56 protein-coding genes and 1 riboswitch (2 of these 57 only partly in view) are annotated in these 56,095 nt (G+C 72.3%); of the genes, 9 read left to right on the forward strand and 47 right to left on the reverse strand.

Annotation, left to right across the window (positions count from 1 at the left end; all coding sequences use genetic code 11):
* A protein-coding gene (locus AB0K03_RS26765) for a TerC/Alx family metal homeostasis membrane protein (protein ID WP_364689779.1) crosses the window boundary here: on the reverse strand, positions 1-674 show its 5' portion. It extends 349 nt beyond the left edge of the window; the window shows 674 of its 1,023 coding nt (coding positions 1-674); its start codon is at positions 672-674; its stop codon lies beyond the left edge, outside the window.
* Positions 675-871: 197 nt separating this feature from the next.
* Between AB0K03_RS26765 and AB0K03_RS26770 the strand changes: the two genes are divergently transcribed.
* The gene (locus AB0K03_RS26770) at positions 872-1,339 is read left to right on the forward strand and encodes a DUF664 domain-containing protein (RefSeq protein WP_364689782.1); all 468 of its coding nucleotides are present in this window, start codon (positions 872-874) and stop codon (positions 1,337-1,339) included.
* A gap of 1 nt (position 1,340) precedes the next feature.
* On the forward strand, positions 1,341-2,087 hold the full coding sequence (locus tag AB0K03_RS26775) for an SDR family oxidoreductase (RefSeq protein ID WP_364689785.1): 747 nt from the start codon (positions 1,341-1,343) through the stop codon (positions 2,085-2,087).
* A 58-nt stretch (positions 2,088-2,145) separates the two neighbouring features.
* Here AB0K03_RS26775 and pheT read toward each other — a convergent pair whose 3' ends face one another.
* From pheT to AB0K03_RS26820, 9 genes are all read right to left on the reverse strand, one after another.
* Complete coding sequence (gene pheT / locus AB0K03_RS26780; protein WP_364689788.1) at positions 2,146-4,623, reverse strand: phenylalanine--tRNA ligase subunit beta; 2,478 nt, start codon at positions 4,621-4,623, stop codon at positions 2,146-2,148.
* Between the two features lie 2 nt (positions 4,624-4,625).
* Entirely contained in the window at positions 4,626-5,687 is a 1,062-nt protein-coding gene (gene pheS / locus AB0K03_RS26785; protein WP_249612430.1) for a phenylalanine--tRNA ligase subunit alpha, read from the reverse strand.
* 205 nt (positions 5,688-5,892) lie between these two features.
* Positions 5,893-6,687, reverse strand: a complete 795-nt coding sequence (locus AB0K03_RS26790; RefSeq protein ID WP_364689791.1) for an RNA methyltransferase — start codon at positions 6,685-6,687, stop codon at positions 5,893-5,895.
* A 67-nt stretch (positions 6,688-6,754) separates the two neighbouring features.
* Complete coding sequence (gene rplT, locus AB0K03_RS26795) at positions 6,755-7,147, reverse strand: 50S ribosomal protein L20 (RefSeq protein ID WP_364689793.1); 393 nt, start codon at positions 7,145-7,147, stop codon at positions 6,755-6,757.
* Positions 7,148-7,184: 37 nt separating this feature from the next.
* Positions 7,185-7,379 carry a 50S ribosomal protein L35 gene (rpmI, locus tag AB0K03_RS26800; RefSeq protein WP_199513490.1) on the reverse strand — a complete coding sequence of 65 codons (195 nt, stop codon included), beginning with the start codon at positions 7,377-7,379 and terminating at the stop codon, positions 7,185-7,187.
* 52 nt (positions 7,380-7,431) lie between these two features.
* The gene (gene infC / locus AB0K03_RS26805; RefSeq protein WP_364689796.1) at positions 7,432-8,043 is read right to left on the reverse strand and encodes a translation initiation factor IF-3; all 612 of its coding nucleotides are present in this window, start codon (positions 8,041-8,043) and stop codon (positions 7,432-7,434) included.
* Positions 8,044-8,395: 352 nt separating this feature from the next.
* Positions 8,396-8,848 carry a PH domain-containing protein gene (locus AB0K03_RS26810; protein ID WP_364689799.1) on the reverse strand — a complete coding sequence of 151 codons (453 nt, stop codon included), beginning with the start codon at positions 8,846-8,848 and terminating at the stop codon, positions 8,396-8,398.
* A 16-nt stretch (positions 8,849-8,864) separates the two neighbouring features.
* On the reverse strand, positions 8,865-9,710 hold the full coding sequence (hisG, locus tag AB0K03_RS26815; RefSeq protein WP_364689802.1) for an ATP phosphoribosyltransferase: 846 nt from the start codon (positions 9,708-9,710) through the stop codon (positions 8,865-8,867).
* Between the two features lie 44 nt (positions 9,711-9,754).
* A complete protein-coding gene (locus AB0K03_RS26820; RefSeq protein WP_364689805.1) occupies positions 9,755-10,018 on the reverse strand; it encodes a phosphoribosyl-ATP diphosphatase in 264 nt (87 codons plus the stop codon).
* A 78-nt stretch (positions 10,019-10,096) separates the two neighbouring features.
* Here AB0K03_RS26820 and AB0K03_RS26825 point away from each other — a divergent pair, with 78 nt between their 5' ends.
* From AB0K03_RS26825 to AB0K03_RS26835, 3 genes are read left to right on the forward strand one after another with little or no spacing between them, the layout of a single operon-like run.
* Positions 10,097-10,975: an ABC transporter substrate-binding protein gene (locus AB0K03_RS26825; RefSeq protein WP_364689808.1), complete on the forward strand. Its 879-nt coding sequence runs from the start codon at positions 10,097-10,099 to the stop codon at positions 10,973-10,975.
* A complete protein-coding gene (locus AB0K03_RS26830) occupies positions 10,972-11,835 on the forward strand; it encodes an amino acid ABC transporter permease (protein ID WP_364689811.1) in 864 nt (287 codons plus the stop codon). The genes AB0K03_RS26825 and AB0K03_RS26830 overlap by 4 nt, the downstream gene beginning before the upstream one ends.
* Positions 11,835-12,575 (forward strand): amino acid ABC transporter ATP-binding protein, encoded by a 741-nt coding sequence (locus tag AB0K03_RS26835; RefSeq protein ID WP_364689814.1) that lies wholly within the window; start codon positions 11,835-11,837, stop codon positions 12,573-12,575. Before AB0K03_RS26830 ends, AB0K03_RS26835 begins: the two co-directional genes overlap by 1 nt.
* Before the next feature lie 3 nt (positions 12,576-12,578).
* Here AB0K03_RS26835 and ribH read toward each other — a convergent pair whose 3' ends face one another.
* The 6 genes from ribH to rpe all read right to left on the reverse strand — a co-directional run bounded on the left by ribH (position 12,579) and on the right by rpe (position 18,097).
* Positions 12,579-13,052 carry a 6,7-dimethyl-8-ribityllumazine synthase gene (gene ribH, locus AB0K03_RS26840; RefSeq protein ID WP_364689817.1) on the reverse strand — a complete coding sequence of 158 codons (474 nt, stop codon included), beginning with the start codon at positions 13,050-13,052 and terminating at the stop codon, positions 12,579-12,581.
* A gap of 45 nt (positions 13,053-13,097) precedes the next feature.
* Positions 13,098-14,303 (reverse strand): bifunctional 3,4-dihydroxy-2-butanone-4-phosphate synthase/GTP cyclohydrolase II, encoded by a 1,206-nt coding sequence (locus tag AB0K03_RS26845; protein WP_364689819.1) that lies wholly within the window; start codon positions 14,301-14,303, stop codon positions 13,098-13,100.
* Positions 14,293-14,895 carry a riboflavin synthase gene (locus AB0K03_RS26850; protein WP_364689822.1) on the reverse strand — a complete coding sequence of 201 codons (603 nt, stop codon included), beginning with the start codon at positions 14,893-14,895 and terminating at the stop codon, positions 14,293-14,295. The genes AB0K03_RS26845 and AB0K03_RS26850 overlap by 11 nt, the downstream gene beginning before the upstream one ends.
* Positions 14,896-14,904: 9 nt before the next feature.
* Positions 14,905-15,990, reverse strand: a complete 1,086-nt coding sequence (gene ribD, locus AB0K03_RS26855; protein WP_364689825.1) for a bifunctional diaminohydroxyphosphoribosylaminopyrimidine deaminase/5-amino-6-(5-phosphoribosylamino)uracil reductase RibD — start codon at positions 15,988-15,990, stop codon at positions 14,905-14,907.
* A gap of 168 nt (positions 15,991-16,158) precedes the next feature.
* Positions 16,159-16,339, reverse strand: a riboswitch (FMN riboswitch).
* A 61-nt stretch (positions 16,340-16,400) separates the two neighbouring features.
* The gene (locus AB0K03_RS26860) at positions 16,401-17,423 is read right to left on the reverse strand and encodes a response regulator (protein WP_364689828.1); all 1,023 of its coding nucleotides are present in this window, start codon (positions 17,421-17,423) and stop codon (positions 16,401-16,403) included.
* A complete protein-coding gene (gene rpe / locus AB0K03_RS26865) occupies positions 17,420-18,097 on the reverse strand; it encodes a ribulose-phosphate 3-epimerase (protein ID WP_364689831.1) in 678 nt (225 codons plus the stop codon). Before rpe ends, AB0K03_RS26860 begins: the two co-directional genes overlap by 4 nt.
* Positions 18,098-18,163: 66 nt before the next feature.
* Between rpe and AB0K03_RS26870 the strand changes: the two genes are divergently transcribed.
* Positions 18,164-19,030: a septum formation family protein gene (locus tag AB0K03_RS26870; protein WP_364689834.1), complete on the forward strand. Its 867-nt coding sequence runs from the start codon at positions 18,164-18,166 to the stop codon at positions 19,028-19,030.
* A gap of 235 nt (positions 19,031-19,265) precedes the next feature.
* Here AB0K03_RS26870 and AB0K03_RS26875 read toward each other — a convergent pair whose 3' ends face one another.
* From AB0K03_RS26875 to pyrR, 19 genes are all read right to left on the reverse strand, one after another.
* On the reverse strand, positions 19,266-19,892 hold the full coding sequence (locus AB0K03_RS26875; RefSeq protein ID WP_364689837.1) for a sulfotransferase family protein: 627 nt from the start codon (positions 19,890-19,892) through the stop codon (positions 19,266-19,268).
* 364 nt (positions 19,893-20,256) lie between these two features.
* Entirely contained in the window at positions 20,257-21,897 is a 1,641-nt protein-coding gene (locus tag AB0K03_RS26880; RefSeq protein ID WP_364689840.1) for a transcription antitermination factor NusB, read from the reverse strand.
* On the reverse strand, positions 21,894-22,820 hold the full coding sequence (gene fmt, locus AB0K03_RS26885) for a methionyl-tRNA formyltransferase (protein WP_364689843.1): 927 nt from the start codon (positions 22,818-22,820) through the stop codon (positions 21,894-21,896). Before fmt ends, AB0K03_RS26880 begins: the two co-directional genes overlap by 4 nt.
* Before the next feature lie 4 nt (positions 22,821-22,824).
* Complete coding sequence (gene def / locus AB0K03_RS26890; RefSeq protein WP_364689846.1) at positions 22,825-23,382, reverse strand: peptide deformylase; 558 nt, start codon at positions 23,380-23,382, stop codon at positions 22,825-22,827.
* 239 nt (positions 23,383-23,621) lie between these two features.
* Positions 23,622-24,830: a cytochrome P450 gene (locus AB0K03_RS26895; RefSeq protein WP_364689849.1), complete on the reverse strand. Its 1,209-nt coding sequence runs from the start codon at positions 24,828-24,830 to the stop codon at positions 23,622-23,624.
* A gap of 223 nt (positions 24,831-25,053) precedes the next feature.
* A complete protein-coding gene (locus AB0K03_RS26900) occupies positions 25,054-27,441 on the reverse strand; it encodes a primosomal protein N' (protein ID WP_364689852.1) in 2,388 nt (795 codons plus the stop codon).
* Between the two features lie 247 nt (positions 27,442-27,688).
* A complete protein-coding gene (metK, locus tag AB0K03_RS26905) occupies positions 27,689-28,879 on the reverse strand; it encodes a methionine adenosyltransferase (protein ID WP_364689855.1) in 1,191 nt (396 codons plus the stop codon).
* 76 nt (positions 28,880-28,955) lie between these two features.
* Positions 28,956-30,179: a bifunctional phosphopantothenoylcysteine decarboxylase/phosphopantothenate--cysteine ligase CoaBC gene (coaBC, locus tag AB0K03_RS26910; protein WP_364689858.1), complete on the reverse strand. Its 1,224-nt coding sequence runs from the start codon at positions 30,177-30,179 to the stop codon at positions 28,956-28,958.
* 528 nt (positions 30,180-30,707) lie between these two features.
* Complete coding sequence (gene rpoZ / locus AB0K03_RS26915) at positions 30,708-30,971, reverse strand: DNA-directed RNA polymerase subunit omega (protein WP_015623990.1); 264 nt, start codon at positions 30,969-30,971, stop codon at positions 30,708-30,710.
* A gap of 72 nt (positions 30,972-31,043) precedes the next feature.
* The gene (gene gmk / locus AB0K03_RS26920) at positions 31,044-31,643 is read right to left on the reverse strand and encodes a guanylate kinase (protein ID WP_364689861.1); all 600 of its coding nucleotides are present in this window, start codon (positions 31,641-31,643) and stop codon (positions 31,044-31,046) included.
* A gap of 32 nt (positions 31,644-31,675) precedes the next feature.
* Complete coding sequence (mihF, locus tag AB0K03_RS26925; RefSeq protein WP_071807771.1) at positions 31,676-31,993, reverse strand: integration host factor, actinobacterial type; 318 nt, start codon at positions 31,991-31,993, stop codon at positions 31,676-31,678.
* 184 nt (positions 31,994-32,177) lie between these two features.
* A complete protein-coding gene (gene pyrF, locus AB0K03_RS26930; protein WP_364689864.1) occupies positions 32,178-33,008 on the reverse strand; it encodes an orotidine-5'-phosphate decarboxylase in 831 nt (276 codons plus the stop codon).
* 76 nt (positions 33,009-33,084) lie between these two features.
* Entirely contained in the window at positions 33,085-34,344 is a 1,260-nt protein-coding gene (locus AB0K03_RS26935; RefSeq protein WP_364689867.1) for an adenosylmethionine--8-amino-7-oxononanoate transaminase, read from the reverse strand.
* Positions 34,341-35,345, reverse strand: coding sequence for a quinone-dependent dihydroorotate dehydrogenase (locus tag AB0K03_RS26940; RefSeq protein WP_364689869.1), 1,005 nt, complete (start codon positions 35,343-35,345; stop codon positions 34,341-34,343). The genes AB0K03_RS26935 and AB0K03_RS26940 overlap by 4 nt, the downstream gene beginning before the upstream one ends.
* Positions 35,342-38,650, reverse strand: coding sequence for a carbamoyl-phosphate synthase large subunit (carB, locus tag AB0K03_RS26945; protein WP_364689872.1), 3,309 nt, complete (start codon positions 38,648-38,650; stop codon positions 35,342-35,344). Before carB ends, AB0K03_RS26940 begins: the two co-directional genes overlap by 4 nt.
* Entirely contained in the window at positions 38,650-39,759 is a 1,110-nt protein-coding gene (gene carA, locus AB0K03_RS26950) for a glutamine-hydrolyzing carbamoyl-phosphate synthase small subunit (protein ID WP_364689875.1), read from the reverse strand. The genes carB and carA overlap by 1 nt, the downstream gene beginning before the upstream one ends.
* Positions 39,756-41,021: a dihydroorotase gene (locus AB0K03_RS26955; RefSeq protein ID WP_364689878.1), complete on the reverse strand. Its 1,266-nt coding sequence runs from the start codon at positions 41,019-41,021 to the stop codon at positions 39,756-39,758. Before AB0K03_RS26955 ends, carA begins: the two co-directional genes overlap by 4 nt.
* Entirely contained in the window at positions 41,018-41,980 is a 963-nt protein-coding gene (locus tag AB0K03_RS26960; protein ID WP_364689881.1) for an aspartate carbamoyltransferase catalytic subunit, read from the reverse strand. The genes AB0K03_RS26955 and AB0K03_RS26960 overlap by 4 nt, the downstream gene beginning before the upstream one ends.
* On the reverse strand, positions 41,977-42,603 hold the full coding sequence (gene pyrR, locus AB0K03_RS26965) for a bifunctional pyr operon transcriptional regulator/uracil phosphoribosyltransferase PyrR (RefSeq protein WP_364689883.1): 627 nt from the start codon (positions 42,601-42,603) through the stop codon (positions 41,977-41,979). The genes AB0K03_RS26960 and pyrR overlap by 4 nt, the downstream gene beginning before the upstream one ends.
* Positions 42,604-42,879: 276 nt before the next feature.
* Here pyrR and AB0K03_RS26970 point away from each other — a divergent pair, with 276 nt between their 5' ends.
* Positions 42,880-43,368, forward strand: coding sequence for a transcriptional regulator (locus AB0K03_RS26970; protein WP_071807762.1), 489 nt, complete (start codon positions 42,880-42,882; stop codon positions 43,366-43,368).
* A 586-nt stretch (positions 43,369-43,954) separates the two neighbouring features.
* Here the strand turns inward: AB0K03_RS26970 and nusB are convergent.
* From nusB to aroB, 4 genes are all read right to left on the reverse strand, one after another.
* Positions 43,955-44,365, reverse strand: a complete 411-nt coding sequence (gene nusB, locus AB0K03_RS26975; protein WP_364689886.1) for a transcription antitermination factor NusB — start codon at positions 44,363-44,365, stop codon at positions 43,955-43,957.
* Between the two features lie 23 nt (positions 44,366-44,388).
* A complete protein-coding gene (efp, locus tag AB0K03_RS26980) occupies positions 44,389-44,946 on the reverse strand; it encodes an elongation factor P (RefSeq protein WP_249612403.1) in 558 nt (185 codons plus the stop codon).
* 74 nt (positions 44,947-45,020) lie between these two features.
* Positions 45,021-45,452 (reverse strand): type II 3-dehydroquinate dehydratase, encoded by a 432-nt coding sequence (gene aroQ / locus AB0K03_RS26985; protein WP_364689889.1) that lies wholly within the window; start codon positions 45,450-45,452, stop codon positions 45,021-45,023.
* Positions 45,449-46,525: a 3-dehydroquinate synthase gene (aroB, locus tag AB0K03_RS26990; protein ID WP_364689890.1), complete on the reverse strand. Its 1,077-nt coding sequence runs from the start codon at positions 46,523-46,525 to the stop codon at positions 45,449-45,451. Before aroB ends, aroQ begins: the two co-directional genes overlap by 4 nt.
* A gap of 70 nt (positions 46,526-46,595) precedes the next feature.
* On the opposite strand from aroB, the gene AB0K03_RS26995 reads away from it, so the two are divergent.
* Positions 46,596-47,303: a Clp protease N-terminal domain-containing protein gene (locus AB0K03_RS26995; RefSeq protein ID WP_364689893.1), complete on the forward strand. Its 708-nt coding sequence runs from the start codon at positions 46,596-46,598 to the stop codon at positions 47,301-47,303.
* Here the strand turns inward: AB0K03_RS26995 and AB0K03_RS27000 are convergent.
* The gene (locus AB0K03_RS27000) at positions 47,233-48,237 is read right to left on the reverse strand and encodes a YafY family protein (protein ID WP_364689896.1); all 1,005 of its coding nucleotides are present in this window, start codon (positions 48,235-48,237) and stop codon (positions 47,233-47,235) included. The two genes, AB0K03_RS26995 and AB0K03_RS27000, sit on opposite strands and share 71 nt — an antisense overlap.
* Positions 48,238-48,299: 62 nt before the next feature.
* Here AB0K03_RS27000 and AB0K03_RS27005 point away from each other — a divergent pair, with 62 nt between their 5' ends.
* Positions 48,300-48,998, forward strand: a complete 699-nt coding sequence (locus AB0K03_RS27005; RefSeq protein ID WP_364689899.1) for an alpha/beta hydrolase — start codon at positions 48,300-48,302, stop codon at positions 48,996-48,998.
* Here AB0K03_RS27005 and AB0K03_RS27010 read toward each other — a convergent pair.
* The 7 genes from AB0K03_RS27010 to AB0K03_RS27040 all read right to left on the reverse strand — a co-directional run.
* Complete coding sequence (locus AB0K03_RS27010; RefSeq protein ID WP_364689902.1) at positions 48,969-49,478, reverse strand: shikimate kinase; 510 nt, start codon at positions 49,476-49,478, stop codon at positions 48,969-48,971. The two genes, AB0K03_RS27005 and AB0K03_RS27010, sit on opposite strands and share 30 nt — an antisense overlap.
* On the reverse strand, positions 49,478-50,656 hold the full coding sequence (gene aroC, locus AB0K03_RS27015) for a chorismate synthase (RefSeq protein WP_364689905.1): 1,179 nt from the start codon (positions 50,654-50,656) through the stop codon (positions 49,478-49,480). The genes AB0K03_RS27010 and aroC overlap by 1 nt, the downstream gene beginning before the upstream one ends.
* 154 nt (positions 50,657-50,810) lie before the next feature.
* On the reverse strand, positions 50,811-51,659 hold the full coding sequence (locus tag AB0K03_RS27020) for a shikimate dehydrogenase (protein WP_364690027.1): 849 nt from the start codon (positions 51,657-51,659) through the stop codon (positions 50,811-50,813).
* Positions 51,653-52,834, reverse strand: coding sequence for an endolytic transglycosylase MltG (gene mltG / locus AB0K03_RS27025; protein ID WP_364689908.1), 1,182 nt, complete (start codon positions 52,832-52,834; stop codon positions 51,653-51,655). The genes AB0K03_RS27020 and mltG overlap by 7 nt, the downstream gene beginning before the upstream one ends.
* Entirely contained in the window at positions 52,831-53,292 is a 462-nt protein-coding gene (ruvX, locus tag AB0K03_RS27030) for a Holliday junction resolvase RuvX (RefSeq protein WP_364689911.1), read from the reverse strand. Before ruvX ends, mltG begins: the two co-directional genes overlap by 4 nt.
* A gap of 16 nt (positions 53,293-53,308) precedes the next feature.
* The gene (gene alaS, locus AB0K03_RS27035) at positions 53,309-55,993 is read right to left on the reverse strand and encodes an alanine--tRNA ligase (RefSeq protein ID WP_364689914.1); all 2,685 of its coding nucleotides are present in this window, start codon (positions 55,991-55,993) and stop codon (positions 53,309-53,311) included.
* Positions 55,990-56,095, reverse strand: the final stretch of a protein-coding gene (locus AB0K03_RS27040) for a hypothetical protein (RefSeq protein WP_364689917.1). Its footprint extends 197 nt past the window's final position; the window shows 106 of its 303 coding nt (coding positions 198-303); its start codon lies beyond the right edge, outside the window; it ends in the stop codon at positions 55,990-55,992. The genes alaS and AB0K03_RS27040 overlap by 4 nt, the downstream gene beginning before the upstream one ends.

The raw sequence follows: 56,095 nt of genomic DNA on the forward strand, positions 1-56,095 counted from the left end.
ACGGAGTCCACCGCGAACACGATGTCGGTCATGAACACCGCGACCACGACCAGCGCCATCGGGGTCAGCGCGCGCCGGCCCGCCGAGCGCACGGTCAGCTTGGCGCCGTGGTATTCGCGGGTCACCGGCATCAGCCGGCTCAGCAGCCGGACGCTGCGCATGCTGCCGATGTCGACCTGCTGCTCGTGCCCGGACAGCGCGTCGCGCATGACCTTGGCCGCGGTCACCAGCAGGATCCCGCCGAAGAGCAGGAAGGCCCAGCTGCCCGCGCTGATCACCGCGGCGCCCAGCGCGATGAACACGGCCCGCAGAACCAGCGCGCCGACGATGCCGTAGAGCAACACCCGCTGCGCGAGAGCGGACGGTACGGCGAACGCGGCGAGCAGAAGCATGAACACGAACAAGTTGTCCACGGACAGGGACTTCTCCACCACCCAGCCGGTGAAGAACTCGATCGACACCTCGCCGCCGTACAGCGGCCACATCACCAGCCCGAACACGACGGGCAGGGCCAGGTAGAAGACCGTCCAGCCGACCGCCTCGCGCATCGGGACGTCGTGCGGCCGGCGGGTCACCGCGAAGTCGACCGCCAGCAGCACCACGAGGATCGCGATCGTGACGCTCCAGAGCAGGGGCGAGCCGATCGAGTCGAGCATGGAGATCTCCTCAGACATGTGTCATCGCCTGAGGTCTCCCTCACCCGTCGCCGCTGACCGCCGCCGCGCGATGGGCGACCGCCCGGGGCTCCTGGCTTCAGGATCCGTACTGACCGGGACGATCTGTCGAGGTACTCCCCTCGCCCCGCACCCTATGTGACCCACCTGAACGCTCCCTGAAAACCGCGGCCCCGGCCCGGCGTAATGTCCCGGGCATGACCGCGCCGTTCCCGTCCGGCACGCCTGACGAGCTCGAGCTGTATCTGCGCTGGCTGGCGTTCCTGCGCGGCGCGGTGCTGCGAAAGGCGTCGGGGATCACCGACGAGCAGGCCCGCTGGCGTCCCGACGGCAAGCTGCTGCCGCTCGTCGGCATCGTCAACCACCTCACCCACGTCGAGTGGCGGTGGATCGACGGGCAGATGCTCGGGGCCGGGACCGGCAAGGACGAAGCCGAGTACACGCCGGCCGGCCTGTCGATCGAGGATGCGCTCGACGCGTACCGTCTGCGGGCCGCCGCGACGGACGCCGCGGTCCGCTCCCTGGGCGATCTCGCGACGCCGTGCCGGTGGGGTGACGGCACCGATCTACGCTTCGTGCTCCTGCACTTGATCAACGAGACGGCCCGGCACGCCGGCCACGCCGACGCGGTCCGCGAGCTGCTCGACGGTACGACGGGAGAATGACATGACGATCGCCGGGAGCGCCCTGGTGACCGGGGCTTCACGGGGGCTCGGCGCGCAGATCGCCCGCCGCCTGGCGGGCGACGGCTGGCCGGTCGCGGTGAACTACCACTCCGACGAGGCCGGTGCCGCCGGCGTGGTCGCCGGCATCGTCGCCGCCGGCGGCCGGGCCGCAGCCTTCCAGGCGGACGTCACCGACGAGACGGCCGTCCCCGCCATGGTGGCCGAGATCGAGGCACAGCTCGGCCCGGTGCAGACCGTGGTGGCCAACGCGACCGGACCGCAGCCGCTCGCCCCGGCCGAGGAAGTGACCTGGCAGGACCACCTCAACCAGCTCGTCTTCTTCGTCAAGAGCCCGACGCTGCTCCTGCGGGCCACCCTGCCCGGCATGCGCCGCCTCGGTACGGGCCGCATCGTGCACATCGGCTCCGACTCCTTCGAGCGGGCGTTGCCGGGGGCCTCGGCGTACAACGCGGCGAAGGGCGCCCAGATCGGCCTGGCGCGGACCTGGGCGCGGGAGCTCGGCCGCCACGGGATCACGGTCAACGTGGTCGCCCCCGGCTGGATCCCGGTCGAGCGCCACGGCGTGGTCACCGCCGAGGACAGCGCGGGGTACGTCCGCGACGTGCCGCTCGGCCGCATGGGCACCCCGCAGGAGATCGCCGACGTGGTCGCGTTCGTGGCGAGCGACGCGGCCCGCTTCATCACCGGCGAGCGGATCACCGTGAACGGCGGCCACACGATCGACTAGCTTCCGCGGGCGGGGCCCGGCCGGGCCTCGTCGAGCGAGACCCGGCCGGGTCGTGCGGCTACGCCCCGCGCAGCGCCGCTCCCGTACGCTCAGCCGCCGCGGCCACGGCTGCGTCGCGCGCGGCCACCGCCTCCTCGACCGTCAGGGTGCGGTCCGGGGCGCGGAAGGTGAGCTTGTACGCGAGGCTCTTCAGCCCCTCACCCAGCTGCTCCGACGCGTACACGTCGAACAGCCGCACCGACTCGAGCAGGTCTCCCGCCCCCGCGACCAGCGCGGCCTGCACGTCCGCGGCCGGGACCGCGGCGTCGACGACGAGGGCGACGTCGATCAGGGCCGGCGGGAACGTGGAGATGGCCGTGGCCATGGCGACCGGACGGGCCGGGATCGCGTCGAGGTCGATCTCCATCGCGCAGGTGCGCTTCGGCAGGTCGAGCGCCGAGAGCACCGCGGGGTGCAGCTCGCCGGCGTGGCCGACGAGGGTGCCGTCGACCGAGATCGCGGCGCAGCGGCCCGGATGCCAGGGCGCGTGGTCGGCCGAGCGCACCGTGACCCGGTCGGGGGTCATGCCGGCCGCGGCCAGCGCGATGCGGGCCGCCTCGACCGCGTCCGCCCAGGTGGCCGGGCGTCCCTCACCCCACCAGCCGGCCGGGGTGATGTCGCCGGTGAGCGCCACCGCGAGGTGCCACGGCTGCTCCGGCACGATCGCGTTGGCCGCGGTCCAGTCCTCGTCGGACGGACCGTGGTCGACGCCCAGCGCCGGCGGGGCCGTGGTGGCCAGGTGCGGCAGGAACACCGTACCCGTCTCGTAGATCGCCAGGTCGCGCTCGCCGCGGCCGAGGTTGCGTTTGAGCGTCGCGAGCAGCGGCGGCAGCAGCGTCGTGCGCAGCAGCGGCTCCTGTTCGGACAGCGGGTTGGTCAGCCGGACCGCGCTGCGGCGCGGGTCGTCGGCGGGCAGGCCCAGCGTGTCGGCCGCGGCCGGGGTCACGAACGGGTACGAGAGCACCTCGACGTACCCGTTCTCGGCGAGGGCGGTCCCGATCGCGCGGCGGCGGGCCTGTTCCGGCGTCAGGCCGCGACCGCCGCGCGCCGGGGGCAGCACGCTGGGGATGGCGTCGTAACCGCCCAGCCGGGCGACCTCCTCGACCAGGTCGATGGGGGCGAGCAGGTCGGGCCGCCACGACGGCGGTGTGACCTCGAGCGGCTCGACGCCCGTGACCGCGCAGCCCACCTGGCCGAGCAGCTCGGTGACCCGTTCGACCGGATAGACCACGCCGATGCGCCGGCTCGCGAGGTCGCCGGGCAGCTGCACCGGGACCGGCGGCAGGACGTGGTCGATGTCGAGGATCCGCTCGTCGGCCGTGCCGCCGGCGTGCGCGGTGAGCAGCTCGACGGCCCGCTGCAGCGCCACCAGCGGCAGCTGCGGGTCGACGCCGCGCTCCCAGCGCTTGGCGGCCTCGCTGAACAGCCTGTGCCGGCGGGCCGTACGCCCGACCATCACCGGGTCCCAGTGCGCCGCCTCGAGCAGCACGTCCACCGTGTCCGGCTGGACCTCGCTGGTCTCGCCGCCCATGACCGCGGCGAGCGAGATCGGGCCGGAGTCGTCGCAGATCACCATGTCCTCGGCGTCGAGCACGCGCGCGACACCGTCCAGGGTGGTCAGCTTCTCCCCCGGCCGGGCCCGGCGTACGGTCAGCCCGCCGCGCAGCAGGTTGAGGTCGAACACGTGCATGGGCTGCCCGAGCTCGAGCATCAGGTAGTTGGTGATGTCGACGGCCAGCGAGATCGACCGGATGCCGGCCGCGATGAGGCGGCGCTGCATCCACTCCGGCGACGGCGCCGACGGGTCGATGCCACGGACCACCCGCGCCGCGAAGCGGTCGCAGCCGACCGTGTCCTCGATGCGGATCTCGTACGGCGGCTCCGCGGTGGCCCCCGGCGCCGGGACGGCACCCGGGTCGGTGTACGCCGTGCTGTATGCGTACGCCAGCTCGCGGGCGATGCCGCGCACGCTCATCTGGTAGCCGCGGTCCGGGGTGATCTCCACGTCGACGATCACGTCGTCGAGCCCGACCACGGGACGCGCGTCGGTGCCGGGCGCCGCCGACTCCGGCGGGAGCACGATGATGCCCGAGTGGTCGCCGCTCAGGCCCAGCTCGGCGGCGGAGCAGATCATGCCGTTGGAGTTGCGCCCGTACGTCTTGCGCGCGCCGATCCGGAAACCGCCGGGCAGCTCGCCACCGGGCAGGATCACGACCACCAGGTCGCCCACGGCGAAGTTGCGGGCACCGCAGACGATCTCCTGCGCGGCCGGGTTGCCGACGTCGACGCGGCAGAAGCGGATGGGCTTCTTGAATCCGGTGAGCTCCTCGATCTCGAGCACCCGGCCGACGACCAGGTCGCCCTTGATCGTGGCGGCCTGGTCGACGACGGACTCCACCTCGATGCCGAGGTCCACCAGCTTGCGCTCGAGGTCGGCGGCGTCGACGGGCGACGGCAGCTCGACGTACTCGCGCAGCCAGGACAGGGACAGCTTCATGATCAGACCGCCATACCGAAGTTGCGGGTGAACCGGACGTCACCCTCCACCATGTCGTGCATGTCGCTCACGCCGTTGCGGAACATCAGCGTGCGCTCGACGCCCATCCCGAACGCGAAGCCCGAGTAGCGCTCCGGGTCGATGCCGCAGGCGGTGAGCACCCGCGGGTTGACCATTCCGCAGCCGCCCCACTCCACCCAGCGCGGGCCGTCGCGGTGCTGGGCGAACCAGACGTCGAACTCCGCGGACGGCTCGGTGAACGGGAAGTAGTGCGGCCGCCAGCGGGTGCGCGCGTCGGGGCCGAACATGGCCCGGGCGAAGTGGTCCAGCGTGCCCTTGAGGTGGGCCATGGTGATGCCCTCGTCGACGACGAGGCCCTCGATCTGGTGGAACACCGGGCTGTGGGTGGCGTCCAGGTCGTCCGTCCGGTACGCCCGCCCCGGGCTGACCACGTAGATCGGCGGCTGCCGGGTCAGCATGGTGCGCACCTGGCCGGGCGACGTGTGCGTGCGCATGACCAGGCCGGGCAGGTCCACGTAGAACGTGTCCATGAGCCCGCGCGCGGGGTGGTCCGGGCCGATGTTGAGCGCGTCGAAGTTCGCCCATTCGAGCTCGAGCTCGGGTCCCTCGACGACGTCGTAGCCCATGCCGATGAACAGGTCGGCCATGTGCTCCATGAGCGTGGTCAGTGGGTGCCGGGCGCCGCGCGGGCGGCGGTCCCACGGCAGGGTGACGTCGACGCGCTCCTCGACCAGCACCCGGGCGGCCCGCTCGAGCTCCAGCTCGGCGAGGCGGGCGTCGTACGCCCCCTGGATGGACTGGCGGGCCACGTTGACGCGCTTGCCGGCGTCGGACTTGGCGGCGGGCGGCAGCGAGCCGATCTCGCGCCGGGCCAGCGACACCGGCGAGCGGTCGCCCAGGTGGGCGGGCTTGAGCGCGCCGAGCGCGTCGAGGTCGGCCGCCGCGGCGAACGCCTTCTCGGCCTCGGCGACCGCGGCCTCGAGGGCCTCGGGGGCGAGCAGGGCGGCCTGCTTCGGATCGTACGGATCGTTGCGGTAGGACATGGTCGGGCGAACTCCCTCACACCGGATGAGCCATCGGCTCGTCGGGACCGAGTGCACCGAGCGCAGCGAGGGCCGCGAGTGGGGCGACTCGGGTGGATCAGTGTACGGAGGCACGGCTGGGCCGCAGCCCGCCGGTCAGGGAAGTTCGCGCAGAAGAAGAGTCAGCCCACGCGCCCGCGACCAGCGGGCTGGGTAAACATCCGACTCATGACGGTCTCCTCGGGGAGCGCTGCGCTCTGGCCGAAGCATACAAGCAGACGGCCGCGGCGGCAGCCAGGTTAAGGCTCTCCGCGCCGCCGTAGATGGGTACGCGCACCCGCCGGTCGGCGCTCGTCAGCAGCTCGGCGGGCAGCCCGTGGGCCTCGGACCCGAAGAGCCAGGCCGTGGGGGCGGCGAGGGTGCCGTCGTCGAGCAGGTCGTCGAGGTCGCTGTCGCCGTACCCGGTGGTGGCGAGCACCTGCAGCCCGGCGGCGCGCAGCTCGTCGGCGACGGTCAGCGGCGAGCGCACCACGTCCACGTTGAACAGACTCCCCGCGGAGGAGCGCACACATTTGCCGTTGTACGGGTCCACCGCGTCGCCGGCGAACACCACCGCACCGGCTCCGGCGGCGTCGGCGGTGCGCAGGACCGTACCCGCGTTGCCCGGGTCGCGGATCTCCGCGGCGACCGCCACCAGCCGGGGTTGCTTGGCGAGCGCGGCGGCCAGCGGCACGTCGACCTGCTCGCACACCGCGACGAGCCCCTGCGGCTGGACGGTCTCCGCGAGCGCCGCCAGCCCCTCCTCGGTCACCGGGGACACCACGGGCGCCTGCATCGCGAGGTCGCCGTGGCGGGCGAGGGCCGCGTCCGTACCGAACAACTCCAGGACGACCCCCGCGGCCAGGGCGGAGCGCACCGCCTGGGGCCCTTCTGCCAGGAAGCGGCCGGTCTGGTCGCGGTCGCGGCGGCGCTGCAGGCGCCGGGCCGCGACGACCCTGGGGGTACGGGGGGTGAAGGTCACATCTCCTCCGGGGACAAGCATCGGGGCGCCTCCCGGACGAACCGGAAAGCGCCCCGAAAGGACTTGCTCAGGCGGCCTGGGCGGCGGCGCCGCCCGTGCCCTCGGCCGCCACGGCGGCGCGGGCGACCTCGACGATCGCCGCGAACGAGGCGGCGTCGTTGACGGCCATGTCGGCCAGGATCTTGCGGTCCACCTCGACGCCGGCCAGCTTGAGGCCCTGGATGAGGCGGTTGTAGGTCAGGCCGTTGGCCCGGGCGCCCGCGTTGATGCGCGTGATCCACAGCTGGCGGAAGTCGCCCTTGCGGTCACGGCGGTCGCGGTACGCGTACTGCATCGAGTGCAGCACCTGCTCCTTGGCCTTGCGGTACAGGCGCGAGCGCTGTCCGCGGTAGCCGCTGGCAGTCTCCAGCAACGTGCGACGCTTCTTCTGGGCGTTCACTGCCCGCTTGACGCGTGCCATTTCGGTACTCCTAACAGGGGAACGGGTGTGGCTCGCGTCAGCGGCCGAGCAACTTCTTCACGCGCTTCACGTCGGCCTTGGCGACCACGACGGTGCCGGTCATCCGGCGCGTGACGTGGGAGGACTTGCCCTCCAGCAGGTGCCGCTTGCCGGCCTGCTCGCGGACGATCTTGCCCTTGCCGGTGAGCTTCACCCGCTTACCCATGCCGGTGTGGCTCTTCATCTTCGGCACTTGAACGCCTACTCTCTCTGCTCCCCGAGGCCGGAGGACCTCGGGGATTCCATCACTCTGCGGTGGTGTCGGCGGGCGCTTCGGCCGGCGGCGCCTCGGCACCGTCGCCCTCACGCGGTTCCCGCGGCGGCCGGGCGTTGGCCGCGATCGTGGCCGCGGCGGCCGCCTTGGTGGCCCGGTGAGGCGCCAGCACCATGATCATGTTGCGGCCGTCCTGCTTGGGACTGGCCTCGACGAAGCCGAGTTCCGAGATCTCCTCGCTGAGCCGGCGCAGGAGCCGGAAGCCCAGCTCCGGGCGGCTCTGCTCGCGACCGCGGAACATGATCGTCACCTTGACCTTGTCGCCCGCCTTGAGGAACCGCACCACGTGACCCTTCTTGGTCTCGTAGTCGTGCGGGTCGATCTTCGGCCGCAGCTTCATTTCCTTGATGACGGTCTGTTGCTGGTTGCGCCGGGCTTCGCGCGCCTTGAGTGCACTCTCGTACTTGAACTTGCCGAAGTCCATGAGCTTGCACACCGGCGGGCGCGCCATCGGCGCCACCTCAACCAGATCCAGGTCGACGTCCGCAGCCAGCTGCAGGGCGCGCTCGAGCGGGACGATGCCCACCTGCTCACCCTCAGGGCCGACCAGCCGGACTTCCCGTGCCCGGATCTGCTCGTTCACGCGTGGTTCGACGCTGATGTGGCCTCCTCAGAACGATCTGCTCGCGTCCGGCACGTGCCGGACGCTGTCTGCCAATGTCGGTCGGCCTCGCGCCGCCCTCGTGCAACGGGCGACGGGAAAGCAGAAGGCCCCGGCGCATGCCAGGGCCCGCTCGACCGGTCATCGGCGTCCATGAGGACGCACACCGGCACCGGGTATTCCCCAGGCCGGTTGACCGGACCCGGACACCGTCCCGCGCGGAACGCGGATGGCGACTCGGGTGGGAACCAGCGGGCTCCTCTTTCGCGCCCGCAGCTCCCCGACCCGAGGGTAAAGTGCGCAGGCGTGGTCGACTGCGGCGAAGTCTACCAGCTCAGGAGGACGACGCCGAATGAAGGGCCCGAAGTGCGCGGACGCCCTCGACGGCGTACTCCTTGTCGGCCGCCTGCAGCGCGTGCACCGGCACGGTCTCGTCGTCGTGCAGCTCCAGCATCGCCCAGGCCGAGTTGCGGTCGAAACGCACGGCGCGCACCGCCGACCAGGGCAGATCGAAGTTACCGATGACGTTGCGGATCCGCACGTGCTCGGCGTCCGCGCGGACCCGGGGGCGGGTGAAGGCCAGGATGCCCGCGGCGGCGAGGACACCGAGGCCGATCATGGCGGTCTGGTCGCCGCGCTCGAACTGGCCCAGGCCGTCGCCCGTGGCGCCGTGCAGCCCGAAGCTGAGCGCGGTGAACAGGATCACCACCGCGGCGGCCGAGAAGCCGGCCACCCAGCGGATGCGGCGCGGCCGGAACTCGACGGCCTCGCGGGTCGGAGTAGTCACAGACACAACTCTGCCACTAGAGCCGGCAGTTGGAGATGTCGGTGACCAGGATGGCGCGCGCGCCGAGCTCGTACAGCTCGTCCATGATCCGGTGCACCTCGGCGCGGCGGACCATGGCCTGCACCGCCACCCATCCCTCGCGGTGCAGCGGCGAGACCGTCGGTGACTCGATGCCGGGCGTCAGCGCGGTCGCGTTCTCCAGCAGGTCGGCGCGCACGTCGTACGCCAGCATCACGTAGCTGCGGGCCACCAGCACACCCTGCAGCCGCCGGATGAGCTGGGAGGTCTTCGCCTCGGTGGTGTCGTTGTGCCGCCCGATCAGGATGGCCGACGAACGCAGCAGCGGCTCCCCCACCGTGACCAGGCCGGCCTGGCGCAGCGTGGTGCCGGTCTCGACGACGTCGGCGATCAGGTCGGCGACACCGAGCCGTACGGCGTTCTCCACCGCGCCGTCGAGGCGGACCACGTCGGCCTTGAGGTCGTGCTCGGCGAGATACCGCTCCACCACCCCCGGGTACGCGGTCGCGATGCGCCGGCCACCGATCTCGGCTTCCGAGCCCAGCGTCCCGGCCGGCGCGGCCCAGCGGAACGTGGCACCGCCGAAGCTCAGGTCCAGTAGCTCCTGAGCCGGTACGGCCGAGTCGACCAGCAGGTCCCGGCCGGTGATACCGAGATCCAGATCACCCGAGGCGACGTACGTGGCGATGTCGCGGGGACGCAGGTAGAAGAACTCGACGTTGTTGTCCTCGTCACGGCAGACGAGGTCCTTGGGGTCGGTGCGCTGGCGGTAACCGGCGTCGCGCAGCATCTGGGCGGAGGGGGCGGACAGGGTTCCCTTGTTGGGTACGGCGATGCGCAACATGGACGTGCTCCTTCGACGGGACTCGATGAGGGCGACAGGGCACGTCAGAGATGTCGGTAGACGTCCTTCAGCTCGAGACCGGTGGCGATCATCAGGACTTGTGCCTGGTAGAGGAGCTGCGAGATCTCCTCGGCGGCGCGGTCGGGGCCCTCGTGCTCGGCGGCCATCCATGACTCGGCGGCTTCCTCGACGACCTTCTTCCCGATGAAGTGCACGCCCTTGTCCAGCGCCGCGACGGTGCCCGAGCCCTCGGGCCGCTGCGCCGCCTTGGCCTGAAGCTCGGCGAACAACTCTTCGAACGTCTTCACGGGAGGGAATTGTTGCAGCTCATTAACCGATGGCGACGGACGGCCCCATCCCTTGGGACGTGGGCTAGCCTGCGCTTCATGGTCAGCAGAAACACCTTCGCCGCACTCGGCGGCGCCGCTGTGCTCGCCGTCACGCTCGCTGCCTGCGCGCCCGCGGACGAGGAAGGCAGCCCCGCCGCGAGCGGCTCCGCGTCCGCCTCCGGCGCGGCCTGCGCCCCGGGCGCCCTCGACACGATGACGCCGGGCAAGCTCACGATCGGCACCGACAACCCGGCCTACGAGCCGTGGTTCAGCGACAACAAGCCGGCCAACGGCAAGGGCTTCGAGTCGGCGGTGGCGTACCAGGTGGCCGAGCGCCTCGGCTACCCCGCGGCGAACGTGACGTGGACCCAGGTGACGTTCAACAACGCGATCGCCCCGGGCCCCAAGACGTTCGACTTCGACATCAACCAGTTCTCGATCACGCCGGAGCGGCGCAAGGCGGTCGACTTCTCGTCGCCGTACTACCTCGTGCGCCAGACGGTGATCACGACCAAGGGCTCGAAGATCGCGGGGGCGAAGACGCTGGCCGAGCTCAAGGACGCCAAGCTCGGCGCCCAGGTCGGCACGACGAGCTATCAGGCGATCGCCGAGCTCATCAAGCCGGCGGCGCAGCCGCAGGTGTTCAACAACAACGACGACGCCAAGAAGGCGCTGGAGAACAAGCAGGTCGACGGCATCGTCGTGGACCTGCCGACCGCGTTCTACATGACCGCGGCGGAGCTCGAGGACGGTGTCATCGTCGGCCAGCTGCCGCAGGTGGGCGTACCGGAGCAGTTCGGCCTGGTCCTGGATCTCGGCTCGAAGCTGACCCCGTGCGTGAGCGCGGCCGTCGACCAGCTGCGCCAGGACGGCACGCTGGCGGTCCTGGAGAAGACCTGGCTCGCCGGCAGCGGCGGGGCTCCCGAGCTTTCGTGACCACCGAGCTCGACCGGGCCGGGCTCTACCGGCCCAGCGACGTCCAGCTCGGGCGGATCGCCTACCGGCGACGGCAGACGATCCGCTCGGTGCTGCTGGCGGCCCTGTCCACCGCGGTCGCCGGCGGCGCGCTGGCCTTCGCCGTCACCGGCGCGCCCGGCTGGGACCGGGTCAAGGCGTCGTTCTTCGACCCCGCGGTCGCGCGCAAGTACCTGCCGGCCGTCCTCGAAGGACTGTGGCTCAACGTCCGGCTGCTGGTCGTCTGCGCCGCGGCCGCGCTGGCGCTCGGCCTGCTCGTCGCGGTGCTGCGCACGCTGCGCGGACCGGTCTTCTTCCCGGTGCGTGCGCTGGCGACCGGGTACACGTACGCGTTCCGCGGCCTCCCGCTGATCATCGTGCTGTACGTGTGCACCCTCGGCGTGCCCGGGCTCCGGCTGCAGGGCATGCCGTCGGTGCTGGTGCTCGGCGGGGCCGCGCTCGTGATCACGTACGGGGCGTACCTGGCCGAGGTGTTCCGGGCCGGCATCGAGTCGGTGCATCCCAGCCAGCTCGCCGCCGCGCGCTCGCTCGGGCTCACGTACCGGCAGACGATGCGGCACGTGGTCCTGCCGCAGGCGGTACGCCGGGTCGCCCCGCCGCTGCTCAACGACACGGTGGCGTTGCAGAAGGACGTGGGCCTGGTGTCGCTGGCCGGCCCGATCGACGCCGTGCGCGCGGCGCAGATCGCGACGGCCCAGGACGCCAACTTCACGCCGTACATCGTGGCCGGGGTGTTGTTCGTGCTTCTCGCCCTGCCGCTCATCGGCGTCACCGACTGGGTGACGCTGCGGGCGGCCCGCCGCCAGTCCGCGGGGTCCTGATGCTGCTGACGTGTGAGAACGTACGGAAGACGTTCGGGTCTCAGGTGGTCCTCGACGATCTGTCGCTCGACGTGGGCGAGCACGAGGTGGTCGCGCTGATCGGCGCCTCCGGGTCGGGCAAGTCGACGCTGCTGCGCTGCGTCAGCCTGCTCACCGGCGTCGACGACGGGACCATCCGGCTCGACGGCGAGGACATCACCGACCCGCGGGTGAACCCCGACCTGGTCCGTCGCCGGATCGGCATGGTGTTCCAGGCGTACAACCTGTTCCCGCACATGACCGTGCTGCGCAACATCACGCTGGCACCCGACAAGGTGCACAAGCGCGCGGCGGCCGACGTACGCGACCAGGCGATGGAGTGGCTGCGCCGGCTCGGCCTCGCGGACAAGGCGGACAGCTACCCCGACCGGCTCTCCGGCGGCCAGCAGCAGCGCGTGGCGATCGTCCGGGCGCTGGTGAACAGCCCGCGGCTGCTGCTGCTCGACGAGGTCACCTCGGCGCTCGACCCGGAGCTGGTCGGCGAGGTGCTGACGATGATCCGCGGCCTCAAGGAGGAGGGCATGACGATGGTCCTCGCCACCCACGAGATGGGCTTCGCCCGTCAGGTGGCGGACCGGGTCGTCTTCCTCGACGGCGGCCGCGTGCTGGAGTCCGGGCCGCCGTCGCAGGTGCTGGGCGACCCGGTCGAGGCCCGGACCCGCCAGTTCCTGGCCCGCATCATCGAAGCGGGCCGCCTGTGACGGCTACGCCGAGACCTGGCGGATGGCGAGTACGGCGTCCAGCACCGCGACCGTGCTCTGCCAGCCCTTGTCCTCGATCGAGTCCTCCAGGCCGGCCCGGTCCTTGGCCTGGCCCAGGCTCTCCACGGTCAGCACGCCGTGCGCGACCGGCGTCTCGGCGTCCAGCGCGACCCGGGTCAGGCCCGCGGTGACGGCGTCGCAGACGTAGTCGAAGTGCGCGGTCTCCCCGCGGATGACCACGCCGAGGGCCACGACGGCGTCGCACCTCTTCGCCAGGGCCTGCGCCACGATCGGCAGCTCGACCGAGCCCGCCACCCGGGTCACGATGACCTCGTCCACACCGCACGCCTTCGCCGCCGCCTGGGCCCGCTCGACCATGTGGTCGACCAGGTCGGCGTGCCAGCGTGAGCCGACGATGCCGAGGGTGAGCCCGGCGGCGTCGACGGTGTTCAGGTGCGGGTCTCCGAAACCGGCCATGATGCCCCCTTTTTTCCGTATGTTCCCATGATCCGACGGGCCGGATCAGCCCAACGCCTCGAACAGATGACCCATGCGGTCGCGCTTGGTCCGCAGGTAGCGCACGTTCTCCGGGTGCAGCCGAACCGGCAGCGCCTCGCGCCCGGTGATCGTCAGGCCGTACCCCTCCAGGCCCGCGCGCTTGGCCGGGTTGTTGGTGAGCAGACGCATCGAGCGGACGCCGAGGTCGTAGAGGATCTGGGCGCCGGTGCCGTAGTCCCGCGCGTCGGCGGGCAGCCCGAGCTCCAGGTTGGCGTCGACGGTGTCCAGGCCGCGGTCCTGCAACTGGTACGCCTGCAGCTTGTGCAGCAGCCCGATGCCGCGCCCCTCGTGCCCGCGCATGTACAGCACGACCCCGCGCCCGGCCTGCGCCACCCGGTCCAGGGCGGCGTCGAGCTGGGGACCGCAGTCGCAGCGTACGGACCCGAAGACGTCGCCGGTGAGGCACTCGGAGTGGACCCGGACCAGCACGTCCTCGCCGTCGCCGAGGTCGCCGTACACCAGCGCCACGTGCTCGGCGCCGTCGACGCCCGTGCGGTAGCCGACCGCCGTGAAGTCGCCGTGCTCGGTCGGCAGCCGCGTCTCGACGACCCGCTCCACCTGCTGCTCGTGCCGCCGCCGGTACGCGATCAGCTGCTCGATGCTGATCAGCGCCAGGTCGTGCTCGGCGGCGAACGTCTCCAGGTCGGGCAGGCGCATCATCGTGCCGTCGTCGTTGACCATCTCGCACAGCACCCCGGCCGGGCGCAGCCCCGCCAGCACGGCCAGGTCGATCGCGGCCTCGGTGTGCCCCGGCCGGCGCAGCACGCCACCCGGCTTGGCGCGCAGCGGCACCACGTGCCCCGGCCGGGACAGGTCGGTCGGCTTGGTGTCCGCGCCGGCCAGCAGCCGGATCGTGTGCGCCCGGTCGGCGGCCGAGATGCCGGTGGAGACGCCGGCAGCCGCGTCCACGGTGACCGCGTACGCCGTCCCCCGCCGGTCCTGGTTGGTGTGGAACATCGGCGGCAGGTCCAGCCGGTCCGCCTCCTCCTCGGTCAGCGGCACGCAGATGTAGCCCGAGGTGTACCGCACCATGAACGCGACCAGTTCCGGCGTGGTGTGCTCGGCGGCGAAGATCAGATCACCCTCGTTCTCGCGGTCCTCGTCGTCGACCACGATCACGGGACGGCCGGCGGCGATGTCGGCCACGGCCCGGCGCACATCAGCGAGCATTGCGGTCTCCCAGCATCTTCTCGACGTACTTGGCAATGACGTCGACCTCGAGGTTCACCGGGTCGCCGGGTGCCTTGGAGCCCAGCACGGTGAGTTTGAGCGTGGTCGGGATCAGCCCGACCGCGAACGAGTCGGCGGTGACCTCCATGACGGTCAGCGAGACGCCGTCGACGGTGATCGAACCCTTCTCCACGACGTAGCGCGACAGCTCGGAAGGCAGCGAGAAGCGCAGCACCTCCCACTGCTCGGCGGGCTCGCGGGAGAGGATCGTGGCGACCCCGTCGACGTGGCCCTGCACGAGGTGCCCGCCGAGCCGCGAGCCGACGGTCGCCGCGCGCTCCAGGTTGACCGGGCTGCCCTCGCGCAGCGCGCCGAGCGAGGAGCGCTTGAGGGTCTCGCCCATGACGTCGGCCGTGAAGACGCCGTCCGTGGCCTCGATGACCGTGAGACAGACCCCGTTGACCGAGATGGAGTCCCCATGCCGGGCGTCCGACGTGACCAGTGGTCCGCGTACGGCGATGAGCGCCGAGTCGTCCCCCGCGTCGGTGAGGCGCACGACCTCACCCAGTTCCTCGACGATGCCGGTGAACATATGGCTGCCTCAATCCGTTTGTGGGTGGTGGGCGGGGTGGTCGGATGGCTTGGGCCGAAGTGATGCTACGAAGCGCAGGTCGGGGCCGATCTGCGTGATCTCGATCAGGTCCAGGTCGATCGCCTCGGCGATCGTGGTGACGCCCGCGTCGACCAGGGCCGCGCGTCCGGCGCCGAGCAGCTTGGGCGCGACGTAGCCGACGACCCGGTCGACCAGGCCCGCGGCGAGGAACGCGCCCGCCAGCGTCGGGCCGCCCTCGAGCAGGACCGCGCGGACGCCGCGGGTGAACAGCTCGCGCAGCAGGGCGGACAGGTCGACGTGGCCGTCGGGTCCGGCGCCGACCGCGGCCGCCGTCGCGATCCAGGTCTCCGCGGCGGCGTCGCGCACGCGCGCTTTGCCGGGGGTACGCCCGGAGGAGTCGACCACCACCCGCAGCGGCTGCTTGATCGCGAGGCTGCCGTCGCGCAGATCGCGGACGGTGAGCTGGGGATCGTCGGCGAGCACCGTGCCGACCCCCGCGACGATGGCGTCGACGGTGCTGCGCAGCCGGTGCACGTCGCGGCGGGCCGGCTCCGAGGTGATCCACATGCTGGTGCCATCGGCCGCCGCTGAGCGCCCGTCGAGGGTGGCCGCGTACTTCCACGTCACGTACGGGCGGCCCCGGCGCACGGCGGTCAGCCAGGCCACGTTGCCGGCCTCGGCCTCCGGCCGGCGTACCCCCGTCTCGATCTGCACCCCGGCGGCTCGCAGCGTCGCCGCTCCCCCGGCCGCGACCGGCGTCGGGTCGTCGACCGCGATGACCACCCGGGTGATGCCGGCGGCGATCAGGGCCTGGGCGCACGGCCCGGTGCGCCCGGTGTGGTTGCAGGGCTCCAGCGTGACCACCGCCGTTCCGCCGCGGGCGCGGTCGCCGGCCTGGGCCAGCGCCACGATCTCGGCGTGCGGGCCGCCCGCGTACGCGTGGAAGCCCTCACCGACCACCTCGCCGTCGGCGCTGAGCAGCAGGCAGCCGACGACCGGGTTGGGGCTGGTGGTGCCGAGGCCCCGGGCGGCAAGCGCGATCGCGCGGCGCATCGCCTCGTCCTCGGTGACCATCTCTCAGCCCTTCCCTGACGCGGTACGGTCACGCGCCGGAAGGTGAGGGAAATAAGCCGGGAACCGGACATCAGGGTACGCTTCGCGCGCCCCGGGCGAGGGTACGGCGCCGGCTCGCCCGGCACTGCGCCCGGACGGGCCGACCCGCGGACACCTCGGTCCTGTTCCGCGCGCTGTCTCCCATCCGGACTGTCTGACCGATCGGCGTGTGCCGGTCGATCAACCGTCGGCCCCGGAGTCTCACCAGGTCCACCGGCCGCCGAGGTTCGACGTCCGGGTCGCGGGCTTACCTTCCCGTGGGGGAAGGATCACCGCCGGTTCGGAATTTCACCGAGTCCCGCCAGCGCGTGGTGGGTCACCGGCCAGTCTTCCACGTCCTGCGCGATCTGCCACCTGCCGGGCGACCCACGTCACAGGGTCGGTTCGTCGTCCAGGTCCGAGTCGCTGCGCCGGCGGTCGATGGCCACGTACGAGCCCGGCTGGCTCTTGGCCACCTTCTTCATCTCGGACGCGACTGCCACGACGGCGCGGTGGTCGTCGTACAACCGGCCGCCCGCGATGGACTGCGCGACGCCGATCGAGAGCGTGACCAGCGCGGCGCGCTGCTTGCCGCCGCGGCGGTCCGGCACCTCGATGTAGCCGCGCTGCGCGTCCTCGGGGTCGTACAGCTGGTCGGCGGAGGCCTCGAAGTCGGTGACCATGTGCTTGGTCAGCGGCAGCACCTGGTCGGGGTGGCAGATGAACACGAAGTCGTCGCCGCCGATGTGGCCCAGGAACACCGGCGGGCGCCCGGCGGCGGCCGCGGCGCGGTGCAGGCTGCGGGCCAGCACGGTGATGAACTCGTCGCCGCGGTCGAAGCCGTACACGTCGTTGACCGGCTTGAACCGGTCGATGTCGACGTAGCCGACCGAGAAGTCGCCGCTCGCCTTCATCCGGTCCGCGATCTCGCGGGTGACGCGGGCGTTGCCGGGCAGGCCGGTCAGCGGCGACACCTCGCGGAACTCCTTGTTGCGCCGCAGCGTCGAGGAGACCCGGGCGATCAGCTCCGCGGTGTCGAACGGCTTCACGAGGTAGTCGTCGACGCCCGCGGTCAGGCCGACGACCTTGTCCACGGTCATGCCCTTGGCGGTCAGCATGATCACCGGGAGCGCGGAGGTGAGCGGCTCGGCACGCAGCCGGCGGGTCAGCTCCACGCCGTCCATCTGCGGCATCATCCAGTCCACCACCGCCAGGTCGGGGCGACGGGTCTCCATCAGCTCCAGCGCCTCCTGGCCGTTGCAGGCCCGGACCACGTCGAAGCCGTGCACCTCGAGGTTGAACGCGACGAACCCGGCGATGTCGGCGTCGTCGTCCACGACCATGATGAGGTCGCGCTTCTCCTCGGGCTCGCTGCCCGGCCCGTCGCCGGCGCGCCGGACGACACCGGTGCTCATGAGTGCGCCAGGGAACGCTCGGCGAGGGCCCGCAGCTTGCGGACCGCCTCGGCGGGGTCGTCGGCGCCGTACACGGCGGTGCCCGCCACGAACGCGTCGGCGCCGGCCGCGGCGGCCTGCTCGATCGTATCGGCCGCGATGCCGCCGTCCACCTCCAGGCGCACCTGCAGGTCCTTGGCGGTGATCCGGCGCCGCACGTCGCGGACCTTGTCCAGCATCTCCGGCAGGAACTTCTGGCCGCCGAAGCCCGCCTTGATCGTCATGATCAGCAGGGTGTCCAGATAGGGCAGAAGCTCCAGGTACGGCTCGACGGGCGTGTCCCGGTCGATCGCCACCCCCGCCTTCGCCCCCGCCGCCCGCAGCGTCTTGGCCAGCGCCACCGGGTTCTCGCAGGCCTCGGCGTGGAACGTCACGTTGTACGCGCCGGCCTCCGCGTACCCGGGCGCCCAGCGCTCCGGGTCGGTGATCATCAGGTGCACGTCGAACGGGATCGTGGTCGCCTTGCGCAGGCTCTCCACGACCGGCAGGCCGATGGTCAGGTTGGGCACGAAGTGGTTGTCCATGACGTCCACGTGCACCCAGTCGGCCGCACCCTCGATGTCGTGCACCGCGTCGGCGAGGCGCGCGAAGTCGGCGGCGAGGATGCTGGGGGCGATGATCGGCGATGACTCCACCGGTGAAGTGTATGGCCTCGTGCGCGGCGCCCGGGATACTCATGGAGTTCTCCCGGGGAGGCTGGCATGCGGCACTTCGCGTACCTGCTGGTGGTGTTTCTCGCCGCCGGCTGCACCACCGCGCCCCCCGACGGCACCGACGGCGACCTGACCGACGGCTGGGCGCTGCCGTCCGCACCCGCGCCGTTCCGCCCGCAGGCCGGCTTGTGCCACGCGAGCCTCACCCAGACGGAGGCGGCCGCCGGCTACCGCCCGCTGGACTGCGCCCAGGTGCACGTCAGCGAGACCTTCGCCGTCGGCACGGCCGCCGACGCCGACGTGGCACCGGCGGCGGGCACGCCCGGCGCGAAGGCGGCCTACCGGGAATGCGCGGACCAGGCGGTGGACTTCCTCGGCGGCCAATGGCGCGCCGCCCGCCTCGCGGTCCACGTGGTCTGGCCGACCCGTCAGGCCTGGTCCGGCGGCGCGCGCTGGTTCCGCTGCGACGTCACCCAGTCCGACCTCGACGGGTACGGCCAGAGCGGACGCGCGGGAAGTCTCGAGGGGGAGCTCGCCGGCCCGTCCCCGCTCCGGCTGGGCTGCTTCGCCCCGTCGGTCAAGGGCGAGACGGTCACCGAGATGAAGCCCGTACCGTGCACGAGCAGGCACCGCGCCGAGTTCGCCGGCCTCTGGCAGGCCCCGGACATCTCGTACGCGGCCCTCGAATCCGGCACGGCCCGCGCCGCCGCGGGCTGCCGCAGCGTGATCGCCCGCTTCGCCCGCCTGCCGGACGACTCGGACATGCAGTACCGCAGCGGGTGGATCTCCTACAACCCGACCCGCACGGAATGGCTGGCGGGCGAGCGGCGGGTGCGCTGCTTCATCTACTTCGCCGAGCGCACGCTGACGCGGTCACTGAAGGACGCCGGACCGGAGGTCCTGCCCGTCGACTGACGGCCAGGACGCCGGGCCGGGCGTCCTGGCCGTCGACCGAGGGGCTCGCACCGGCGCGTGCTCGTGCGGCCGGGGCCGGCCGGGTGGCGATCCGGCGGCCCGGCCGACCAGGGGACCAGCGGCGCGGCAGCCCGGCAGCCCCGCAGCCCGGCGGCGCGGCAGCCCCGCAGCCCGGCGGCCCTGCGGCCCGGCAGCGCGGCAGCCCGACGACGCGGCAGCCCGGCCGCTTCGGTGGTCAGCGGCGTGCGGCGGCGACCCTTGCCTGGAACTCCGCGCTGTCGTTGGTGCGCGGGAACGGCTCGTCCGGCACCGGCACCCCGAGGAAGGCGCAGAGCGGCTCCCAGCCCTGCTTCACCTCGAACTCGAGCAGCCGGCCGGCGGGCACCTCGCGGCGTACGGCCGCGTTGTGCTCCTCGAAGATCCGGACCGCGGCCGCGCGGTCGGCGAACCGGCCGCCGAACGTGCCCTCCCAGACCAGCGCGTCGATCATGTCGATCACCGGACCGGCGGGCGTGGCACCGCCCTGCCGGGCCTGGTTCGCCGCGAAGAAGATCGTCCGGTGGGCGCTGTCGTACCAGGCGTCCGGGTCGCGCACGGTGAGAATCACCTTGGCGTCCGCGTGCTCGGCGGTCAGCTCCCGCCAGAAGTACGTTCCCGGCCAGTCCACGGTGGACCGGTGACCGGCCAGGGCCTCGCGCAGGCGGCCGGCGTCCCCCTCGGCGGCGCGCCGGAACGAGTCGGCGCGCTCCGGCGCTTCGAACAGCGACGTCATGTGCATGCACGGGCCGAGACCCAGCCGCTCGAGGGCGACCTTGAGGCTGAGTGTGCCGGTACGTCCGAATCCTGCTCCGATGACATCCATCCGTCATCAATACCAGGGTTTGTTGACCCGAAAAGTGAACTTTTCGACGCGATATCGGGCGCCTCGGCACGTTCGCGCAGGTCATGGGTCGCGCACCCCATCGCCCGGCCACGGGCCGCTCACCCCGCCACCGCGCCACCTCACCCGGGCGGCCACGCCACCTCACCCGGGCGGCCACGCCACCTCACCCGGGTGGCCGCGCCCGTCGGCCAGCCACCGGGCCGCTCAGCCGGCGCCACCGCGCCGCTCCTCACGGTGCGGTGCGGGGTAGCTCCGCCGTCGGGCGCGCGCCCGGCACCCCGCCGCCGGCACGAAGCCGCCGGCACGAAGCCGCCGGCACGAAGCCGCCGCCGGCCGGAATTGCTCAGCTGGTGCGGCGCAGGACCGCCAGGAACATCGCGTCCGTGCCGTGCCGGTGCGGCCACAGCTGCACAGTCGGCCCCGGCCCGAGCTTCGGCATGCCCGGCGGCAGCAACGGCCGGGCGTCCACGAAGTCCACCTCGACCCCGCTGCGGCGCGAGCCCTCGGTGACCGTCACCTGCGTCTCCACCATGTGCGGGGAGCACGTCACGTACGCCACCACGCCACCCGGGCGTACCGCGCGCAGAGCCGCCACGAGCAGCTCCCGCTGGAGGCGGGTGAGCGGCGGGAGGTCGTCCGGCCGGCGCCGCCATCGGGCCTCCGGGCGCCGGCGCAGCGCGCCCAGACCCGTGCACGGGGCGTCGACCAGGACCCGGTCGAACGACTCCTCGGCCAGGTCGGGGTCGCGGCCCACCGTACGCCCGTCCGTCGGCAGGACGGTGACCGGCAGACCGACGGTGGCCTGCTCGACCAGCTGGGCCCGGTGGTCGGCGACCTCGACCGCGGTGACGTCGGCGCCGCGCAGCGCGGCGATCGAGCCGAGCAGGCCGGTCTTGCCGCCGGGGCCGGCGCACAGGTCCAGCCAGCGGGTGTCGCGGCCCTCGACCGGCGCGGCCAGCAGCGCCGCCGCCACCAGCTGCGAGCCTTCGTCCTGCACGTGGGCGCGGCCGTCCCGAATGGCCGCGAGGTCGCCCGGCGAGCCGCCGTTGAGGTAGACCGCGTACGGCGAGAACGCGCCCGGCACCCCGCCCACCTCGTCGGCGAGATCGACGGCGTCGGAGCGGCCGGGGCGGGCGCACAGGTGTACGACCGGCGGCTGGTTGTCCTCGATGAGCAGGCGCGCCGTGTCCTCCAGGTCGCCGCCGAGCGACTCCGCGAACGACCGGATGATCCACTCGGGGTGGTTGTGCACGACGGCGAGGTTGCCGATCGGATCCTGCTCGTAGTCCGGCGCCACGCGCGCCAGCCAGTCGTCGAGGCTGGTCTCGGAGATGCCGCGCATCACCGCGTTCGAGAAGCCGGCCGCGCCGGGCGCGACCGACCGGACCAGGTCCACGGTCTGGTTCACGGCCGCGTGGGCGGGCACCCTGGTGAAGAGCAACTGGTACGCGCCGAGCCGCAGCGCGTCACGGGCCGGCGGGTCGATGCGTGACACCTCACGCCCCGCCGCCTCGGCGATGATCAGGTCGAGGGTGCCGACCGCGCGCAGGGTGCCGTACGTGAGCTCGGTGGCGAACGCCGCATCCCGCCCCTGCAGCCCCATGCCGCGCAGGATCTCGGGCAGCACGAGGTTCGCGTACGCGTCGTCGCGATGCACCGCCGCGATCGCCTCGTACGCCGCCTGCCGCGCCGGGTCGGACGGCGGGCGACCGCCCCGCGGCGCGCGACCGGTGCGGGCGTCGCGTCCCTGGGTGCGGCCGTAGCCGGGCCCGCCGGGACGCCGGGGCCGTCCGGAGTTGTGCGGCCGGTCCGCGCGGTGTTCCCGGCTGTCCGCGCGGTCCGTGCGCTGGTCGCTGCTGTCCGGCCGGTTCGTGCGCTGGTCGCTGCTGTCCGGGCGGTCCGTGCGCTGTTCCCGGCTCTCCGGCTGAGTTGCGCGGGGTGCTTCGCTGTCCTCTTTGCTGTCCGGACGGTCCTCGGCACTCACTGGAGCTGCTCCCCCGGGTTGATCCGCAGGCCGCGCGCCCAGTCGCTCGCGGACATGGGCTTCTTGCCGGCGGCCCGGACCTCGCCGAGGATCACCGGGGTGGTGGCGGTGCCGGCCAGCACGCGGGTGCGTTCGACCAGCAGCTCCCCGGGCCGGAGCGGCTCGGCGTTGGCCACCGGCCGCACCGGGCCGAGCTTGACCCGCTCGTCGCGCAGGGTGGTCCAGGCGCCGGGGGCCGGCGTGCAGGCCCGGATGCGCCGGTCGACCGCGAACGCCGGATCGGACCAGCGGACCCGCGCGTCCTCGACCGTGATCTTGGGCGCCATCGACACGCCGTCGGCCGGCTGCGGGTGCGCGCGGGCCGTACCCGCCTCGATCGCGTCGAGGACCGCCACGAGCAGCCCGGCACCCTCGGTGGCGAGCCGGCCCAACAGGTCACCCGCCGTGTCCTCGGCGCGGATGCGCTCGGTGAGCGTGCCGTACACGGGACCGGTATCCATGCCGGCCTCCAGCTCGAAGACGCTGGCGCCGGTGACCTCGTCGCCGTGCAGGACGGCGTGCTGCACGGGAGCCGCGCCCCGCCATGCCGGCAGCAGCGAGAAGTGCAGATTCACCCAGCCGTGCTTGGGGATCTCGAGCGCGGACGGCGGAACGAGCGCGCCGTACGCGACCACGGGCACACAGTCGGGCGCGAGCTCGCGCAGCCGCTCCTGGAACTCCGGCTCCCGCGGCCGCTGCGGGGTGAGCACCTCGATGCCACGCTCGTCGGCCCAGGCGCCGGCGGGCGAGCGGACCAGGCGGCGGCCACGGCCCGCCGGGGCGTCCGGCCGGGTCACGACGGCGACGAGCTCATGGGAGGACGCTGCGATCGCGTCGAGGGACGGGAGGGTGACTTCCGGCGTACCGGCGAAGATCAGACGCACCCGGTCACCGCCCCAGGCCGAAGAGGCCGCTGCCGTGCGGGCTGGTCTTGACCACCGGCGGCTTCCCGGCGTGGTACCAGTCGGCGGCCCGGATCTGCTTCATCGCCTCCTTGCGGGCGGCGGCGTCGAGCCGGTCAAGGAACAACACCCCGTCCAGGTGGTCGGTCTCGTGCTGCATGCACCGCGCCATCAGGCCGGTGCCCACCAGCTTGATCGGGTCGCCGTACTCGTTGAGGCCCTCCGCGACGACGTTCTGCCGCCGTTTCGTGTCCACGTAGACGCCCGGGATCGACAGGCAGCCCTCGGGGCCGTCCTGCTCCTCGGCGTCGGGGAAGCTCAGCACCGGGTTGACGATGTGCCCGACCACGTCGTCGACGTTGAACGTGAACACCCGCAGACCCACACCGAGCTGCGGGGCGGCCAGCCCGGCCCCGGACTCGTCGAGCATGGTGTCGGTGAGGTCCCGCACGAGGGCGCGCAGTTCCTTGTCGAAATCGGTGACCGGGTCGGCCTGCGTACGCAGCACCGGGTCGCCGAACAGACGGATGGGCTGGACGGTCACGCGATGCCACTCCTGATCGCCGTACGGTGGGACACCCTGCAGTCTACGGAGCAGGCAGCACCGCCTGCACCGAGCCTCACCGCCGCCGGAGCCGGGACCGCCGGCGGCGGCGCCGACCCGGCGGCGATGCCTCCCGGCGGCGTCTCCCGGCGAGCAAGCCGGCGGTCGCAACGGCGCCTGGCTGCCGCCGGCCTGGCCCCCCGGTCGCAACGGCGCGTGGCGGGCTTGTTGCGGCTGGCTCAGCCCAGCGAGACCGGCAGCGTCGCCCATCCCCGCAGCGTGAGCCTGTCCCGGCGGGCGGGCTCCCCCGCCGCCGCGATCCGCGGGAACCGGCGCAGCAGGGCGGGCAGCGCCACCTTCGCCTCCAGCCGGGCCAGCGGCGCGCCCAGGCAGTAGTGAGCGCCCGCGCCGAACGACAGCGGCGCGTTGTCCGGCCGGTCCGGGTCGAACCGGTCCGGGTCGGCGAAGCGCTGCGGATCCCGGTTCGCGGCCCCCAGGAACAGCACGAGCTCGCTGCCCGCAGGCACCGGCACCCCGGCGACCTCGGCATCCACCCCCGCGAACCGCTCGGTCAGCTGCACCGGCGAGTCGTACCGCAGGATCTCCTCCACGAACGCCGGGGCCAGCTCCGGATCCGCCCGCAGCCGCGCGGCCTGCTCGGGCCGCTCGAGCAGCAGGTGCAGGCCGTTGCCGAGCAGGTTGGTGGTGGTCTCGAACCCGGCCACCAGCAGCAGCGCCAGGTTGCCCATCAGCTCGTCGGCGGTCAGCTTGTCGCCGCCGGCGTCGTGCGCGGCGGCCAGCGCGGTCACCAGGTCGTCCCGCGGCTCCTGCCGCCGCAGCTCGATCAGCGAGGTGAAGTAGTCCTCCAGCTCCTTGGCAGCGCTGTGCGCCGCCACCGCCTGCTCCTCGGTGAAGCGCACCTCGAGAACCGCGGTGAGCGCCTCGGCGAGGCGCCGGAACCGCCCACGATCGCTCGCGGGCACGCCCAGCAGGGCGCAGATCACCCCGATCGGCAACGGGTACGCCAGATGCGTCATGTAGTCCACGACCCCGCCGTCGGCCTGCCCGGCCAGCTCGTCCAGCGCCTCGTCGACCTGCGCGACGATCACGTCCTGCAGCCGGGCGACCCGCCGTGCCGTGAACACGCCGGACGCCAGCCGCCGCATCCGCGTGTGGTTGGGCGGGTTCTGCCGCAACATCGAATCGGCGAACAGCGCGACACCGCGGTTCGCCCGCCAATCGGACCATTGCGCGTCGAGCAGCGCGGAGTCGTACGCGACCATCGCCGGGTCGCGCAGAATCGCATCGGCGGCGGTGTACCCGCACACGAAGAACGCCCCGCCGTGCCCGACGACCGGCCCGTACGACCGCAGCGCCGCGTACGCCGGGTAGGGGTTACGGCCGGCTCCGGCCGAGAGCAGGGTCGAGATGGCGTCGGCGGCATCCATCGCTCCATTGTGCTGACCCGTCCACCCCCATGTCGATCAAGCAGCGCTGTCTATTTCCGGCACCGGCCGAGCGAGGTCGCCGGCATCCCGTGCGGGAACGCGACGCGTCGGTCTCCGGCAGACGACGCCGCGCACCGCCGCGTCCGACGTGCGGCCGCCCTCCTCGCCCGGTCGGGCGCGTGCGTCGCCGTTGACCGCGCCTGTCTGCGGCCCGGCACGCGCGTCAGAGCAGCTCGGCCGGGTCGACCTGGACGCGGACCGGCAGGGCCGCCTTCTTCGCGCTCCGCACGGCCGCCGCCTCGTGCAGCGCCCGGGCCAGCTCGGCCGCTCTGCCGCGCGACACCCGGACGAGCATGCGTTCCTGGTCGTCCGGCGCCGGCACCGGGCCCAGCACCTCTGCGCCCGGGGGCAGGTGCGTGGCGTCGAGGAGCTCGGCGACCGCCTCGGCCTTGCCGGTGAGGCTCGCCATCCGGGCAGCCGGCGGGAAGCCGAGTTCACGGCGCTCGGCGAGCTCGCGGGCGGCGAACCAGCCCGGATCCCAGCGCAGCAGCGCCTGCACCGGGGCGAGTGATCCGTCCGCCACGACCACGACACGGCCTCCGGCGGGTGCCGGACGGGCGAGAGCCGCCGCGGACAGCCAGCGGCGCATCGTCTCCTCGGCCGCGCGCAGGTCGGCGCGGGTCAGCAGGGCCCACGTGTCGAGCAGGAGGACGGCGCCGTACCCGCCTTCGGCGACCGGCTCGGCCCCCGGCGTCGCGACGACCAGCGCGGCGTCGCCCGGCACGGTGTCGAGGATCTCGTCGCGGCCCGACGTCCGCACCGGCACGCCCGGGAAGGCCCGGCCGAGCTCTTCGGCCGTGCGCCGCGCGCCGGTGACCGAGGCGCGCAGCCGGCGGCCACCGCAGGCGGGACACGCGTACGCAGCGGCGGCGCGCCCGCACCAATGGCAGGTCGGAACGGATCGTGCCCCGGCCAGCCCGAGCGGCCCGGAACAGTGCGGGCACCGCGCGGGGGTGCGGCACTCAGCACAGGCGACCGACGGCAGATAACCGCGGCGCGGCACCTGAACGAGGACCGGCGCGCCGCCCTGCAACGCCTGCCGCGCCGCCTGCCAGGCCAGGCTGGGCAGCCGCGCGGTCGCCGCCCCGGGATCACGCGCGAGCTGCGGATCATCCCCGGTCGGCGCGATCGCCGGGCTCCGCGCGCGCAACGTGCCGCGCGTCGCCACGATCTCCTTGGCCCAGCCGGTCTCCAGGAGCAACTGCCCTTCACCCGTACGCGCGAAGCCCCCGACAAGCGCAGCACACCCGGCGAGCTGAGCCCGGGTGAGCAGCACCTCCCGGGCGTGCGGATAGGGCGCCCGCGGCTCGGCGTGCAGATCGTCGCCGTCGTCCCAGATCACGACGAGCCCCACATCGGCGACGGGTGCGAACATGACCGCCCGCGTCCCGACGACAACCGGCACCCGGTGCCGGCTGGCGGCGAGAAAACGCCGGTACCGCTCGGAGGGCCCGGCGGCGGCGTTGAGCGCGACATGCCGCCCGTCCCCGAGCACCTTGGTCAGGGCCCGGTCGAGCCGCTCCAGATCCCGGGCATCGGCGACGACGGCAACCACACCCTTGCCGGCCCGTACGGTGGCAGCGGCAGCCTCAGCGATCCGAGCCGGCCAGTCCTCACCGGGCAACGCCGACCAGACCGCCCGCGCGGGCCGACCGTCCGCGAGGGCGTGCAGGAAGGCGGGACCCGCCGGGTAATCGGCCCAGCCCGGCGCGAAGGAACCGGAGGCGTCGGAGGACACGGCCGCACCGGCGTCAGCGGAGTGAGCCGCCCGGCCGGGCTCGACGGCCACCGGAGCCGCGTCGACCGGATGGGCACCACCGGAGCCGGGCTGCCCGTCCCCGGCCTGCTCGGCCCCCACGGCCGGCACAGCATCCATGTCGGGCACATCGACCGAGACCTGGTCATCCGCCCCCACGACACCCGCGCCTGGCACATCGACCGAGACCGCGTCATCCGCCCCCACGGCCGCCACAGCACCCGGCACATCGACCGAGACCGCGTCATCCGCCCCCACGGCCGCCACAGCACCCGCGCCAGGCACGGCCGTTGAGACCGGCTCGTCCGCCGCAGCCGAATCAACAGCTTCGCCGGGCCCGTCCGGCATGACCGGCCCACTCACCATCGCGGGAACAGCGGAGCCCGGATCGTCCTCCGGGGTCGGAACGGCGGGCATGGCCTGCGCCTCGACCCGGGCGTGGCGGGGTGGCACGGCCAGGCGCAGCACGTCGGACAGGTTGCCGGCGTAGCGGTCCGCCACCGCGCGGGCGAGCCGGGCGATCTCGGGGTCCAGGACGCGTTCGGGTGACACGACCTTGTCGAGGAAGGCGAGTCTCGCGTGCGCGCTGGACTCCACGCGCTCGAGGAGGAAGCCGTTGACCATCTGGCCCGCGAACCGGACCTTGACCCGGACCCCGGGCTGCGCCGCGGCATCGTCGGCGGCCGGGACCAGGTAGTCGAACGGGCGGTCCAGGTGCGGCAGCGGCACGTCGACGCAGACCCGCGCGACCGGCAGCGCCGGTGCCGGTTCGCGGTCCTTGCTCTTCGCCGTCACCCGGACATTCTCGCGCCGGGGTACGACATCTTCGTCGAACAGCGCGGCAGCCCCCACGTCCGCCGACGACGCCGGCGCCCGTACCGGGGATGGTGACGACGCGGGCGCCGGTACCGGGGACGGTCCCGCCCCGGAACGAGCAGATGCTTCGGAACGAGCAGATGCCCCGGCACCGGCCGGGGCATCTGGCTTCGTCGTCAATGCGCTGAACGCCGCGGCGATCGATCGCCCGGCTGAGCGGCAGCCGTCAGGCTGCCGCGTTCTTCAGGTCCTGGGCGCGGTCGGTGCTCTCCCAGAGCAGTTCCGGCAGCTCACGGCCGAAGTGGCCGTACGCGGCGGTCTGCTGGTAGATCGGGCGCAGCAGGTCCAGGTCGCGGATGATCGCGGCCGGGCGCAGGTCGAACACCTCGTGGATCGCCTTCTCGATGCGCTCCACCGGCACGTTCTCGGTGCCGAAGGTCTCGACGAACAGCGAGACCGGGTGCGCCTTGCCGATCGCGTACGCGACCTGCGTCTCGCACCGCTCGGCGAGGCCCGCGGCCACCACGTTCTTGGCGACCCAGCGCATCGCGTACGCCGCGGAACGGTCCACCTTCGACGGGTCCTTGCCGGAGAAGGCGCCGCCGCCGTGGCGGGCGTAGCCGCCGTACGTGTCCACAATGATCTTGCGGCCGGTCAGGCCCGCGTCACCCATGGGGCCGCCGATCTCGAAGCGGCCGGTCGGGTTCACCAGCAGGCGGTAGCCCTCGGTGTCCAGGCCGAGGCCCTCGAGCTCGGGGGCGATGACGTGCTCGCGGACGTCCGGGGTGAGCAGCGACTCGAGCGAGATGTCCGCGGCGTGCTGCGAGGACACCACCACCGTGTCGAGGCGCACCGGGCGCAGACCGTCGTACTCGATGGTCACCTGGGTCTTGCCGTCCGGGCGCAGGTAGGGGATCGTGCCGTCCTTGCGCGCCGCCGACAGCCGGCGCGCCAGCCGGTGCGCCAGCGCGATCGGCAGCGGCATCAGCTCGGGCGTCTCCGAGCAGGCGAAACCGAACATCATGCCCTGGTCGCCCGCGCCCTGCGCGTCGAGGACGTGCTCGGAGTTGCCCTCGCGCAGCTCGACCGCGCTGTCCACGCCCTGCGCGATGTCCGGCGACTGCGAGCCGATCGACACGCTCACGCCACACGACGCGCCGTCGAAGCCCTTCTTCGACGAGTCGTACCCGATGCCCAGGATGGTCTCGCGCACGATGCTCGGGATGTCGGCGTACGCCTGCGTCGTGACCTCACCGGCCACGTGCACCTGGCCAGTCGTGATCAGCGTCTCCACCGCGACGCGGCTACGCGGGTCCTGCCGCAGCAGGGCGTCGAGAATACCGTCGCTGATCTGATCAGCGATCTTGTCCGGGTGGCCTTCCGTGACCGACTCGGAAGTGAACAGGCGGCGTGCCACGGTGCTCCTCAGATTTCGTCGAAGGTTCGTTCCGCGGCAGTGTAGTCACCGCCGCTGGGTGGGTGCAGGTCCGGTCTCACGCCGTCCCATCCTCGCTGGCCTGCGGATCGAGGCGCGAGGCGACCTCGTCCCATATCGCATCCGCCACATCGTCTTTGGGGAGTTCCCCGAGCTGCAGGGTGGTCCCGTCGGCGCCCAGGATGGTCACCGTGTTGTGGTCGGCGCCGAAGACCCGGTCGGTACCCACCTCGTTAACGACGATGAGGTCGGCGCGTTTCCGGGTGAGTTTGCCGCGGGCGTTCTCGAGCGCGTCGTGCGTCTCGGCGGCGAACGCGACGAGCAGCTGACCAGGGCGCTTCGCGGCACCCAGCTCCGCGGCGATGTCCGGATTGGTGACCAGCTCGATCGCCGGCGCCGTACCGTCGTCGGATTTCTTGATCTTCCGGCCGGCCACGGCGGCGGGGCGGAAGTCGGCGGGCGCGGCCGCCATGACGACGACGTCGGCCGCCGCGGCGGCCTCGACGGCCGCCTTCCGCAGCTCCTCGGTGGTGCCGACCCGGACGACATCAACACCCGCGGGTACGGGCAGAGTGACGTTCGCCGCAATGAGCGTGACCTGCGCCCCACGGGCGACCGCCGAGCGCGCGAGCGCGAACCCCTGCTTGCCGGACGACCGGTTGCCGAGGAACCGTACGGGGTCGAGCGGCTCCCGCGTGCCGCCCGCGGTGACCACGACCCGCCGCCCCGCCAGGTCGCTGTCCGCGGCGGCACCCCGGCGCAGCACCCGCAGCGCGGCCGCGAAGATCGCCTCGGGGTCGGGCAGCCGGCCCTTGCCGGTGTCGGCGCCGGTGAGCCGGCCGACGGCGGGCTCGATGACGACGATCCCGCGGCTGCGCAGGGTCGCGACGTTGGCCTGGGTGGCGGCGTTCTCCCACATCTCGGTGTGCATCGCCGGGGCGAACACCACCGGGCAGGTCGCCGTGAGCAGTGTGTTGGTCAGCAGGTCGTCGGCGATGCCGTGCGCGGCCTTGGCGAGGATGTCCGCGGTGGCGGGGGCGACCACGACCAGGTCGGCGTGCCGGCCGATACGGACGTGCGGCACCTCGTGCGCGTCGTCCCACACCTCGGTGGCGACGGGCCGGCCGGACAGCGCCGCCCAGGTCGGCGCGCCGACGAACCGCAGGGCTGAGGCGGTGGGCACCACCCGGACAGCATGCCCGGACTCGGTGAACAGCCGGAGGAGCTCACACGCCTTGTAGGCGGCGATCCCGCCACAGACACCGAGCACGACCTCGGTCATGACCACACTCCTCTACCGGGTGACGACGAACTGCCGGGGGATGACCGCCGGGAGACGACCGCCGGGAGACGACCGCCGGGAGACGACCGCCGGGAGACGACCGCCGGGAGACGACCGCCGGGAGACGACCGCCGCACGACGACCGCGAGGCGACGGGCGCCGGAGCGACCGCGCAGACGAAGGACCGCCGGAGCGACCGCCCAGGTGACGCGATGCCCGAGCGACGGACCGCCGGAGCGACCGCCCACGTGACCGGCCGCCCGGGCGACCAACCCCTGAGTGACGAACCTCGAGGTGGCGAACCGCCCGGGGAACGGAAAACCCGCGCCCGCACGAAGCGGACGCGGGTGCGACGCAGCGAGGCGGCACGGGCCGCCGGTGAAGCGAGGCGATCGGAACCGCCGATCAAGCTGGGCGATCGGAAACCACCGGTGAAGCGAGGCGGCCGGGGCCGCCGGTGAAGCGAGGCGGCCTGGCCGGGTCTGCGGCGAGGCGGCCGGGCCGCGGGTGGATCGGGACGGCCGGCCGTCAGGGGTTGTCGGTGGCCTCGGCGGTGAGCAGCCCCGCGTTGATCTCGCGCATCGCGATCGAGAGCGGCTTCTCCTGCGGGGTCGTCTCCACGAGGGGGCCGACGTACTCCAGGAGGCCCTCACCGAGCTGGCTGTAGTAGGCGTTGACCTGGCGGGCGCGCTTGGCCGCGAAGATCACCAGCGAGTACTTCGACGAGGTCTTGTCGAGCAGCTCGTCGATCGGCGGGTTGGTGATGCCCTCGGGGTTGGCGATGGTTCCCACGGAATTCCTGTCCTAACGACGACGACTGAGACCCGGGCGACCCGGTGCGATGTCCAGAAAGTGCGGGATGTTCTAGGACTCCGGCACCTGCGCGGGGGTCAGAAATGACGAACCGAGCAATCCTACCAGCTCGTCGGCGGCGCGCTCGACGAAGTCGTTGACCACCGTACGGTCGAATTCCTTCTCCGCGGCGAGCTCCTCGTCGGCGTGCGCGAGGCGGCGACGGATGGTTTCCTCGTCGTCGGTGCCGCGGCCGATCAGGCGGCGGCGCAGCTCCTCGACGCTCGGCGGGGCGAGGAACACCAGCTGAGCGTCCGGCATCGAGGCGCGCACCTGGCGCGCGCCCTGCAGGTCGATCTTCAGCAGCACCGGCCGGCCCTGCGACAGCCAGCCCTCGACCTGGGCGCGGGGCGTGCCGTAGAGGTTGCCCGCGAACTCCGCCCATTCGAGCAGCTGGTCGCCGTCGACGAGGCGCTGGAACTCCGAACGGGTGACGAAGTGGTAGTGCTCGCCGTCCGTCTCGTAGTCGCGCTTCTTGCGGGTGGTCACCGACACCGACAGCTTGATCCATGGCGAGCGCGCCCGGATCAGCTCGATCACGCTGTCCTTGCCCACCCCCGAGGGGCCGGAGAGGACGGTGAGTCGGGCCGCCGGGCGCGCGTCGTCATCCATGCTCACGGCTCATTCCTACACGAGCCCGTGAGTCAGTTTGCAGCGAACTCCCCCAGGAGGGCCTTACGCTGCTGCTCGCCGAGGCCACGAAGGCGACGGCTGTCGGCGATCTTGAGCTTCTCCATGATCTGGGTAGCCCGGATCTTGCCGATGCCCGGCAGCGCCTGGAGCACGGCCGAGACCTTCAGCTTGCCGACGACGTCGTCGCCCTCGGCCCGGTCGAGCACGGCGGCGAGGGTGGTCTTGCCGGACTTGAGCTGATCCTTCAGCTCGGCCCGGGCCTTGCGAATCTCCGCGGCCTTCTCCAGCGCGGCTGCACGCTGCTCGGGGCTCAGTGACGGGAGCGGCACCAGTTCTCCTCAGGTCCCTATCGCGCCTGTAGTCCAATACCGGCGCATCTGTGAAACGTGGTGTGCCAGGGAACCAAAGGGGCATGTGGTTCCCGGCGCCGGGAAAACTAGCGGTCAATGGCCGTTTCGGCAACGTGGGGGTACCCCCCACCCGGCTGCGGCCGAGCCTGGTAAGCAGGCCGTTTCACCCGATCACCGCCCGGCAGGCGGCCACGGCGCGGTCCGCGGCGGCCTGCAACGCGACCGCCTCCGGGCCCGCGGAGAGAACCTCGCGTGAGTACGACGGCAGCACGTTCCGCAGGCTCTCACCGAAGATCAACTTCAGCCCCGCGGGGTCGCCGCCCTGGGCGCCGAGGCCGGGCGCGAGGAGCGGCCCGTTGACCGCGGACAGGTCGTGCCCGGTGTCCCCGATGGTCGCTCCGACCACGAGTCCGAAACTTCCGAGGCCCGTCGCACCCCTGTTGAGCTGGGAAATCTCGTCGATGACGGTCTGCGCGACGGTCCGCCCGCCGGCCGCGCGGGCGTGCTGAACCTCCGGTCCTTCCGGATTGGACGTCAGCGCGAGGACGAAGACGCCGCCGCCGTGCGCGGCCGCCATGTCGAATGCCGGCTGCAGCGAACCCACCCCGAGATAGGGACTGACAGTAATCGCGTCGGCACGCAGCGGACTGTCCGGATCCAGGTAGGCGCTCGCGTACGCCGCCATCGTCGAGCCGATGTCGCCCCGTTTCACGTCGAGGAGCACCAGCGCACCGGCCTCGCGTGACTGTCGGATAATTGACTCAAGAACGGCGATGCCGCGTGACCCAAATCTCTCGAAGAACGCCGACTGCGGCTTCAGGACGGCGACCCGATCGGCCAGTGCTTCGACAACCGTAAAGCTGAAGCGTTCCAGGCCGGCGACGTCGTCGGAGAGTCCCCAGCGCGCCAGCAGAGCGGCGTGGGGATCGATGCCGACGCACAGCGGACCACGCTCGTCCAGGGCGGCGCGCAATCGGCTTCCGAAGGTCTCCATGGGGCAGGGTTTCCTCTCCTGTCAGGTGGCGGACAGCACCGCCGCGATGGCCCGGGTAATGGGGCCGGGGAGCCGCTCAGGCGGCCGAGACGGCCGCGGCGATCCCGCGGGCGATGAGGGCGACGTCGGCGTCGCCGGAGACGTACGGCGGCATCGTGTAGATCAGGTCGCGGAACGGGCGCAGCCACACGCCCGCCTCCACCGCGGCGGCCGTCGCCTTGGCCATGTCGACCGGATGGTCCAGCTGGACCACTCCGATGGCGCCGAGCACGCGGACGTCGAGGACGCCGGGCGCGCTCCTCAGCGGCTCCAGACCGGCGCGCAGACCCCGCCCCACGCCCATCACACGCGCCCGCCAGTCCTCGGCCGTCAGAAGCCCGATGGAGGCGTTCGCGACGGCACAGGCGAGCGGGTTGCCCATGAACGTGGGTCCGTGCGCGAGGCCTCCCGCGTCGCCGGCGCTCACCGACCGCGCGACCCGCGGCGTGCACAGCGTCGCGGCGAGCGTCAGGTATCCCCCGGTCAGCGCCTTGCCGACGCACATGATGTCGGGCGTCACGCCGGCGTGGTGCGCGGCGAACAGCTCCCCGGTACGCCCGAAGCCCGTCGCGATCTCGTCGAAGATCAGCAGGATCCCGTGCGCCGCCGTGGCCTCACGCAGCACCCGCAGGTAGCGCGGATGGTGGAACCGCATCCCGCCGGCACCCTGGACCACGGGTTCGACGATCACCGCGGCGAGCTCGTGCGCGTGCCGCTCGACCATCTCGGCGAGCTCGTTCGCGTACGCCTCGTCGTAGTCCGCCGGCGGCGGCCCGGCGAAGACCTGGGCCGGCAGCACGCCGGTCCACAGAGCATGCATCCCGCCGACCGGGTCGCAGACGCTCATCGGGTGGAACGTGTCGCCGTGGTAGCCGCCTCGCCACGTGGCGAGGCGGCGCCGGGCGGGATGGCCGTCGGCGAGCTGGGCCTGCAGGGCCATCTTGATCGCGACCTCGACGCCGACCGACCCGGAGTCGGCGAGGAACACGTGCTCCAGCCCCTCCGGGGTCAGCTCGACGAGGCTCCGGCACAGCTCGACGGCGGGCGCGTGGGTGAGGCCGCCGAACATGACGTGGCTCATCCGGCCCGCCTGCCCGGTCAGCGCGGCGTCGAGCACCGGGTGCCGGTAGCCGTGGATCGCCGCCCACCACGACGACATGCCGTCGACCAGCTCCCGGCCGTCGGCCAGCCGCAGGCGTACGCCCTGCGCGCTCTCGACCAGGTACGGCTCGGCGCGGCCGGGCATGGGCCCGTACGGATGCCAGACGTGCGCCCGGTCGAGGGCGAGCAGATTCATCGGCCGGCCTTGGCCGCCGCTCTGACCAGCGCCGGGCCCCGGTAGATGAACCCGGTGTAGAGCTGGATGAGCGAGGCCCCGGCGTCGAACATCCGGGCCGCGTCGTCGGCCTCGACGATCCCGCCCACGCCGATGATCGGCAGCCGGCCGCCGGTCTCCTCGTGGACGAAGTGGACGATCTTGCGGGCCCGCTCGGTCAGCGGCCGCCCGGAGAGGCCGCCCGCCTCGGCGGCGCGGGCCTGGTCCGGCCCGGCGACGCCGTCGCGGCTGAGCGTGGTGTTCGTCGCGATCACCCCGGCGGCGCCGTACGCGAGGCAGACCTCGAGCAGCTCGGCGATCGCCGGCTCGGTGAGATCCGGCGCGATCTTGACGAGCACCGGAACCTTGCCCACGAGGGCACCGAGCAGGGCCGCCAGGGCACTCTTGTCCTGCAGCGTGCGCAGACCCGGCGTGTTCGGCGACGAGACGTTGACCGCGATGTAGTCCGCGTACGGGTGCAGCAGCTCGTAGGAGGTCAGGTAGTCCTCGACCGCGTCCTCCAGCGGCGTGACCTTGGACTTGCCGAGCGAGATCCCGAGCGGCACCCCGATCGACCCCAGCGCCCGCAGCCGCTCGGCCAGCGCCGCCGCGCCCGCGTTGTTGAAGCCCATCCGGTTGATCACGGCCTGGCTCTCGCGCAGCCGGAACAACCGGGGCTTGTCGTTGCCCGGCTGCGCCTTCGCGGTGACCGTGCCGACCTCGACGAAGCCGAAGCCCAGCGCGGGCCACGCCGGCAGCGCCACGCCGTTCTTGTCCATGCCGGCCGCCAGGCCCACCCGGTTGGGGAACCGGACGCCGAAGACCTCGGCCGGGTCGCTCACCGCGTACCGGCGACGCAGCAGGGCCCGGGCGCCGGAGCCCAGCCCGGCCAGGCGCGCGAGGGTGAACTCGTGCGCCTTCTCGGCGTCGCCGCCGCCCACCCGGAACAGCACCGGGCGGACGGCGGTCTCGAAGATCGTCACTCGCTCTCCCGCAGGGCGGCGTGCAGCTCCTGCAGCGGGCGTACGGACATCTCGCCGCGCATGAGCGCCTCGATGCCCATCACCGCGGCGGCCGCGCCCGGCACCGTCGTGATGCTCGGGATGTCGTGGATGACCGCCGCGCTGCGGATCTCGTAGCCGTCCGAGCGGGCGCTCGCGCCAGAGCCCTGCGGGGTGTTGATGATCAGCGCGATCTCGCCCGCGCCGATCAGCGCCACCGCGTTGCGGCCCGGGCTCTCGAAGTGCTTCGGGACGATCTCGCACTCGATGCCGTGCCGGCGCAGCACCTCGCCGGTGCCCGCGGTGGTGACGATCGTGAAGCCCAGGTCGGCCAGGCGCTTGATCGGGAAGATCATCGAGCGTTTGTCCCGGTTGGCGACCGAGACGAAGACCTTGCCGCTGGTCGGCAGCGAACCGTACGCGGCGGCCTGCGACTTGGCGTACGCCGGGCCGAAGCCGGGGTCGATGCCCATCACCTCGCCGGTGGACTTCATCTCCGGGCTGAGCAGGCTGTCCATGCCCTTGCCGGCCGGCGTGCGGAACCGCTTGAACGGCAGCACCGCCTCCTTGACCGCGATCGGCGCGTGCTCCGGGGTCTCGCCGCCGTCGCGGGTGCGCAGCAGCATGCCCTCGTCGCGCAGCTCCTTCACGGTGGCCCCGAGCATGATCCGGGCGGCCGCCTTCGCCAGCGGCACCGCCGTGGCCTTGGAGACGAACGGGACGGTTCGCGAGGCACGCGGGTTGGCCTCGAGGACGTACAGGGCGTCGTCCTTGAGCGCGTACTGGACGTTGAGCAGGCCGCGCACCCCCACGCCGCGGGCGATCGCCTCGGTGTAGCGGCGTACCTCGGCCAGGTGCGAGCCGGCCAGGGTGACCGGCGGCAGCGAGCAGGCGGAGTCGCCGGAGTGGATGCCGGCCTCCTCGATGTGCTCCATCACGCCGCCGAGGTAGACCTCGCCGGTGGCGTCGCAGAGCGCGTCCACGTCGATCTCGATCGCGTCGTCCAGGAACCGGTCGACCAGCACCGGGTGGTCCGGCGAGATCTCGGTGGCCCGGGCGATGTAGTCGGCCAGGGTCGGCTCGTCGTAGACGATCTCCATGCCGCGGCCGCCGAGCACGTACGAGGGCCGCACCAGCACCGGGTAGCCGATCTCGTCGGCGATCGCCTTGGCCTCCTCGAACGAGGTGGCGGTGCCGTGCTCGGGCGCGCGCAGCCCGGCCTTGGCCAGCACCGCGCCGAACGCGCCCCGGTCCTCGGCCAGGTCGATGGACTCCGGCGAGGTGCCCACGATCGGCACGCCGGCGTCCTTGAGCCGCTGGGCCAGGCCGAGCGGGGTCTGCCCGCCGAGCTGGACGATCACGCCGACGACGCCGGGGCCGCCGGCCGCCTTGCCGGAGGAGTCCTCGGAGTGGAAGACCTCGAGCACGTCCTCGAACGTGAGCGGCTCGAAGTACAGCCGGTCCGCGGTGTCGTAGTCGGTGGAGACGGTCTCCGGGTTGCAGTTGACCATGACGGTCTCGTACTGGCCCTTGAGCGCCATGACCGCGTGCACGCAGGAGTAGTCGAACTCGATGCCCTGCCCGATGCGGTTCGGCCCCGAGCCCAGGATCAGCACCTTGGGCCGGTCCGACGGCGCCACCTCGGTCTCCTCGTCGTACGACGAGTAGTGGTATGGCGTGTTCGCCTCGAACTCGGCCGCGCACGTGTCGACCGTCTTGTAGACCGGCCGGATGCCGAGGCGGTGCCGCAGCGTCCGTACGCCGTCCTCACCCGCGAGCTCGGGCCGCAGCGCGGCGAGCTGACGGTCGGACAGCCCGGCCCGCTTGGCACGCCGCAGCAGCGCCTCGTCGAGCACCGGGGCGGCGAGGATCTCGGCGCGCAGGTCGACCAGGGCCTTGATCTCGTCGAGGAACCAGGGGTCGATGCGGCCGCTGGCCTCGTGCACCTGCTCGACGGTGGCGCCGAGCCGCAGTGCGGCCTCCACTGTGTAGAGACGCCCGTCGTGCGGCGTGCGCAGCGCCTCCAGCGCGGCGTCGACGTCGGTGAAGGTCGGCGCCGTCCAGAAGCCGGTCGCCTTGGTCTCCATCGAGCGCATCGCCTTGTTGAGCGCCTCGCTGAAGTTGCGGCCCAGGCTCATCGCCTCGCCCACCGACTTCATCGTGGTGGTCAGCTCGCCGTCGGCGCCGGGGAACTTCTCGAACGCGAACCGCGGGATCTTGACGACCACGTAGTCGAGCGCCGGCTCGAACGCCGCCGGGGTCTTGAGCGTGATGTCGTTCGGGATCTCGTCGAGCGTGTAGCCGATGGCCAGCTTCGCGGCGATCTTCGCGATCGGGAAGCCGGTGGCCTTCGACGCCAGCGCCGAGGAGCGCGAGACCCGGGGGTTCATCTCGATGACCACGAGGCGCCCGTTGTCGGGGTTGATCGCGAACTGGATGTTGCAGCCGCCGGTGTCGACGCCGACCTCACGCAGCACCGCGATGCCGAGGTCGCGCAGCCGCTGGTACTCACGGTCGGTCAGGGTCATCGCCGGCGCGACGGTGACGCTGTCGCCGGTGTGCACGCCCATCGGGTCGAGGTTCTCGATCGAGCAGACGACCACGACGTTGTCGTTCTTGTCGCGCATCAGCTCGAGCTCGTACTCCTTCCAGCCGAGCACGCTCTCCTCGATCAGCACCTCGTGCACGGGTGAGGCGGCGAGGCCGGCGCCGGCGATGCGCTCGAGATCCTCGTCGCTGTGCGCCATGCCGGAGCCGAGGCCGCCCATCGTGAACGACGGCCGGATGACGACCGGCAGGCCCAGCTCGGCGACGGTCGCCTTGACCTCGTCCATCGAGTGGCAGACCCGGCTGCGCGGGGTGTCGCCGCCGGCCTTGGCGACGATGTCCTTGAACAGCTGCCGGTCCTCGCCGCGGCGGATCGCGTCGATGTTGGCGCCGATCAGCTCGACGCCGTACTTGTCGAGCACGCCGTTCTCGTGCAGCGCGACCGCGGTGTTCAGCGCGGTCTGGCCGCCGAGGGTGGGCAGCAGCGCGTCGGGGCGCTCCTTGGCGATGACCATCTCGACGAACTCGGGCGTGATCGGCTCGACGTACGTGGCGTCGGCGAACTCCGGGTCCGTCATGATCGTCGCGGGGTTGGAGTTGACCAGGGAGACGCGCAGCCCCTCGGCGCGCAGCACCCGGCAGGCCTGGGTGCCGGAGTAGTCGAACTCGCAGGCCTGCCCGATGACGATGGGACCGGAGCCGATCACGAGCACGTGCCGCAGATCAGTGCGCTTGGGCATCAGGCAACAACCTTCTCGACGAGCTCGACGAACCGGTCGAACAGGTAATCCGCGTCGTGCGGGCCCGCGGCCGCCTCGGGGTGGTACTGGACGGTGAAGGCGGGCACCTCGAGCGCCCGCAAGCCCTCGACCACGTTGTCGTTGAGGCAGACGTGTGAGACCTCGACCCCGCCGAAGTCGGTGTCGATCACGGTGTTCAGCGGCGCGTCGACCGCGAACCCGTGGTTGTGGCTGGTCACCTCGACCTTGCCGGTGGTCTTGTCGAACACCGGCTGGTTGATGCCGCGGTGGCCGTACCCGAGCTTGTAGGTGCCGAAGCCGAGCGCGCGGCCCAGGATCTGGCTGCCGAAACAGATGCCGAACAGCGGCACGCGGCGGCTCAGCGCCGCGCGGGCCAGCGAGACCGGCCCGTCGGCGGTGGCCGGGTCGCCCGGGCCGGGCGACAGGAAGACCGCGTCCGGGCTGACCGCGAGCATCTCCTCGATGGTGGTGGTCGCCGGGAAGATGTGCGTGGTGACGCCCCGCTCGGCCAGCCGGCGCGACACGTTGCGCTTGATGCCCAGGTCAAGCGCCGCGACGGTGTAGCGGTGCTCGCCCACGGCCTCGACCGTGTACCGCTCGGGCGTGGTGACCTCGGCGGACAGGTCGGCGCCGACCATCTGCGGCGACGCCTTGACCCGCTCGAGCAGCGAGGCGGGATCGAGGTCGACGGTGGAGATGCCGACCCGCATCGCGCCGCGCGAGCGCAGGTGCCGGGTCAGCGCGCGGGTGTCGACGCCGCTGATCCCGACCACACCCTCGGCGGCCAGCCGCTCGCCCAAGTCGCCGGTGGACCGCCAGTTGGAGGGGCGGCGGGCCGGGTCACGCACGACGTAGCCGGCGACCCAGATCCGGCCGGACTCGTCGTCCTCGTCGTTGACGCCGGTGTTGCCGATCTGCGGAGCCGTCTGGATCACGACCTGCCGGTGGTACGACGGATCGGTCAGCGTCTCCTGGTAGCCGGTCATGCCGGTGGTGAACACGGCCTCGCCGAAGGTCTCCCCCTCGGCGCCGTAAGACGTTCCGGAGAACGTCCGCCCATCTTCGAGAACAAGGATTGCTGGTTTCACTTGACGGCCTTCCCGTCCAGGACTGTCGGCTCTCCCCGGAGGAAGGTCGCGACGATGCGACCCGGCAGGGTGGTGCCCGCGTACGGTGTGTTGCGGCTGCGGCTCGCCAGCTCGGCCGGGTCCACGACCCGGCGGGCGGACGGGTCCACCAGCGTGAGGTTGGCCGGCGAGCCGACCGTCAGGTCGGTGCCGTGCCCGGTCAGGCCCGCGATGCGGGCGGGGGTGCGGGACATGCGCTCGGCGATCAGCTCCCACTGCTCACCGAGAACGCTGAGGACCACGGGGAGGGCGGTCTCGAGACCCACCATGCCCGGCCGGGCGTACGCCCATTCGCACTCCTTGTCCTCGACGGCGTGCGGGGCGTGGTCGGTGGCGACGATGTCGATGACCCCGTCGACCAGCGCCCGGCGCAGGGCCTGCACGTCGGCGGCCGTGCGCAGCGGCGGGTTCACCTTGTAGACGGGGTCGTAGCTGGCGGCGAGCTCGTCGGTGAGCAGCAGGTGGTGCGGCGTGACCTCGGCGGTCACCCGTACCCCGCGGGCCTTGGCCTGGCGCAGCACCTCGACGGACCCGGCCGTCGAGACGTGGCAGACGTGTAGGCGGCTGCCGACGTGCTCGGCCAGCAGCACGTCGCGGGCGATGATCGCCTCCTCGGCGACCGCCGGCCAGCCGGTGAGGCCGAGCCGGGTGGAGACCTCGCCCTCGTGCATCTGCGCGCCCTCGGTGAGCCGCGGCTCCTCGGCGTGCTGGGCGATGATCCCGTCGAAGGCCTTCACGTACTCCAGCGCGCGGCGCATCAGGCGCGGGTCGGCGACGCAGTGACCGTCGTCGGAGAAGATCCGTACGCCGGCGGCGGAGGTGGCCATCGCGCCCAGCTCCGCGAGCTGCTTGCCGGCGAGCCCGACGGTGACCGCGCCGATCGGCTGCACGTCGACCAGCCCCGCCTCGCGGCCCAGCCGCCAGACCTGCTCGACGACGCCGGCGGTGTCGGCGACCGGGGAGGTGTTGGCCATCGCGAAGACCGCGGTGTAACCGCCCAGGGCCGCCGCGCGGGAGCCGGTCTCCACCGTCTCGGCGTCCTCGCGGCCCGGTTCGCGCAGGTGGGTGTGCAGGTCGACCAAGCCGGGCAGGGCCACGAGGCCCTCGGCGTCGATCGTCTCGTCCGCCTTGCCGCCGCCCTCGGCGACGATCCCGTCGCGGATCAGCAGGTCGGCCGGCTTGCCGCCGACCACGGAGACACCTTTGATGAGGTACGACTTCATGCCTTGCCTCCGAGGAGCAGGTAGAGAACGGCCATCCGGGCGCTGACGCCGTTGGCGACCTGTTCGACGATCGTGGAGCGGGACGAGTCGGCCACCTCGGGCGCGATCTCCATGCCCCGGTTCATCGGGCCGGGGTGCATGACGATCGCGTGCTCGGGCAGCTTCCTCATGCGCGGGGCGTCGAGACCGTAGCGGCGGCTGTACTCACGGGCGGAGGGGAAATACGAGTCTTGCATCCGCTCGGTCTGCACCCGCAGCATCATCACGACGTCCATGTCGGGCAGGACGCTATCCAGGTCGTACGACACTCCTGTCCGGGTTTCTTTCGGTTTTCCGCTGCGGGCAAGCTCAGTCTGCGGCGAGAGGGCCGCGGCGATGTCGACCGGGATGAGGGTCGGCGGACCGACCAGGGTGACCTTGGCGCCGAGGGTGCTGAGCAGCAGAACGTTGGAACGCGCGACCCGGCTGTGAAGGACGTCACCCACGATCGCGACGTTCAGGCCGTCGATCTTCCCGAGCCTCGAGCGCATCGTGTACGCGTCGAGCAGCGCCTGCGTGGGGTGCTCATGGGTGCCGTCGCCGGCGTTGATCACCGAACCGTCCACCCAGGACGCGAGCCGGTGCGGCGCGCCGGAGGCCGGGTGCCGGATCACGACCGCGTCGGCGCCCATCGCCTGCAGGGTCAGCGCGGTGTCCTTGAGGCTCTCGCCCTTCGAGACGCTGGAGCCCTTGGCCGAGAAGTTGATGACGTCCGCGGAGAGCCGCTTGGCCGCGGCCTCGAACGAGATCCGGGTACGCGTGGAGTCCTCGTAGAAGAGGTTGACGACCGTACGCCCGCGCAGGGTCGGCAGCTTCTTGACCTCGCGACCGGCCAGGGCGGCCATTTCGGCGGCGGTGTCCAGGATCAGCGTGGCGGTGTCCGCGTCCAGGTCCGCCGCGGACCTCAGGTGCTTGATCATGCGGCTCCTCCGTACAGCTTGACCTCGTCCACGCCGTCGTCGGTCTCCGCGAGCGAGACCTTCACCTTCTCGGCCAGCGCCGTGGGGATGTTCTTGCCCACGTAGTCCGCGCGGATCGGCAGCTCGCGGTGACCGCGGTCGACCAGCACGGCGAGCTGCACGGAACTGGGCCGGCCGACGTCGCTGAGCGCGTCCAGGGCGGCCCGGACCGTACGCCCGGAGAAGAGCACGTCGTCGACGAGGATGACGCGGCGCCCGTCGAGCCCGTCGCCGGGGATGTCGGTCTTGCCCAGCGCGCGCGTCGCGTGCAACCGCAGGTCGTCGCGGTAGAGGGTGATGTCCAGCGCGCCCACCGGGATGTCGATGCCCTCGAAGGCGTGGATGCGCGCGGCGAGGCGGCGGGCCAGCGGCACACCGCGGGTGGGGATGCCGAGCAGAACGGTGCCGGTGGCGCCCGAGGTCTTCTCGAGAATCTGGTGAGCGATCCGGTCGACGACCCGCTGCAGGTCGGACCCGGAAAGAATGATCTTCGTGCCGGCGGCGGCCCCGCTGGTGCGGGAGCCGGCCGGAGAACCTGTGTCGGCGCGTGGGTATGCCACGGCGGACCTCCTTCCCCGCCTCACGGGACGGGTCGTTAAAGGACGTCTTCTCAGCGCTCGAGCGGCACCCCGGCAAGGGGCCGCCCGATGGCTGACGCTACGTTACCAGTGAGCGCGACGATGACCATGGTGACGTGGCCTACCCACGGACCAGACGGACGAATGCGGGCAACTCAGGCCCCGGCTCGGCGACTCATCGGTAACCGACACTTGACCAGGGCTGGCAAACTCCGTACCGTCACGCAGCGTAGCGATCCGGAGGAAGAACCCTCCGGGCCAGCACAGTACTGGAGTGTCCGAATGCCGTCTGAGTACGCCAAGTCGCTGGGCGCCCGCCTGCGTTCCATCCGCCAGCAGCAGGGCCTGTCCCTGCAGGGCGTGGAAGAGAAGTCGAACGGCCGGTGGAAGGCCGTCGTGGTGGGCTCGTACGAGCGTGGCGACCGAGCCGTCACCGTCTCGCGCCTCGCCGAACTGGCCGACTTCTACCGGGTTCCGGTCTCGGAGCTGCTGCCCGACGGCAGCGGCGTCCGGCTCGAGGCCACCAACAAGATCGTGCTGGACCTGGAGAAGCTGTACGACGCGGCCGGGGAGGACCTGGCCTACGTCGCGCGCTACGCCCGGGCCATCCAGCAGCAGCGCGGTGACTACAACGGACGCGTGCTCTCGATCCGCGCGGACGACCTGCGCGCGCTCGCGATCGTGTACGACATCTCGCCGTCGGGCCTGATCGAGCGTCTGACGGAGGCCGGCGTGCTCGTCGCCGACCCGCGCGCCTTCTTCGCCAGCTGACCCACCCGGCACGCGCAAAGAGGGACCCGCTGCGCGGGTCCCTCTTTGTCTTTTTCCGGTGTGGGCGACGGTCACCCGCTGCACCGCTGCGGGCGTGTGGGTGACCGACCGCGACCGGAGCCGAAGACATATGCGCTGGTCGATGGAGTGCGGCGGACCGTCCGTGACGACTGCGCGTGCCCGCGGCCGGTCACGACGGCCGATCTAGCGGTCAGTGACCGTGGCGCCGAGGCGATGCCGGACTGCCGGGTCGGAGGTGTCGGGTTGTCGTGCCGTGGATCAGGGCCGCCGACCACCGTTTCGCGCAACCCGCGCGGCGCGTCGGCGTGACGCAGGTCGCGCTGCTGCGAGGCGCCGCGGGCGACCGGACCGGACCGCGAAGCGGGACCGATCGGAAAGCCGCCACCGGGAAGCCGCGCTCGGAAGCCGCACCGGGACTGGAAAGCCGGGGTGGAACTGGGAAGCGGGTTCCGAGACGCCGCCGGCGGCAGCAGCGGCCGCCCGACAGCAACCCCATACAGCAGTGGCCCCACGCGGCACGGCCCCAGCCCCCTGCAGCACCGGCCCCGCCCGGCAGCAGGTGGCGTCAGCGGGTGGCGAACTCGGCGATGCGGCCGAGGATGCCGTTCAGGAAGCGCGGGCTGTCGTCCGTGGACATCTGCTTCGCCAGCTCGACCGCCTCGGTGATGGCCACCGGGTCGTCGATGTCCGGCTCGTAGAGCAGCTCGTACACCGCGATGCGGGCGAGGTTGCGGTCGACGACCGGCATGCGGTCGATGGTCCAGCCCTCGGCGTAGCTGGCGATCAGCTCGTCGATGCGGTCCAGGTGCTGGGCGACGCCTCCGACCAGGCCGGCCGTGTAGTCCAGGTGCTCGGGGTGGGGCTTGGCGATCCGCTCCAGGTAGGTGGCGAGCACCTGGCTCGGCGGCAGGTCGCGCAGGTCGGCCTCGTAGAGGACGTCGAGCGCACGCTTGCGCGCCTTGCGGCGCGCAGGCATCTGCGTCTTGGGGCCTTCCGCCATCAGCTGCGGCCGAGGTAACGGCCGTCGCGGGTGTCGACCTTGATCTTCTCGCCGGTGGTGATGAACAGCGGCACCTGCACGGTGGCGCCGGTCTCGACGGTGGCGGGCTTGGTGCCGCCGGTCGAGCGGTCGCCCTGCAGGCCCGGCTCGGTGTAGGTCACCTCGAGGAAGACGCTGGTGGGCAGCTCGATGTAGAGCGGCACGCCCTCGTGCGTCGCGACCGTGGCCTCGGCCTCGGGCAGCAGGTAGTTGGCGGCCTCGCCGACCGTGCCGCCGGGGACGGTGATCTGGTCGAACGTGTCCAGGTCCATGAAGACGAAGTCCTCGCCGTCCTGGTACAGGTACTGCATCGTCCGCTTGTCGACCGTCGCCGTGTCGACCTTGGTGCCGGCGTTGAAGGTCTTGTCCACGACCTTGCCGGAGAGGACGTTCTTGAGCGTGGTGCGCACGAACGCCCCGCCCTTGCCCGGCTTGACGTGCTGGAACTCGACCACGGCCCACAGCTCGCCGTCGAGGTTGAGCACCAGGCCGTTCTTCAGGTCGTTGGTGGAAGCCATGTCCTGCCTTGTTGTTGATGCGTGGAGGTGACCGGTGGAGTTTACCGGCGTGACACGCGACCCGGCGAATCGGGTCAGCGGCGTCCCGCGATGTGCCGCAGGGCGAGCACGTAGCCGTCGACACCGAGCCCGGCGATGACGCCGGTGGCCACCGCGGAGACCACCGAGTGGTGCCGGAACTGCTCCCGGGCGTGGATGTTGGAGATGTGCACCTCGACCAGGGGTGCGCGGAGCATCGCGCAGGCGTCGCGGACTGCGTACGAGTAGTGCGACCACGCGCCCGGGTTGAGCACCACGGGGGCCTGCTCGTCGGCGGCGGCGTGCAGCCAGCCCAGCATCTCGTGCTCGGCGTCGGTCTGCCGGACCACCACGTCCAGGCCGAGCTCCTTGCCGGTCTCCTCGCACAGGCCGGCCAGCTCGGCGTACGAGGTGACGCCGTACACGTCGACCTGGCGGGTGCCGAGGCGGCCGAGGTTCGGGCCGTTGAGCACATACACGCGCGTCACTGCGCCACCGCCGCGTAGGCGCGCTCGAGGACGGACTCGTCTGAGATCGCCACCGTGCGGGGCTTCGCGAGGCCGTCGAGCAGAACGAACCGCAGGGTGTCCGCGCGGGCCTTCTTGTCGACGCGCATGGCGGCGAGCAGGTCGGGCCAGGCGTCCGCACGGTACGAGGCCGGCAGGCCCAGCAGCGAGGTCACGGCCCTGTGCCGGGCGGCGGTGGCGTCGTCCAGCGCGCCGGTCAGCCGGGCGAGCTCGGCCGCGTACACCAGGCCGACGGCGACCGCGTGGCCGTGCCGCCAGGCGTACCGTTCGTGCTTCTCGATCGCGTGGGCGAGGGTGTGGCCGTAGTTGAGGATCTCCCGCAGCCCGGACTCGCGCAGGTCGGCACCGACGACCTCGGCCTTGACCCGGACGGCCCGCTCGACCAGCTCGCGCAGCACCGGGCTCGCGGGGTCCGCGGCCGCGGCCGGGTCGCCCTCCACGAGCTCCAGGATGGCGGGGTCGGCGATGAAGCCGCACTTGACCACCTCGGCGAGCCCGGCGACCAGGTCGCCGGCGGGCAACGAGGCGAGCAGGTCGAGATCGCAGAGCACGCCGGCGGGCGGGTGGAACGCGCCGACGAGGTTCTTGCCCGCGGCGGTGTTGACGCCGGTCTTCCCACCCACCGCCGCGTCGACCATGCCGAGCAGCGACGACGAGACCGGCACCCAGCGCACGCCGCGCAGCCAGCCCGCGGCCACGAAACCGGCCAGGTCGGTGACCGCTCCCCCGCCGACGCCGACCACGACGTCCGTCCGGGTGAACCCGGCGGCACCCAGCTCGTCCCAGCAGCGGGCGGCGACCTCGACGGTCTTGCCGGCCTCGGCGTCGGGCACCTCGATCGGCAGCGGACGCAGGCCGGCGTCCTGCAGCGCGTCGGCCACGGCCTCCGCGCGCTGCTTGAGTGGCGCGGCGTGCAGGATCGCGGCGCGCACGGCGCCACCGGTCAGCTCCGGCAGGGCGCCGAGCAGGCCACGACCGACGAGTACGTCGTACGGCCGCTCGCCGGCCACGGGGATTCGGGTCACGTCGTCCATCGCAGGGGATGCTAGTCGCGCGGATATGGGGTTATAGACAGATAACCCCATGACGGGTTACACATGGCCCATGCCGAAAGTCAACGTGTATCTCCCCGACGACCTCGCCGACGCGGTCCGCGACGCGGGCCTGCCCGTCTCCGCCATCTGCCAGCGCGCGCTGGAGCAGGCCGTACGCCGGGTCACCGCGGTCCGGCAGACGGTGCTGGGCGACCTCGACACGGACGAGCCGGCCGCGCGGCTGCCGCAGTTCACCGCCCGTACGGTCGCAGTCGTGTCCCTGGCGATCGACCGCGCCCGGGCGACCGGATCGGCGACGGTGACCACCGGGCACCTGCTGCAGGGGATACTCGCCGAGGGCGCCAACCTCGGCCTGCAGGTGCTCTCCGCGATGGAGATCGACCCGGCCGCGCTCGCCGTTCCCGACGGCACGGAGCCGGGCGGCGGGGACGGGCTGCGGTTCAGCACGGCGGCGGCGAACGCGGTGGAGCTCACCGTCAGCGAGGCGGTGGGGATGGGCCACAACTACGTGGGCTGCGAGCACCTGTTGATCGGCCTCGCCGCCGAACCCGACGGCATCGCCGGGCGCACCCTGCGCGACGTCGGCGCGGACCCCCGCACCACCCGTCGCGCGGTCACCGCCGCCCTCGCCGGGTACGCCCACCTGCGCGCCGCCAAGGCGACGCAGCCCTCGGCGGAAGGGCTGCTCACGGCTGTGCGGGCGGAACTGGCTCCGCTCGTACGCCGGATCGAGGCTCTGGAGAGTCGCCTCGCCTAGCGAAGCCGGCGAGGCGGTCGGCGTGCTCCGCGACGGCGGTCCTCAGCTCGGCCGGGCGCAGCACGGTGAACGGCCGGCCCAGCCCGGCCAGCATCTGCGCCATGCCGGTCAGGTTCTCCGCGCGGCACCTCATCAGCACGCCGCGGGTGTCCTCGGTCAGCTCCGCAACCTGCGGCGGGATTCGGCGGCGCAGGTCGGCGACGTCGGCCTCGAGCAGCACCTCGACCTCCCACCGCCAGGGCAGGCCGGCCCACTGGCGGGTCACGTGCGCGACGGCGTCGAAGTCCGCCGGTGCCTCGAACGTCTCGCCGGTGGGCTCCGCGGCGACGATCCGGTCCAGCCGGAACGAGCGGATGTCGTCGCGGAGATGATCGTGCGCGACCAGATACCACCGTCCGGAGTGGAAGACGAGGCCGTAGGGATCGACGCGCCGGCTGCCGGTCCGGTACGTCAGGTCGATCTCCTGCCGCGCGCGGGTCGCGGCGCCGAGGGCCAGGAGCAGGTCGGCAGCCGGGTCCGCGACGGGTTCGCGGGGTGCCTTCAGCGTGAGGCCCAGGCTGGCGCGAAGCGCGGCGAGGCGCTCGCCGAGCGCCGGGGGAAGCACTCGGCTGATCTTGGCCTCGGCGGCGGCCGCGGCGGGGCTGCCGGCGGTGAGGCCGAGGCGGGCGGCGGCGACGAGGCCGAGCACCACGGCGACGGCCTCCTCGTCGGTGAGCATCAGCGGCGGCAGCTTGAAGCCCGGCAGCAGGCGGTAGCCGCCGTAGCGGCCACGTTCCGCGGTCACCGGGATGCCGAGGTCGTCGAGCGTGGCCGCATACCGGCGGACCGTCCGTTCGTCCACCCCGAGGCGGGTAGCGAGGTCGCGACCGGTCATCCGGTGGTGCGCCTGCAACAGTTCGAGCATGGCGAGCACTCGGGCGGCGGGGTGCGGCATGCCGCTATTCTCTCGTGCAATCCGGGCGGGTTCGGTCCGGTATTGCTCGTAGCGTCGGCCGCATGACGACATACGTACTGGTTCCAGGAATGTGGATCGGCGCCTGGGCGTGGCGGGACGTGACGGCCACCCTGCGCGCCCGGGGACACGACGTGTACCCGCTGACGCTCACCGGCGTGGCCGACCGCGCGCACCTGCTGGGCCCGGACACGGATCTGGACCTGCACACCGAGGACGTGGTCCGGCTGATCGAGGCGGAGGACCTGCGCGACGTCGTGCTGGCCGGGCACAGCTACGGCGGCATGCCGGTCAGCGCGGCCGCGCTCCGGGTCCGCGACCGGATCCGGCACGTCGTGTACGTGGACAGCGGCCCGCTCCCCGAGGGCACCTCCCAGCTGGACATCTCCGGCGGCGAGGTCCAGGGCGACGCCGTGCCACCACGCGACTGGGACGCCGGCGCGGACCCGGTGCTGCTCGCCGGACTCGGCGAAACCGCGCTCGACCGGCTCCGGCGGCTCAGCACCCCGCACCCGGCCGCGTCCGTACGCCAGCCCGTCGGCGCGCACGCCACCTCGAAGGACCTGCCGACGACGCTGATCGCCTGCACTTTCCCGCTCGAGCAGGTACGCGAGATGAGGGCGGCCGGGCACCCGTTCTTCGCCGAGCTGACCGAGGCGGAGGTGATCGGCCTGCCGACCGGGCACTGGCCGATGCTCAGCGAGCCGGAGGCGCTAGCGGGCCACCTTGAGCAGATCGGCTAGCTCCACGGCGATCTCCTCCGGCGTACGGCCGTCGGTCTGCACGGTGTGCGTGGCCACCGCCGCGTACAGCGGGCGGCGCTGATCCATCAGGTACTTCAGCGTCGCCCGCGGGTTGACGCTCAGCAGCGGCCGGCCCGCGCCGAGCCCCACCCGCTTGACCGCGTCGGACAGCTCGACCGACAGGTACACCACCGTGTGCCCGCGCAGCGCGTCCCGTGTGCCCGCGTCCATGATCGCGCCGCCGCCGAGCGCGAGCACCCCGCCGAACGAGCCCAGCGACTCGGCGATCGCCTCGCGCTCCAGGCGGCGGAACTCCGGCTCGCCGTCGTCGATGAAGATCTCCGGGATGGGTTTGCCGGCCCTGGCCTCCACCAGGTGGTCGGTGTCGGCGAACTCCACGCCCAGCAGCCGGGCCACGGCCTGCCCGACCGTCGTCTTGCCGGCGCCGGGCGGGCCGACGAACACCGCGGCGGGTGCCATCAGCGGATCAGCAGGGAGTCGAGGTAACCGGCGAGGTTGCGGCGGATCTCGGCCACCGAGTCGCCGCCGAACTTCTCCGTGGCGGCCTCCGCCAGCACCAGCGCCACCATCGCCTCGGCGACCACCGCGCCCGCCGGCACCGCGCACACGTCCGAACGCTGGTTGATGGCGGTCGCGGGCCCCCCGGTGGTGACGTCGATCGTCTGCAGCGCCCGGTTCAGCGAGGAGATCGGCTTCAGCGCGGCGCGTACCCGCAGCTGTTCGCCGTTGGTGATGCCACCCTCGAGGCCGCCGGCCCGGTCGGTGACCCGCCGCACGCCCTCGGCCGTCGGAATGATCTCGTCGTGCGCGACCGAGCCGCGCGAGCGGGCCTGCGTGAAGCCGTCCCCGATCTCCACGCCCTTCACCGACTGGATCGACATCAGCGCGGCGGCCAGCCGGGCGTCGAGCTTGCGGTCCCACTGCACATGCGACCCGAGACCCGGGGGTACGCCGTAAGCGAGCACCTCCACGATGCCACCGAGGGTGTCCGCGTCCTTCTTCGCCGCATCGACCTCGGCCACCATGCGTGCGCTGGCCTCCGGATCCAGGCAGCGCAGCGGGTCGGCGTCGATCCGCTCGGCGTCGTCCGGCGTCGGCACGAGCCCCGCCTTCGCGGCCACCGAACCGAGCTCGATGACGTGCGAGACGATCTCGATGCCGAGCGCCTGCTTGACCAGCGCCTTCGCGACCACGCCGACGGCCACCCGAGCGGCGGTCTCACGCGCGCTGGCGCGCTCCAGGATGGGCCGGGCGTCGGTGTGCCCGTACTTCTGCATGCCGGCCAGGTCGGCGTGGCCCGGCCGCGGCCGGGTCAGCGGGGCGTTGCGCGCCTGTGCGGCCAGCTCCTCCGGGTCGACCGGGTCGGCGGCCATGACGGTCTCCCACTTCGGCCACTCCGAGTTGCCGACGCGGATAGCCACCGGGCTGCCGATCGTCAGGCCGTGCCGGATCCCGCCGATAACCTCGACGACGTCCTGCTCGAACTTCATCCGCGCGCCGCGACCGTAACCGAGCCGGCGGCGCGCGAGGTCACGGCCGATCTCCTCGGTCGTCACCCGCACCCCGGCGGGCACGCCCTCGATCAGGGCGACGAGCGCCGGGCCGTGCGATTCACCTGCGGTCAGCCAACGCAACACGGGTCACAGTCTGGCATGCGAACGTCCCGCTCCGGCGCCAGGCCACCACCGTCCCGCCAGCCGGACGCCCCCGGGCCGGCGGGCGCCTCTGCGAGGGTCGGCCGAGGGCCTTGGCGCAAGCTGACGGCCGGGCGTGAGCCCACCGGCGGGCGCCTCAGCGGACCGAGGCCGCCGCCTCCAGGGCAGCGCGCATCGCCGCCTCGGGCGCCGGGGTGACGCCGGTGAACTGCTCGAACTGGCCGAGCGCCTGCGCCAGGAGCAGATCGAGGCCGGACACGACGCGCACGCCGTGGGCCTGCGCCGCGGCGGCCAGCGGGGTGGGCCACGGGTCGTAGATGGCGTCGAAGAGCACCGTGCCGGGCCGCCACGCGACCTGGGTGGCCAGGCTGTCCGCGGCGCCCTTCGGGACCGTCGAGATGACGGCGTCGGCGTCGAAGACCGTGGCGGCCTCCGCCCAATCCACCCCGCGGATCGTCACGCCGAGCGCCGCGGCGGCGGGGGCCAGCTCCGCGCGGGCCTCCGGGCGGCGCGTCACGACGGCCACCTCGGTCGTGCCCAGGTGGGCGGCGGCTGCCAGGGCGGCGCGGGCCGTACCCCCACCGCCCAGCACCGCCATGGCGGGACCCGAGCCGGCGGGCAGGCCCGCGTCGTGCAGGACTCGGACCATGCCGGGTACGTCGGTGTTGTCCGCGTACCAGGTGCCGTCGGGACGCCGTACCAAAGTGTTGGCCGCACCCGTCGCGAGCGCGACCGGCGACGCTTCCGCGGCCACCGCCAGGGCCGCTTCCTTGAGCGGCATGGTCAGCGACAGGCCGGCCCACTCCGGGCCGAGCCCGGCGACGAGCTGCGGAAGCTCGGCCTCGGCGCACTCGATCGCGGTGTACGACCAGTCGAACAGCCCTGCCGCGGCGAAGCCCGCGGCGTGGATCACCGGGGACAGCGAATGACCGATGGGCTTGCCGCAGACCGCTGCCCGCCGCGGGCCCTCGGCGTGCGTCAGCAGAGCGGGACCCCGTTCCGGCAGGCCTTCTGGATGTTGGCGTCGTGCTCGGCGTTGGTCACCGCGAACGCCGACTTCTTGGTCTTGGGGTCGATCGCGACGAAGAACAGCCAGTCGCCGACCGCCGGCTTCTCGGCCGCCTCGAGCGCGGCCTTGCCCGGGTTGTTGATCGGGCCGAGCGGCAGCCCCACCTTCAGCTCGGTGGTGTACGGGTTCTTCGGGTCCTTCAGCTCTGCGTCGGTCATCTTGCCGGAGTGCTTCTTACCCTTGTCCTGCAGTTGCAGCCAGTAGTTCGTGGTGACGTCGAACTGCAACGGCATCTTCTTCTTGTACGCCCGGTTGTAGGCGACCCGGGCCACCTTCGGCAGGTCCTCGGCGGTGCCGGACTCGGCCTGCGACAGCGACGCGACGATGAGCGCCTCGTACGGCGAGACCGACAGCTTGCCCTCGGCGGTCTTGACGAAGTCCAGCTCCGTGGTGGTGGCGATGAACTTGCCGACCATCACCCGCAGCATGTCCTCGGCGGTGGCCTTGGGGTCGAACTCGTAGGTGTCCGGGAACAGGAAGCCCTCGATGGTGCCGGAGGCCTTCTTGCCGTCGCGGCGGTTGAACCAGAAGTCGGGGACGCCGAGCGCCTGCGGGTCCTTCGCGGCGGTCTCGAAGTCCTTCACCGGGACCTTCGTCGCCTTGGAGAGCGTCGCGTAGATCTCCAGCGCGGTCAGGCCCTCCTTGATCGTGATGCCCTTGCTCACCCGGGCCTTGGGGTCGAGCAGCAGCGTCACGGCTTCCTTGGCCGCCATCTGCTTGCGGAGGTTGTACGTGCCCGGCTGGATGTTCTTGCCGCGCGGGTTGTCCTCGGCCGCCTGGGTGAACGCGGCGGTGCTCTTGACGACGTCGGCGTCGACCAGGGTGTTGCCGATCTCGGTGAGCGAGCCCTTGCCGAGCGACACCTGCACGGGGTCGGTGCCGGAGCCGTCGTAGTCCGCGGCGGTGAAGAAGCCCTTGATCTTCTCGTAGCCGAGGTAGCCGCCGACGCCGAGAACGCCGAGCAGGATGAAGACCATGAGGAACGCGACGGCGGACTTGCCCTTGCCGCCCTTGCCGCCTCGGCCCCGGCGGTGCCGGGGCTTGCCCTTCTCCACCTGTTCGTCGAACGCCAGGTCCAGCTCGTCGATCATCTCGTCTGCCTCCGCTGTGCGTCCAGCCAGCTCTGCAGGATCTCCACGGCGGCCGCCTGGTCGACGACCGCCCGTTGCCGTTTGCCCCGTACTCCTCGCTCGGCAAGCCTACGGGTCGCGACAACGGTCGACATCCTCTCGTCCGCCAGCACGACCGGAACCGGTCCGACCGCCCGTTCCAGCCGCTCAGCGTACGCACGGATGTCCATGGCGGCGGGTCCCTCGGCGCCGTTGAGACGCACCGGGAGGCCCACCACGATCTGCACCGCCTCGTGCTCCCCCACGAGACGGACGAGCTCGGCAATGTCGCCGGGGACGGCGTCGGACGCCGCCGCCATGTCACGGGGCACCGTGACCAGGGGGGTGGCCAGGATCCCGTCGGGGTCACTGAGTGCGACCCCGACGCGCACCTTACCGACATCGACGCCCAGCCGCCTACCCCGCGGCAGTGCGCTCATCGGGCCACCTTCCCTTTCAGGCAGCGTCGCCGACCGCCTTCTCCACCGCCGCCAACAGCGCGGGGACCTGGTCGGCGGGCACCCCACCGCCCTGCGCGAGGTCGGCGTTGCCGCCGCCCCGGCCGGACAGCGCGCCCTTGACGAGGTCCGCCGCGGACAGGCCACGGTTCTTCGCCGTCGCGTTGATCGCTACGATCAGTGACGCCTTGCCGTTCGCGCGGGCCGCGACCGCGACCACCGCCGGACGACCGGCGTCGATCTTGCCGCGGATCTCCTGGGCAAGGGTACGCACATCGTTGGTCGCCGCACCCTCGGGTGCCTCGGTGCCGACGAACGCCACGCCCCGCAGATCCCTGGCCTGCGCGGCGAGCGCACCCGCACCGCCGAGCACCATCTGCGCGCGCATCTTCTCGAGCTCCTTCTCCGCGTCGCGCAGCGCCGTGACGGTCTGCTCGACCCGGTCGCCCACCTGGTCGGCCGGCACCCGGAAGAGCTCCGCGAGACGGCTGACGAGCAGGTGCTCCTTGGCGAGGAAGCCGAACGCGTCGATGCCGACGAGCGCCTCGACGCGGCGTACGCCGGAGCCGATCGACGACTCGTTGAGGATCTTCACGAGCCCCAGCTGCCCGGAGCGGGCGACGTGCGTACCACCACAGAGCTCACGCGCGTAGTCGCCGACTTCAACCACTCGGACCTCGTCGCCGTACTTCTCCCCGAACAGGGCCATCGCGCCGAGCCGGCGCGCCTCCTCCTGCGAGGTGATGAACGCGTGCACTTCGAGGTCCCGCAGCAGCACCTCGTTGACCTGCTGCTCGACGTCGTGCAGCACGCTGTGCGGCACAGCGCCCGGGGTGTTGAAGTCGAAACGCAGCCGGCCCGGCGCGTTGAGCGAGCCCGCCTGCGTCGCCGACTCGCCCAGGAACGCCCGCATCGTCTGGTGGATGAGGTGGGTCGCGGTGTGCGAGCGCGAGATCGCCTTGCGCCGGGTCACGTCGATCTCGGCGAAACCCGCCTCGCCCGCGCGCACCTCGCCGCGGACGACCCGCGCCTTGTGCACGATCAGGCCCGGCAGCGGCTGCTGCACGTCGACGACCTCGACCTGCCCGCCGCCCACGTTGATCAGGCCGGTGTCGGCCTGCTGGCCGCCGCCTTCGGCGTAGAACGGCGTGCTGTCGAGGACCAGCTCGACGTAGTCGCCCTCACCCGCCGCCGGCACGCTCGCGCCGCCGCTGCCCAGCAGCGCCCGCACGCGCGACTCGCGGGAGACCTCGGCGTAGCCGGTGAACTCCACCGGGCCGCCCTGGTCGAGCACCGACCGGTACGCCGACAGGTCCGCGTGCCCCGTCTTGCGCGCGGCGGCGTCCGCCTTCGCGCGGGCCCGCTGGTCGGCCATGAGCCGGCGGAAGCCCTCCTGGTCGACGCTGAGCCCCTGCTCCTGCGCGATCTCCAGGGTCAGGTCGATCGGGAAGCCGTACGTGTCGTGCAGCTGGAACGCCTGGTCGCCGGAGAGCGCCTTGCCGCCCTTCGACTTCGTGTCGGTGATCGCGGTGTCGAGGATCGTCGTGCCCGCGCGCAGCGTGGACAGGAACGCGTCCTCCTCCGCGTACGCGTACGTGGAGATCCGCTCGAACTCCTTGTCGAGCTCCGGGTACGACGGCGCCATGCAGTCGCGCGCGACCGGCAGCAGCTCGGGCAGCGCGGGCGCCTGCCAGCCGAGCAGCCGCATCGACCGGATCGCCCGGCGCATGATGCGGCGCAGCACGTAGCCGCGCCCCTCGTTGCTCGGGGTCACGCCGTCGCCGATGAGCATCAGCGCGGTGCGGACGTGGTCGGCGATGACCCGCAGCCGCACGTCGTCGGGGTGCGACTGGTTGGCCGCGTGGCCGGAGTGTGCGCCGTACGTCTTGCCGGTCAGCTCCGCCGCGCGCGCCAGGATCGGCCGGACCTCGTCGATCTCGTACAGGTTGTCGACGCCCTGCAGGATCGACGCGATGCGCTCCAGGCCCATGCCGGTGTCGATGTTCTGCTTGGGCAGGTCACCGACGATCCGGAACTCCTCCTTGCTCTTCACGTCGGCGATCTCGTACTGCATGAAGACGAGGTTCCAGTACTCGAGGTAGCGGTCCTCGTCGACCTCCGGGCCGCCCTCCTGGCCGTACGCCGGTCCGCGGTCGTAGTAGAGCTCCGAGCACGGGCCCGCCGGGCCGGGGATGCCCATCGACCAGAAGTTGTCCTTCTTGCCGCGGCGCACGATCCGCTCGGCGGGCAGGCCCGTCTGCCGCCAGATGTCGATGGCCTCGTCGTCGTCCAGGTACACGGTCGCCCAGATGCGCTCCGGGTCGAGCCCGAAGCCGCCCTGCTCGACCGGCTTCGTGGACAGCTCCCACGCCAGCGGGATCGCGCCCGCCTTGAAGTAGTCGCCGAACGAGAAGTTGCCGTTCATCTGGAAGAACGTGCCGTGCCGCGAGGTCTTGCCGACCTCGTCGATGTCCGGCGTACGGATGCACTTCTGGACGCTGACCGCACGCTCGTACGGCGCGGTGCGCTGGCCCAGGAAGAACGGTACGAACTGGACCATGCCGGCGTTGATGAACAACAGGTTCGGGTCGTCGATGGCGGGCAGCGGGGCACTCGGCACGACCGTGTGCCCGTTGGCCTCGAAATGCGCCAGGTAGCGCCGCTTGATCTCCGCCGTCTTCATCGCTGACCCTCCTGGGCGTGCCGCCCGTGTGTGCCGTCCTCGTCGTCGCGCAGGTCGGCGAACTTGTCCTCGTACAGCTCCCCCGCCGCGAACGCCGCGTGG

This window comes from Actinoplanes sp. NPDC049316, from assembly GCF_040677315.1.
Classification (GTDB): Bacteria; Actinomycetota; Actinomycetes; order Mycobacteriales; family Micromonosporaceae; genus Actinoplanes.

Coding starts and splice junctions, on each gene's coding strand:
- AB0K03_RS26770 (WP_364689782.1), top strand. CDS start 872: ATGACCGCGCCGTTCCCGTCCGGCACGCCTGACGAGCTCGAGCTGTAT.
- AB0K03_RS26775 (WP_364689785.1), top strand. CDS start 1,341: ATGACGATCGCCGGGAGCGCCCTGGTGACCGGGGCTTCACGGGGGCTC.
- pheT (WP_364689788.1), bottom strand. CDS start 4,623: ATGAAGCTGTCCCTGTCCTGGCTGCGCGAGTACGTCGAGCTGCCGTCG.
- pheS (WP_249612430.1), bottom strand. CDS start 5,687: ATGTCCTACCGCAACGATCCGTACGATCCGAAGCAGGCCGCCCTGCTC.
- rplT (WP_364689793.1), bottom strand. CDS start 7,147: ATGGCACGCGTCAAGCGGGCAGTGAACGCCCAGAAGAAGCGTCGCACG.
- hisG (WP_364689802.1), bottom strand. CDS start 9,710: ATGTTGCGCATCGCCGTACCCAACAAGGGAACCCTGTCCGCCCCCTCC.
- AB0K03_RS26825 (WP_364689808.1), top strand. CDS start 10,097: ATGGTCAGCAGAAACACCTTCGCCGCACTCGGCGGCGCCGCTGTGCTC.
- AB0K03_RS26835 (WP_364689814.1), top strand. CDS start 11,835: ATGCTGCTGACGTGTGAGAACGTACGGAAGACGTTCGGGTCTCAGGTG.
- ribH (WP_364689817.1), bottom strand. CDS start 13,052: ATGGCCGGTTTCGGAGACCCGCACCTGAACACCGTCGACGCCGCCGGG.
- AB0K03_RS26845 (WP_364689819.1), bottom strand. CDS start 14,303: ATGCTCGCTGATGTGCGCCGGGCCGTGGCCGACATCGCCGCCGGCCGT.
- AB0K03_RS26850 (WP_364689822.1), bottom strand. CDS start 14,895: ATGTTCACCGGCATCGTCGAGGAACTGGGTGAGGTCGTGCGCCTCACC.
- ribD (WP_364689825.1), bottom strand. CDS start 15,990: ATGGTCACCGAGGACGAGGCGATGCGCCGCGCGATCGCGCTTGCCGCC.
- AB0K03_RS26860 (WP_364689828.1), bottom strand. CDS start 17,423: ATGAGCACCGGTGTCGTCCGGCGCGCCGGCGACGGGCCGGGCAGCGAG.
- AB0K03_RS26870 (WP_364689834.1), top strand. CDS start 18,164: ATGCGGCACTTCGCGTACCTGCTGGTGGTGTTTCTCGCCGCCGGCTGC.
- AB0K03_RS26875 (WP_364689837.1), bottom strand. CDS start 19,892: ATGGATGTCATCGGAGCAGGATTCGGACGTACCGGCACACTCAGCCTC.
- AB0K03_RS26895 (WP_364689849.1), bottom strand. CDS start 24,830: ATGGATGCCGCCGACGCCATCTCGACCCTGCTCTCGGCCGGAGCCGGC.
- coaBC (WP_364689858.1), bottom strand. CDS start 30,179: ATGACCGAGGTCGTGCTCGGTGTCTGTGGCGGGATCGCCGCCTACAAG.
- gmk (WP_364689861.1), bottom strand. CDS start 31,643: ATGGATGACGACGCGCGCCCGGCGGCCCGACTCACCGTCCTCTCCGGC.
- pyrF (WP_364689864.1), bottom strand. CDS start 33,008: ATGGAGACCTTCGGAAGCCGATTGCGCGCCGCCCTGGACGAGCGTGGT.
- AB0K03_RS26935 (WP_364689867.1), bottom strand. CDS start 34,344: ATGAATCTGCTCGCCCTCGACCGGGCGCACGTCTGGCATCCGTACGGG.
- carB (WP_364689872.1), bottom strand. CDS start 38,650: ATGCCCAAGCGCACTGATCTGCGGCACGTGCTCGTGATCGGCTCCGGT.
- AB0K03_RS26955 (WP_364689878.1), bottom strand. CDS start 41,021: ATGAAGTCGTACCTCATCAAAGGTGTCTCCGTGGTCGGCGGCAAGCCG.
- AB0K03_RS26960 (WP_364689881.1), bottom strand. CDS start 41,980: ATGATCAAGCACCTGAGGTCCGCGGCGGACCTGGACGCGGACACCGCC.
- AB0K03_RS26970 (WP_071807762.1), top strand. CDS start 42,880: ATGCCGTCTGAGTACGCCAAGTCGCTGGGCGCCCGCCTGCGTTCCATC.
- nusB (WP_364689886.1), bottom strand. CDS start 44,365: ATGCCTGCGCGCCGCAAGGCGCGCAAGCGTGCGCTCGACGTCCTCTAC.
- efp (WP_249612403.1), bottom strand. CDS start 44,946: ATGGCTTCCACCAACGACCTGAAGAACGGCCTGGTGCTCAACCTCGAC.
- aroB (WP_364689890.1), bottom strand. CDS start 46,525: ATGGACGACGTGACCCGAATCCCCGTGGCCGGCGAGCGGCCGTACGAC.
- AB0K03_RS26995 (WP_364689893.1), top strand. CDS start 46,596: ATGCCGAAAGTCAACGTGTATCTCCCCGACGACCTCGCCGACGCGGTC.
- AB0K03_RS27000 (WP_364689896.1), bottom strand. CDS start 48,237: ATGCCGCACCCCGCCGCCCGAGTGCTCGCCATGCTCGAACTGTTGCAG.
- AB0K03_RS27005 (WP_364689899.1), top strand. CDS start 48,300: ATGACGACATACGTACTGGTTCCAGGAATGTGGATCGGCGCCTGGGCG.
- AB0K03_RS27010 (WP_364689902.1), bottom strand. CDS start 49,478: ATGGCACCCGCCGCGGTGTTCGTCGGCCCGCCCGGCGCCGGCAAGACG.
- mltG (WP_364689908.1), bottom strand. CDS start 52,834: ATGATCGACGAGCTGGACCTGGCGTTCGACGAACAGGTGGAGAAGGGC.
- ruvX (WP_364689911.1), bottom strand. CDS start 53,292: ATGAGCGCACTGCCGCGGGGTAGGCGGCTGGGCGTCGATGTCGGTAAG.
- alaS (WP_364689914.1), bottom strand. CDS start 55,993: ATGAAGACGGCGGAGATCAAGCGGCGCTACCTGGCGCATTTCGAGGCC.